Here is a 56,911-nt window from a genome sequence, read left to right on the forward strand (position 1 = left end):
GCCCAGAACGCGGAGTTCATCCAGGGGTTCCAGGTGAGCGCCGTGGTGGGCGCGGGGGTGGCGTTGCTGGCGTTGCTGATCGGGGTGCCCGTCGCGGTGGCCCTGACCAGGCACGATTTCCGGTTCCGCGAGGCCATGTCCGGATTTTTCCTGTCACCGCTGATGGTGCCGGCGATCGTCCTCGGGCTCGCGCTCCTGCTGGTCCTCGCCCCCCTCAAGATCACCGGCACGTACGGCGGGCTCATCGTCGCCCACCTGGCCATCACGGTGCCCTACGTCGTCAGGACCACCTCGATGAGCCTGATGACCATGAACCGGTCCTGCGAGGAGGCAGCCCGCACCCTCGGAGCGTCCCCCTGGCGCACGTTCACCCGCGTGACCCTGCCGCTCATCGCCCCCGGCGTGCTGGCCGGCGGCGTGATCGCCTTCCTCATCTCCTTCGACGAGGCGGTGATCTCCCTCTTCGTCGTCGGGCCGCAGGCCACCACCCTGCCCGTCGAGATCTTCCACTACGTGGAGAGCCGGACCGATCCGCAGATCGCGGCGCTGTCGGTCGTGCTGATCGCCATCAGCGTGCTGTTCATGGTGATCATCGAACGGGCGGCCGGCCTGAAGAAGGTCCTCCGCTAGGACCTCAGCAGATATCAGTTATCGGGAGTTGTTTCATGTTCGTCCGTCACCCGTCCGCCCCCTCGATCGATCCCCGCATCGCCGAGGCCCTGAGCCAGGTCTGCACCTCGACCCTCGGCCACCTGCGTGATCACGGTTTTCCCCGGGGGCTGACGCCCAACGCGCGGCCGCTGAAGTTCGTCGGCACCGCGGTCACGGTGCGCCTGCCGCATCTCGACTCGACCGCCGTGCACGTCGCGGTCGACGACCTGCGGCCTGGTGACGTCCTCGTCGTCGAGCAGAGCGGCGACGAGCAGCGGTCATGTTTCGGCGGGCTGGTGTCGTTCACGGCCAAGACCAGGGGAGCCGTGGGCGCCGTCATCGACGGGCGGATCAACGACATCGAGGAGATGGCCGGATACGGGTTCCCCGCGTACTCGCGGGGCATCGCCGCCCACACCACGCGGATCTCCGGCATCGAGGGCTCCATCAACGTGCCGGTGTCGATCGGCGGCGTCGTGGTCGCGCCGGGTGACGTGGTGTTCGCCGACTCCGACGGGGTGGCGATCCTGGACCCGGCCGAGGCGCTGGAGATCGCGGCGGTGTTGAAGAAGAAGGAGGACGCCGAGATCCCCGCCCGCGAGGCGATCGCGGCGGGCGGCCGCATTTCCGACTACTCAGGCGCGGCCAAGTACTTCGCATGACCGCCGTTTCTTCTTAAGGAGATCAGATGAGCATCAGGATCGCGGTGGCGCAGTTCGGCGCCACCACCGACAAGGAGTCGAACCTCGCCAAGGTGCGCGGACTGATCGAGCGCGCCGCCGGCGACGGGCTCGACCTGGTCGTGCTTCCCGAGAACGCGATGTACAGCAACCCCGACGTCACCGCCGACATCGGCCCCGCCGTGGAGACGCTGGACGGCCCGTTCGTGTCCGCGGTCGGCGAGGCGGCCAAGCGCCACGGCATCGCGGTCGTCGCCGGCATGACGGAGAAGCTGCCGGACAACCACCGCGCCTCCAACACCGTGGTCGCCTTCGACGCCGACGGTGCTCGCATCGGCGTCTACCGCAAGGTGCACCTCTACGACGCCTTCGGCTACAAGGAGTCCGACCGCATCCAGCCCGCGGAGTTCACGCCGCTGACCTTCCGCATGGGCGGGCTCACGTTCGGGGTGATGACCTGCTACGACCTGCGCTTCCCCGAGATCGCCCGGCTGCTCGTGGACGCCGGCGCGAACGCGGTCATCGTGCCCGCCGCCTGGGTGGTCGGCCCCGCCAAGGAGGACCACTGGACCACGCTGGCCCGCGCCCGCGCGATCGAGAACACGTCCTACCTGATCATGTCAGGCCAGTCCGGCCCCAACTGCACCGGCCAGAGCATGATCATCGACCCGATGGGCACGATCGTCGCGTCGGCCGGCGAGTCGGAGGGCCTCGCGTCGGGCACCCTGTCGGCCGAGCGGATCGACCAGGTGCGGGCCAAGAACCCCAGCCTGGCCAACCGCCGCTTCACGATCGCCGCCCTCGCGTCAACGTGACGCCGGGCCGGGCGCTCGCTCGCGTAGCAGCGGCAGCAACCGGTCGCCCTGGCGCTTGATTTCCGGCAGGTAGGGGGTGTCGGAGAGCTGGACGTCGGCCTCGGTGGCCGCCACCCGCTCGGCGGCCTCGGAGGCGCCGCCGAAGTAGAGCCGGGGGCGCGTGCGTTCGCCCCTGACGACGATCCGCGGCGTCACGGTGGAGCCGGTGACGCTGAAGTGCTCGCCCTTGTAGGTGACGTCCTCCTCGGTCCACAACCTGCGCACGATCCGCATGAACTCCTTCGTGCGGGCATCGCGGTCGGCCTGGCCGCCCTCGCTGTCGCCGTACGCCGCCGGGTTGTCCTTGCCCGACACGATGCTGACCAGCACGCGCCCCCGCTGATCTCCGGGGGACGCTCCGCCGGAAAGCGGGTGGCCCCGCCGGAGCGCCCCCGGTCACGCCGGGTCAGCGCAGCGGGTAGCCGTAGCGCAGCATCCCCGGGGCGGTGAAGGCCGTGATCAGGCGGCGGCGGGCCGGGCGCATCGCCGACCTCCACTCCTCGTCCGCCTTGAGCGGCACCACGCCCGTACGGATGCGCATCGGGTTGCCCGCGACACTGTGATCGGCGGGCAGGTCGATCGTGCCGTCACCGAGGAACGGCGTGCCGGCCGACGGCAGCCCGGCGAACTCCAGGACCCTGGACAGCTCGCGGTGCGGCTGGGCCACGAAGTCCTCGTAGCGCAGGAGCGTCCACGGGGTGCTGGTCAGGCGGAACGACTCGATGGCGGCGTTGAAGGCCAGCCATTCGGCGGCGGTCTGCGCCGGTGAGTGGGTGGCCATCAGCCGCCCGTTCTTGTCGGCGCGCCGGACCACGCGGGACCAGGAGTGGACGACGCCGTGCGGGCCGCGTACGAGCTGGACGATGCGCAGGTCGATGCCGGAAACCCGGCGCAGCAGCAGCGCCGAGGTGGGGAACTTGGAGGAGTCGACGATCACCGGGCTCCCGCTGACCTCGGCGATCCCCCGGTATACGGCGGCCATGGTCTCGGCGTACCGGTGGACGCGCTGGGCGAAGGCGCCCGTGGCGCCGGGCAGGACATAGCGCGGCACGTGCCTGATGCGCATGACGGAGCGGTGCAGCTCGGCCATCTCGGCGGCGTCGACGTTCCGCCAGCCGCCGAAGGCGGCCTGGCCGACCTCCTGCCAGAACGCGCACCGGCGAAACTTCCTGCTGCATCCGCAGAGCTGGTTCTTGGCCACGCCCTGCGTCCAGAGGTAGCGCAGCTCGCCGACGCAGGCCGCGCCCTCGGCCGCGCCCAGCGCGCGGGAGACCAGGGTGCTGCCCGACCTGCCGTGTCCTCCGACGAAGAGGATGCGGATCGGCTGATGCGGGGGAGTCGGTGCCATGGTCATACCTGAGTGCCTGGGGAGAGACGGGCGAGAAGGGGGATTCCGGGGGAAGCAGGTGTGCTCGGGGTCATCCACCCCAACGTAGGGTCCAATGCCCCCTGACCGAAACCGCTTCGGCGAACTGGGCTCATCGCACCGCGGCGCGAGCGGGGGTCGGGGTTCGTGGCCGGCGGTCGGCGCCGCCGACATCATGGGTCGACGAGGAGCCCTGCCCTCGCCACGCGAAGAGCCGCCGGCACGGTCGAGATTAACCTTTATTCAAAGCGGAGCCAGTAACCGCTAGTTCCCTTTGTTCTGCACCGGCGGCCGTGGGCCGGTTGCCATGAACTCGGCTCCGGCCGCAATTCCCGCGACTTATGGAGATGTGCTCGCTCGCGCGGCTCGACCGTGCCGGAGGCCCCGTTTCGAATAGGGCGGAGCCGGGCCCGGGCGCGCCCGATCAGTGGGCTGCTTCGTACTGCTGCACGATGGTGGCGGCGATGCGGCCGCGCTCGCTCACCGGGAGGCCCTGGGCCTTGGCCCACCGCCTGATCTCGGTGGACTTCTCACGGCTGATGGACCGGGACGGGCCGCCGGCTCCCCGCCGCCCGCGTGTGCGCTCGGCGCGGACCGCGCGAGCCTTGGTGATGAAGGGCGCGAGAGCCTTCTCCAACTTCTCCCTGTTGTCGCCGGACAGGTCGATCTCGTAGTTAGTGCCGTCGAGGGCGAACGCGGTGGTTCCCTCGGCTTCACTTCCGTCGATGTCGTCGATAAAAGATTCAACGATGCGCTTCGCCATGATGGTGCTCCAAGGACGCTATGGTTGCAGCGTACTGTAGCCGCCTTCAGCACGATATGCATCGTCCGGGGTCGTGTGAGCCGCGTTTCACATGACCTGTCGCAGGGGTGCCGAGATCGGCGAAGTTGAAAAAATATTCAGGACAGCCCTATTCGCGGGGGAACCGGGTCCCCGGCGCCGCCGAGGACCGGCCCGATCAGGTCGCCTGGCCGACCGCCGCGCGCGCCGCCATCCGGCGTTCGAACCACAACGAGGTGAACGGCGGCACCGAGCACGCCAGGCCCAGCACCACCGCGCCCCGGCTCCAGCCCGCCTCCCGCGCCGAGAGCACCACGCCGAGCGCGTACAACACGAACATCGCCCCGTGGATCGGGCCGAACACCTTCACGCCGAGTTCGCCGGAAGCGGTCACGTACTTGAAGAACATCCCTACCAGCAGCCCCGCCCACGAGCACGCCTCGGCCACCGCCACGACTCGGAACCAACGCAGCATGCTTTCACCTTTCGCCCGAACGGAGTTCGTACTCTACAGGCTGTAGAGTACGAACCCGTCACCCCAGGTGGCGGTGGCTCCGGGCCCTAACGGATCACCTTGTAGCGCAGGTGGGTGGCGTTCGGACTGTCGATCACCGCGACGCGCTCCAGCCGGAACCGGCCGCCCAGATGCTCGAACAGCCGGGTGCCGCCGCCGAGCAGCACCGGGGCCAGATGGATCTGGATCTCGTCCATGAGGCCCGCGGCCAGGCACTGCTGAGCGACGCTGGCGCCGTGCACGGCGACCACCTTGCCCCCGGCCACCGCCTTCGCCCGCTCCACCGCGCTGTGGACGCCGTCGGTGACGAAGGTGAAGACCGACGGCGCCCGGACCGTCCCCGGGGCCGGCGGGTTGTGGGTGAGCACGAAACACGGCACCGGGCCGGCCGGACCGCCGTCCCCCCACCCTCCGTCGCCCTCGGCCAGGTCGTAGGAGAGCCGCCCCATCAGCAGCGCGCCGGCGCCCTCGCGCATCCCGTCCAGCAGCTCGGTGTCGCGCGGGTCCGGTTCGTGCAGCCACCTGTGCAGGACCTCGCCGCCGTCTCCCAACTGCTGCTCGCGGGTGACGTTCGGCCCGGTGACGAACCCGTCCAGCGACATCGAGATCCCCGAAATGACCTTGCTCATGACAGCTCCTCCATCGGTAGAGTCCGGCCCTTCGTGCGGCACCTCGGGCGGGACTCTCGCCAGCTTGGCGGAGCGCGGTGGCAGTGTTGTGTCAGTCGGGTGAAACTCGCCGCCGCCAGGGAAAGGGAACGATCCGCGTGTTGACCGTCGAGCTGCTCGGGCAGCTGCGCGTCTCGGTGGCCGGACGGCCGGTCGAGCTGCCCGCGGGGCGGCTGCGGGCGCTGCTGGCCGTGCTGGCGCTGTCCGCGGGCCGTGCCGTCCCTGTGGACAGGCTGGCGAGCGCGGTGTGGGGCGCCGATCCGCGCGGCGACCCCCGGGCCAACGTCCGTACGAACGTCAAGCGGCTGCGCCGCGCCCTGGGAACCTCCGCGGACCAGCTCATCGTGGCCACGCCGGGCGGCTACCTGTTGTCCACCGAGCCTGACCGCGTGGACGCGCTCCGCTTCGGCCGCCTGCTCGACGAGGCCGCGGCGGCGCGCGACCGGGTGGCCGAGCGGTCCCGCGTGGCCGCCGCGCTCGACCTGTGGCGCGGCACCCCATTCGACGGGATCCGCTCGGACTGGCTGGAGCAGTCGGTGGCGCCGGCGCTCCAGGAGCGGTACCTGACCGCGTGGGAGCGGCGGATCGACCTGGACCTCGCCAGGGGATCGTGTCCCGACCTGACCGAGCCCGCTGACCTGGCCGAGCGGCACCCGCTGCGCGAATCCCTCTGGGTGCGGCTGCTCCGGGCCCTGGCGTCGGCCGGCCGCCCCGCGGAGGCGCTGGAGCGTTACGAGACGATCCGGCGCCGGCTCGCCGCCGAACTCGGCACCGATCCCAGCCCCGAGCTGCGGCAGGTCCACGCCGACCTGCTCGCCGGCGGAGCCGCGCCCGGCGGACGCGTGGTGCCCAGGCAGCTGCCCGCCGCCCTCGACGGGTTCGCCGGGCGGGAGCCCGAGCTGGCGGCCCTCGACGCGCTGCTCGGCCCGCCGGACGAGCCGAAATCCAGTTCGCCGCTGATCACGGTGATCGCCGGCACGGCCGGCGTCGGGAAGACCACGCTCGCCGTGCACTGGGCGCACCGGGTCGCCGGCTCGTTCCCGGACGGCCAGCTCTACGCCGACCTGCGCGGATACGACCCGTCATGTGAGGCCGTACGCCCGGAGGCGGCCGTCCGCGAGTTCCTCGGCGCGCTGGAGGTGCCGCCGCACCGGATCCCGGACGGACCGGCCGCGCAGGCCGGGCTCTACCGCAGCCTGCTGGCCGGGCGGCGCATGCTCGTGGTGCTGGACAACGCCCGCGACGCCGCCCAGGTCGCTCCGCTGCTGCCCGGCGCGCCGGGGTGCCTTGTGCTGGTCACGAGCCGTGATCACCTCGCCGGACTGGTCATGGCGTACGGCGCGCGTCCGCTCACCCTCGACCTGCTGTCTCCGGACGAGGCCGGCCGGTTGCTGGCCCGCCGGCTCGGCCATGACCGGATCGCCGCCGATCCCGTGGCCGCCGGCGCCATCGTCCGCCGCTGCGCGGGGCTGCCGCTGGCGTTAGCCATCGTCGCCGCCCGCGCCGCGATCCATCCCGCCCATCCGCTCGGCGAGCTGGCCGGCGAGCTCAGGGACGCCCTCGGCGCGCTCGACCGTGCCGCCGACGTACGAGCGATCTTCTCGTGGTCGTACGAGACGCTCGGCGACGAGGCGGCCGCGCGGTTGTTCCGGCTGGTCGCCGGGCTGCATCCCGGTCCGGGCTGCACGGTCGCCGCCGCCGCCAGCCTGGCGGGCGTCCCGGTCTCGCGCGTACGGGCGCCGCTGGCCGAGCTGGCCCGCGCCGGCCTGCTCACCGAGCACGCCCCCGGCCGCTACTCGTGCCACGACCTGCTGCGCGCCTACGCCTCCGAGCTCTGCCTGGCCCGCGACGACGACCGGGACGCCGCGCTGCGCCGCGTCGCCGACCACTACGCGCACACCGCGCACGCCGCCGCGCTGCACCTCCACGGCCCCATCGAGATCGAACCTTCCGCAGCGCACCGGCCGGGTGTCTCCGTGACCGGCTTCGAAGGGCCTGACGAGGCGATGGACTGGCTCACGGCCGAGCGCCCCGCGCTGCTCGCCGTACTGAAGCTCGCCGCCGACCTGGGGCTCGACCGGCAGGTCTGCGATCTGGCCCGGGCGTTGTTCGTCCACCTGCACCGGCGCGGGCGCTGGCACGACCGGGCCGAGACCCAGCGGGCCGCCGTGGCCGCCGCCCGGCGGCTGGGCGACCGGGCGGAAGAGATACGGGTGCGCCGCAACCTGGCCGCCGCGCTGGCCGACCTGGGCCGCTTCGACGACGCGCACCACCACCTCGACGCCGCACTGGAACGATCACCTGACGACCCTGCCCACCAGGCGTGGACGCACCACTATCGCGGCCTCGTATACGGGCTCCAAGGCCGGGACGCCGACGCGCTCGATGCCGCCCGCCGCGCCCACGACCTCTTCGACCGGCTGGGCGACCGGGCGGGCCAGGCCATCGCGCTCACCGACCTCGGTCTCCACCACGGCCGCCTGGGAGACCACGGCCAGGCACGCGACCTGTGCGAGCAGGCCCTGGCCCTGCACCAGGAGCTCGGCAACCGGCCCTACCAGGCCCACGCGTGGTCGTGCCTCGCCGACGCACACCTCCGGCTGGGCGACACCCCCGCCGCGCTCGCCTGCCACCACCGGGCACTCGCCCTGTTCCGGGCCCTCGGCGACCCGTACGCCGAGGCCAGCACCCTCGCCCACCTCGGCGCCTGCCACCGCCTCGCCGGCGACCACGCGACCGCCCGCGAGCACTGGCGTCACGCCCACCTTCTCCTCGGCGGCCTCGACCCCTCGACCACCGACCAGATCCGCGCCCAGCTGGCCACCCTTGACGGGTCCGCCGCCGACGCCTTCTCCGAGGCTCTCCCCGGCGCTATGTCCGAGGCCAACCCCGACGTTTTCCCCGGCGCCGCCGGATCGGCGTGACGCCTCGCGGGCGCCGGGTCAGGGGCGGTCCGCCACGGCGGCGGCGAAACGCGAGGCGAGCGTCGCGACCGCGGCCCGGAGCTCCGGCCCGCCCTCGACCCGGAAGGCGAACGGCACGCAGGCCAGCCACTCCTGCGCGTACATCGCCGGATTGCTGGTGCTCCCGGTGAGCACGCACCCGTCGCCCGACGGTTCGAGGCGTCCCATGGGGGGCCGGATCCAGGGCGCCACCTCCGAGGCCGGAGCGTCGAACACCACGCGGGTGGGGAACTTCCACCCCGTGCCCAGATTCTCCTCCAGCGCCGCGACCGGGTCGAGGTCGCCGGGCGGTTCGAACGTGTACGCCGTCTGCCGGACGGCGTGGATGCGGTCGACCCGGTAGGTGCGGATCGCGTCCGCGCGGTGGGAGTGGCACAGGAGATACCAGCGCCCGTGGCGGACGACGACCGCCCAGGGATCGACGTCGGCCTCCCACTCGTCGCCGGACTCGCTCCGGTAGGTGATCACGAGGCGGCGCCGGCCCGCGGCGGCGGCGACGAGCGCGCCGGTGGTGGCCGGGTCAGGACGGGCGGACTGCGGGTCGGGCGCGGCCGACGCGTGCTCGCGCAGGGCCGCCGCCTGCCGGCCGACGCTCTCGGGCAGCGCACGGATGACCTTGCTCAGGGCGGCGCCGACGAGGTCGTCGACGTCGGTGGCGGCCGGCTGGCCGTCGAGCACCGCCATGACCAGGCCCAGGGCCTCGGGCTGGGTGAAGGCGACAGGAGGCAGTCGCGTCCCGCGCCCGAGCCGGTAGCCGCCGTAGGGGCCCCTGGCCGACTCGACGGGGATGCCCGCCTCCCTGAGGATCCCGACGTACCGGCGCGCGGCCCGCTCCGTGACTCCCAGGTTGGCGGCGAGCTCGCCGGCCGTCACGCCGGGGCGGGCCTGGAGGGTTTCGAGGGTGCGCAGGGCTCGCGCGGTTGGGCTGAGGTCGGCCGGCACACGAGCAGACTAGGTGGTCACGGTATGAACCGGAAGTACATCGTCCGGAATCGGTCCTATTGTGAGGTCGCTGCAGCGAACGTGATCTGTCCGTACTGGAGAAAAAAGACTGACGTGACTCCTCCACTCCCTGAAGGGAGCGGCTTCTCGCTAAGCCGCTCCCGCAGCCCGGCGAAGGGCAAGCCCTGCCCCGAGGATGTTGACCGCCGCGTTCACGTCGGCGTGCGCGGTATGACCGCACGCCGTACAGGCGGAGTCGGCCTGGGTGGCGCGGTTCTCCTTTGCGCTGTGCCCGCAGCGGGCGCAGGTGCGGGAGGCGCCGGTGCGGACCAGGGCGAGCGCGGCTTTGTGCGCGCCGTCCAGGCGCTGGCGGCGCACCTTGGCGTGCAGCGCCGCGACGCGGGCCACCGCCTTACGCCGCCGCTTGGAGCCCCGCTTCTTGCGGGCCAGAGCCCGCTGCGCGGCGGCCAGCCGGTCGGCGGACGCGGCCAGGTGGCGGGGGTTGGTCAGATGCTCCCCGTCGCTGGTCGTGGCGAGGGACGCCACGCCCATGTCGATCCCCGCGACCGCGCCGGTGGCAGGCAGCGGTTCGGCGGGCACGTCGTCGCACGACAGCACCACGAACCACCGGTTGCCTTACCGCTTCACCGCGATCGTCTTCGCCCGGCCTTTGACCGTGCGGTGCCGGTGGACGCGGACGTGGCCGACGCCCTGGAGCCGCACGAACGTGGCCGACGGGTGCCGCGGCTGACAGCCCCACCGGCAGCCGTCGCCGTCCTTCGGCCGCTCGACCGTGTCGAACCGGCCGTGCCCCTTGAAACGCGGGAAGCCCGGCGCGCGACCCACGCGGACCCGCTTGAAGAACGCGCTGAACGCCTTGTCGAGCCGTCGCAGGGTGGCCTGCTGGGAGGCGTTGTAGAGCTGGCGGTGGTCCTCCAGGCACGCCGCGAGCGCCGCCGCCTGCCGGGCGGTGGGGCGCAGCAGGGATCTGAACGACCTGCGCACACCACTCCACCTCCCATCACGTTCGGTAACGACACCACCACGATATCGGCTGGCGCCGACAAACCAGGAAGGACATCCATGATGCGCAGACCCGACAGGTCAGGGCAGGCGGCCCTCCCGCTCCAGAATCCCCCGTCGCCTCGCGACGACGGCCCCCTCGGGAGGATCTGATGGACATCGTGCTCATCGGCGGCCTGTGGCTCGACGGATCCGCGTGGGACGAGGTCGCGCCCGAGCTCAGGGCGCTCGGTCACCGCCCCGTGCCGGTCACCCTCCCGGGCCAGGGCGACGGATCCGCCTCGGCCACGCTCGACGACCAGGTGGCGGCGGTGCTCGCCGCCGTCGACGCGGCGCCGGGAAGGCCGATGGTGGTGGGGCATTCGGCCGCCTGCACCCTGGCGTGGCTGGCCGCCGACGCCCGGCCGGAACAGGTCGCCGAGGTCGTCCTCGTCGGCGGCTTCCCGGCTGCCGACGGCGACCGTTACGCCGACTTCTTCGAGACGAAGGACGGCGCCATGCCCTTCCCCGGCTGGGGGCCGTTCGAGGGGCCGGACTCCGCCGACCTCGACGAGGAGGCCAGGCTGCGCTTCGCGGCCGCCGCGATCCCCGTGCCCGAGGGGGTGTCCAAGGGGGTGGTACGCCTGACGGACGAGCGACGGTGGGACGTCCCGGTCGTCCTCGTGTGCCCTGAGTACACCCCCGCCCAGGCTCAGGAGTGGCTCGACGCCGGCGACCTGCCCGAGCTCGCCAGGGCCAAGAACGTCGACCTCGTCGACATCGACTCGGGCCACTGGCCCATGCTGACCAGGCCGGCCGAACTCGCCCGGCTCCTCGCCGAGGCGGCTGCCGGGACCGGGAGCTGATCGAGCCGCTACCTCCGGGCGACGGTTTGTACTTTGTTCAAAACTCGCGTAGCCTCTCGTTTGAACTTAGTTCAACTCGTGAAAGGTGTGCGCGAATGATGCAGGAGAAGCTGTCCGATTTCGTCGCGGCGGCGGCCGAGGAGTTCGATATCCCCGGCGCCGCCGCCGGGGTGCTGACGGGCAGCCGCGAGGTCCACGCGTCCCACGGCGTGACGAGCCTCGACAACCCGCTGCCGGTCGACGAGAGGACGCTGTTCCATCTGGCGTCCGTGACCAAGACCTTCACGGCGACCGCGCTGATGCGCCTGGTCGCGGAGGGAAAGGTGGCGCTGGACGCGCCGGTGCGCCGGTACGTACCGGAGCTCGGGCTCGCCGACGAGCGGGCCGCGGCGCAGGTCACCGTGTGGCACCTGCTCAACCACACCGCCGGCCTGGACTGGAACGTGGCCGACACCGGCGACGACGATTCCCTGGTCGCGTTCGTGGCGAAACTGGCCGGGCTGAAGATGATCGCCGCGCCGGGCGTCCGGGCCTCCTACAGCCAGGCCGGCTACAACCTGTTGGGGCGGGTCATCGAGAAGGTCACGGGCCTGCCCTTCGAACGAGCCGTGGCCGCGCTCGTCCTGCGGCCGGCGGGACTGTCGAACACCTTTTTCGAGCCGGACGACGTCATGGTCCGGCGGTTCGCCGTGGGCCACAACCGCGGTGAGGACGGAGCCCTGCGGTTCGCCCAGCCGTGGGCGGCCTGGCGGGCCGGCTCGCGTGCCAACAATCCCGGCGGAGGCATCGTGTCCTCGGTGAGCGATCTGCTGCGCTGGGCGCGGTTCCATCTCGGAGACGGAGACGGCGTGCTGCCCGCCGAGACGCTGCATCGCATGCAGAGGCCGACGGTCGAGCTGCGGGCCAGCACGCTCGGCGACGCCTTCGGCATCTGCTGGTTCCTGCGCGACGTGGACGGTGTTCGCACCATCGGTCACGGCGGATCGGGCAACGGCCAGTTCGCCGAGCTGCTCATCGTGCCGGAACGCGACTTCGCCGTCGTCTCCCTCGCCAACGCCGGCCCGGAGGGTTACCCCTTCAACCAGGCCGTCGTCCGCTGGGCGCTGGAGCACCACCTCGGCGTGGTCGAACGGGACCCCGAGCCGGTCCCCTACGACGAGGCGCGGGCGCGGGCGGTCGCCGGCCGCTACGAGAACGACGCCATGAACCTCGACATCGCCTCCGACGGGCACCGGCTCACGCTCGCGGTAGGTATCAAGCCGGAGATCCGCCAGGCGTCGCAGGTCGACATGCCCCCGGACTACCCGCCGGCCGCTTGCGGCTTCCTGCCGGGCGAGGGCGAGGAGTACGTCATCACCGAGGGCGGTCTGCAGGGCCAGCGGGGTTTCTTCACCCGCGACGGGAGCGGCGCCGTCACGGGCGTCGACCTGGCCGGCCGGATCTTCGGCCGGGCCGGGACCTGAGCGTGCGTGCGACGCGCCGGTCGAACCGCGGGCAAGAGCTTCGGTAGCCTCACGTCATGCCGCGTGACACCCTGACCAAGGAGCAGATCGTCCTGGCGGCCATCGAGTTGCTGGACGCCGAAGGCGTGCACGGCCTGAACATGCGGCGGCTCGGAGCCCAGCTGGGCTGCGCCGCCACGGCGATGTACTACCACGTGCGGAGCAAGGACAAGCTGGTGGTGCTCGCCGCCGATCACGTCTTCGGCGAGATCGGCCTGCCGGACCTCGAGGCCATCGGATGGCGCGAGGCGGCGGCGGCACTGGCCCGTGGGGCCTATGCCATGATCACTCGGCATTTCTGGCTGATACCCGCCATGAGCACACATATCATCTACGGCCCCGGCAAGGCACGCTATGACGAGCACTGCCTGGCCGTCTACGAAGCCGCGGGCTTCACGGGCCAGGACGTCGAACACGCGGCGGCGACGGTCCTGATGTTCGTGATGGGCGCCGCACAGGGAGAGGTCGCCGAGTCGGCCTGGCGGGCGCAATTGCGCCGGGCGGGCGCGGACGAGGAGCAGGACCTGCGCGACACCATCGCGTACATCGCCGAGACGGCTCAGCGGTTCCCGCGGCTGCGTGTCCGCGCCGCGTCCGCCATGGACGCCGCCACGACCCGGCCGACTGATGCCGCGTTCCACTTCGGTCTGCACGCTCTCCTCGACGGCTTGCAGGCACGGCTGGCGACCGGCTCGACGTGCCACCTCTCGAAAGGAGACACCGCATGACGTCCCTTCCCCCGGTCACTCTGGACGACGTCCGCGACGCCGCGGCCCGGATCGAGGGCGTCGCGCACCGCACCCCTGTGCTGCGGTCACGGACCCTGGATCAGCTGGTGGGCGCCGAGGTGTTCCTGAAGTGCGAGAACTTCCAGCGCGCGGGCGCGTTCAAGTTCCGCGGCGCCTACAACGCAATCTCGCGCCTGCCGCGCGAGCAGCTGGTCAAGGGCGTCGCGGCCTACTCCTCGGGCAACCACGCCCAGGCCGTCGCCCTGGCCGCCAGGGAGCTCGGCACCACCGCGGTGGTCCTCATGCCCGAGGACGCCCCGCCGTCGAAGATGGAGGCGACCGCCGGCTACGGCGCCGAGATCGTCACCTATGACCGCTACACCGGTGACCGCACCGCGCTCAGCGCCGAACTCGCCGCCGAGCGGGGCCTGGCCCTCATCCCGCCCTACGACCACCCGCACGTGATCGCCGGGCAGGGCACGGCGGCCCTCGAGCTGCTGGAGGACGCCGGGCGGCTGGACCTGCTCCTCGCCCCGGTGGGCGGCGGCGGGCTGATCGCCGGCTGCGCCACCGCCGCCAAGGGCCTGCACCCGGGCATCCGCGTGATCGGCGTCGAACCGGAGGCCGGTGACGACACCAAACGTTCCCTGGAGGCGGGCCGGCGCATCGCCATCGACGTGCCGCGTACCATCGCCGACGGCCAGGCCGTGTCCACGCCGGGCGAGCTGACCTTCTCGATCAACCAGCGCCTGGTCGAGGCCATCGCGCTGGTCACCGACGACGAGATCCGCCAGGCCATGCGCTTCGCCTTCGAACGCCTGAAGATCGTCGTCGAGCCGAGCGGCGCCGGCGGCCTGGCGGCGCTGCTCGCGGGGCGCGTGGAGCAGCTGCCCGGCCGGGTCGGCGTCGTCATCTCGGGCGGCAACGTCGACGCCCGCCGCTTCGCCGAGCTGTGCGGGCCCTGACCCGGACGCACGTCGGCGACGCTCGCCGGCGGCGGCTCACAGCTGGTTCCTGATGGGCAGCGGGACGTCCGGCACGGGCTGCGCGAGGACCTGGCGTACCTCCTCCGCCGCGAGGAGGTTGGCGTCCTGCAGGAGGCGCAACGACCGCCGCCAGGACTCCCGCGCGTCGTCGTGCCGGCCGAGGTCGTACAGCGTCTGGCCGAGCCACCAGCAGGACACCGCCTCCCCGGACCACTGGCCGGTCTCGTGCTGGAGCCGGATGGCCTCGCGATAGTGGTCGGCCGCCTCGGTGAGCCTGCCTGCCGCGCGGCAGGCGTCGGCGAAGGTGTCCTGCCCTATCCCTTCCCCCGCCGGGATCTTCAGGTCGGCCCAGAGGTCCAGGACCAGGCGAGCCTCCGCGATCGCTTCTTCGAACCTCAGCTGCCGGTAGAAGACGTGGACGCGGTTGTTGCGGACGGACGCCTCGTGGTCACGCCGGCCGCTCTCCTGGGTCATGGCGAGGCCGCTGTCCAGGGCGGCCAGCGCGTCGTCGAACCTCCCGAGCATGGTGTAGGTGATGCCGAGATCGTTGTACGTCCCCGCCTTGCGGAGGGGCTGGTCCGTACGATCCCAGCAGGCGAGGGATTCGTTGAGGTGATGGACCGAGGCCGCGAAGTGCCCTTGCTCCTGGAAGACGGCGCCGATGTTCGTGTGCCCCATGGCCAGGCCCACCCAGTCGCCACACCGCTCCGCGATGTCCAGCGACTTCCGCAACAATCCGGAGAGCTCCGTGAGCCACCCTTTGCGCCAGAAGAGCCAGTAGACGGCATGCGCGAGACCGATCGCGGTGCCGGGGGCGCCGGTGTCGGCTGCGGCCTGGTGGGCGGCGGCGAGGAGGTTGTCCCGCTCTCTCTCAGCCCATTCGTTCGCTGCCGCGACGGTGGTGAGGTCGGCGCCGCGCCCGCCGGCCGGGTACGCCTTCATGGGCCCGTCCGTGCTGGGATCGATCAGCAGGTTGGCGGTCTGGGCGGTGGCCAGGTAGTGGTGGAGGCCGCGGCTGACCGCGGTGGCGCGTTCGGGGGCGGGGATGTCGAGGGCGGCCTGCTCGCGGGCGTAGAGACGGACCAGATCGTGCATCCGGCAGCCGCCGGGCCCCGCCGGCTCCACGATGCGGGCGTCGAGGAGGCGGTCCAGCGCGGCTTCCGCCCTGTACTCCGGCCAGTCGACCAGTGCGGCGGTGCCGGCCGGGGTGAAGGTGGGGGTGTCGATGAGGCCGAGGAAGGTGAACAGGTGGGCGGCGTCGTGGCCGGCGGGCTCTTCGCGAAGGTGGTGGTGGCTGACGGCGATGCAGGCGCGGACGGCCAGGTCGGCGTGTTCGAGGGCGTCCAGGCGGCGCGCGGTGTCGGTGAGGCGGTCCGCGAGGTAGGAGAGCGTCCAGTCAGGGCGTGCGGCCAGGCGTGCCGCCGCGATGCGGACGGCCAGGGGGAGACCGCCGCACAGCCGTACGATCTGCTCCGCGGCGTGCGGCTCGGCCTGCACGCGGCCGGGGCCGGCGATGCGGGCGAGCAAGGCGGTGGCGTCGGCGTGGCCGAGCCCGGCCAGGTGGAGATGGCTCGCGTTGTCGAGCGAGACCATGGCCTGCCGGCTGGTGATGATGACCGCGCAGGCGTCGCCGGCGGGGATGAGCGGCCGCACCTGGTGGGCGTGGCGGGCGTTGTCGAGGAGGATGAGCAGGTTGCGGTTCGAGGTGAGGGAACGGTAGCGGGCCGCGGCCTCCTCCAGGTCGGCCGGCACGGCTGAGCCGTCCAGGCCCAGGGAGCGCAGCAGCTGGCCGAGCGCCTCGATGGGCTGCAGCGGCTGGAGCCCGGCGGCGGCGCCGTTCAGATTGACGTACAGAACGCCGTCGGTGAAGCGGTGGGCGATGGCGTGGGCGGCGTGGACGGCCAGGGCCGATTTGCCGATCCCGCCGGCGCCGTCGATCGCGGCGATGGCCGGCGCGCCGGGGACGGCGTCGGCGACCGCCTTGTCGAGCCAGGCGATCTGGGTGGCCCGGGCGGTGAAGACCCGCGTGTCGGAGGGCAGCTCGACCGGTACGCCCGGCGCGCCGGGTTTCCGGGAGGCGAGGTCGAGCGCCCGGTCCCTGGTCAGCACCGCCTGGTGGAGCCGGCGCAGCGTGGCTCCGGGCTCGACGCCCAGCTCGTCGACCGTGACGCGCCGGGCCTCCTGGTACGCCGCGAGCGCGTCGGACATCCTGGAGGCCCGGTAGAGCGCCAGCATCAGCTGAGCGCGGCGGCGTTCCCGCAGGGGATGCGCCTTGACGTGCTCGGCGAGCTCAGCCGCCACCTCCTGGTGCTCGCCGGCGGCCAGGCGCAGGTCGACGTGGTCTTCCTGAGCCGTGAGGCGCTCCTCTTCCAGGCGGGCGGCCTCGATCTGCGTCCAGGGGGCCGTCATGCCGGTCAGTGCGGCGCCCCGCCACAGGCCGAGGGCCTGCCGGAACATCCTGCTCGCCGTCGTGCCGTCACCCCGGTCCCGGGCCTCTCGTGCCTGGCGGACCAGGCGGGAGAACAGGTGGGCGTCGACGTGTTCCGGGGCGAGGTTCAGCCGGTAGCCGCCGGAGACGGTCGCGATGATGTCGTCGTCCAGTAACTCGCGCAGCTTCGACACCACGATGTGCAGTTGCTTGCCGGCGGTGGACGCCGTGCTCTCGCCCCAGACGTCGGCGAGGAGCCGTTCGGCGGAGACCGGCTGGCCGACGTTCATGGCCAGACGGGCCAGGAGCCCGACCCGGCGCTCGCCGGCCAGCTTCAGCGGCCCGCCGTCGACTGTGACTTCGAACGGCCCAAGAACCTTGATGTCCAGCCTCATTGGGATGCTCCCGTCCCTCGCTCGGTGAGGACATTATGGGAGCTCTCCACCGCAGATGCCGCTGTGATCGACACTTCGGCGAGACCTTGCGGGTGAACCACCGCGCGACGCTCGTGTCGGACGCCCCCTTCTTCGACGACCTGGTCGCCCAGGGCAAGCGGCCGCGGCTGGCGGTCCTCGTCACGTCGAGGAGCTGTACACGCACTGCGCGAAGGCGTTCGTCGTTGTGGGATCCGGAGACCTGGCCGGACCGCAAGAGCCTGCCCACGCTCGGGCGGATCGCCAAGGACCACATGGGCCTCAAGGTCCCCGCGAAGGCGATCGACGCCGGGCTCGCCCTCGACGCCAAGATGAACCAGTACTGACCTGCGCGCGCCTCGCCATCGGATGCCGGCTAGGAGACCCATCCAGGCAACGGGTACGGCAGCTCGTCCTCCAGCTCTTCCATGTCGATCACATCGCCTTTCCGCGGCAGGAGCACGGTCGCCCGGCGGCCCCACCCGGAGTAACGGGTGTCCGCCTCGACGCGGATGGAGTAGTCGTAGAAGGGGAGCACGGCCTCGGCCGACAGGCGCTCCACCAGCCCGGTTGGGCCGAGCCGGAGCACGTACGGCGTGCGCGCCGACCCTGTCCGAGGCCGGATCGGGCTCGTGCTCGCCCTCAGCCGCGCAGGCGGGTGAGGGCCTGCGGGGTCAGGTGCCGCGCGAGCTCGTCGAGGAGCGCCACGACCCTGTCGACGTGTCAGCTCGTGCATTCGTCGAGGAGGCGCGCGGCTCGTTCCTCGAAGGGCCTGGCCCCGATGTCCTTCGCGATCGCCACCGCGGTCCCTAACTCGACGACGGCTTCCGGGACCCGCCCGACCGCCTGGTAGAACTCGCCGAGCGAGGTCCTGACCCGGATCTCGTTATGCCGGCTCTTGACGCTCCTTGTGATGCCCACGGCCCTGACGAGGAAGTCCTCCGCCTCCTCCAGCAGCCCCTTCCCCAGGCTCGACATTCCCAGGCCGTGCAGCGCCAGCGCCTCTCCCACGCGGTCCCCGATCGTGCGTACGTGGGTCAACGTCGTGGCGAAGGCGTCGCCGGCACGGTCGTACCTCTTCTCGCGCAGTTCGAGATTGCCCAGCCAGTAGAGCGTCTGGGCGAGGCCGCGCTGCGCGTTGAGCGGCTCGTAGATCGCCAGCGCGGCCTCGATGTTGACGCGGGCGAGCCGGAGCTCGTCGTCGCCCAGATGGATCTGGGCGACACAGCGCAGGACATGGGCTTCGGTGCCCGCGTCGCCCGCGGCTCTCAGCTCTCCCAGCGCCCGCTCGTAGCGGGCCATGGCCTGGCCGGGGCGGCCCACCCAACGGTCGATCATGGCCAGGTAGGCGCGGGCGATGCCGCTGCCGTGCACGTCGTCCGCCGACAGGAACAGCTCCAGCGAGCGCTCGAAGTCGGCCGCGGCCAGGTCGTAGAGCGCCTTGTCCGAGTGGAGCATGCCACGACGGTGCAGCACGGCGGCCATGCCACGGACGTCGCCGGCCTGCTCCGCCGCGGCGTAGGCGATGGCGAGTGTCGTCTCCAGGTCGTCGAGATACTTGCGGAGAGAGAAGAAGATCGCCGTCGCGCAGGCCAGGTCCCACGAGAGGTCCTCGTGGCCGGCGCTCGCGGCCAGCCGTACTCCGTGGACGATGGTCAGCCGCTCCGTCTCGAACCACTCCACCGGATCGCGCACCAGGTCGTGCAGGTAGGAGGCGGGCGGGCTCCAGCGTTCGGAGGCGCCGCGGACGATCTGGTGCTCGCCGCCGTACAGCGCGCTGTAAGCGGCCCTGCCGACCGACAGCAGGGCGCCCAGCATGCGTTCGACGGCGCCGGTGCGTACCTCAACCGGGTCCTCGGCCTCGGCGGCCTCCCGTGCGAACAGGCGCACCAGGTCGTGGAAGCGGTAGCGCACGCGCCCGGCCGGGTCGCTCGCGGCGACCTGGAGCAACTGGGCGTCGACCAGGGTTTCCAGCAGTCGGCCGGCGGCCTGGAGGTCGACGTCGAGGAGCGCGGCAGCCATCCATGACGGAAAACTGCTGACCTCGATGAGGCCCAGCCGCCGGAAGGCGCGCTGTTCCTCCTCCTCCAGGCTCAGGTAACTGAGCGCGAAGACGGCGCGTACGTGCAACGTGCCGTGGGCGAGCTCGTCCAGCCTGTGCCGCTCGTCGTTGAGATGGGCGACGAGCATGGCGGCGGTCCAGTGCCTCTTCGCCGCGATCCTGGCCCCGGCGATGCGCAGGGCGAGCGGGAGGTGGCCGCACAGAGACAGCAGTTCCTGAGCGGCGTCGGGATCCTGACCGAGCCGGTCCCGGCCCACGATCCTTTCCAGCAACGTGGAGGCCTGCGACGGGCTGAGCACGTCGAGGTCGACGTGCCAGGCCACGGGGAGCCCCAGGGATCTGCGGCTCGTGATGACGACGGCGCAGGACGGGCTTCCGGGGAGGAGCGGCATCACCTGAGTCGCGTCCGCCGCATTGTCCAGGACGATCAGTGTGCGGCGGTCGGATACGAGCGTGCGGAACAGTTCGGCGCGCTCGTCGAGGGTGGGCGGGATGGCGTCGCCGCTCACGTTCAGGATCCGCAGGAACCGGCTGAGCACTTCGGCCGGCTCGATCGGCTCGCCCGGGCTGCCGGTGCCGTGCAGGTCCATGTACAGCTGCCCGTCGGGGAACTGAGCGTGCACCTCGTACGCCAGACGCAGGGCGAGTGCTGTTTTGCCGATGCCGCCCATGCCCGAGATCGTCACGATCGACGCGGTCGTCCTGCGCACGTCGCACAGGTGGTGCCGCAGGCTCAGCCGGAGGCCTTCACGCCCCGTGTAGTCGGTCACGTCCGGCGGGAGCATGTTCGGCGCCGTGCGGGCGCTCCTCTGCGGGGTGCCGGCGCCGGTCTCCTCCGCCAGCAGCGCGGCGTGAACGTCACGGAGCTCGGCCGAGGGATCGACCCCGAGCTCGTCGGCGAGCCTCCTTCTGGTGGCCTCGAACCAGCGCAGGGCCTGCGCGCGCCGCCCTGACGCTCCCAGCACGGCGATGAGGCGCGTGTGCAGGCGCTCGTCATAGGGATGGAGCTCGGCCACGCTCGTCACGTGGTGGACGGCCTCTTCCGCACGGTCGAGGAGCAGCGCCAGATCCGCCAACTCGATCACGGTCGCCAGCCTGGCCGTCTCCAGCCGGTTGACCTCCGGGCCGGCGCACAGCCTCTCGGGGGCGCCGAGCAGCACGGGCGCGCGCCACTCCGCCATGGCGAGCTGGAGCAGGTCGAGCCGGTCGGCCGGGTCGGTCTCGGCCTCCGCCGCCCCGGCCAGATCGAGGAACCGCGCCGCGTCCAGCCGGACCCGCTCGAGGTTGAGCCGGTAGCCGTGGCAGGTCAGCTCGATGACGTCGGGCAGTGACGTCCGGTCGCGCAGCCAGGCGCGGATGCGGGAAACCCCCGTGCGCAGCGCCCCCACGGTTGCGCCGGCCGGTCCCCACACCCACTCGATCAGCTGGTCGTCCGGCACCGGCCGGCCACCGCCGAGGGCCAGCCCGGCCAGCAGCCAGGGGCCGTTGCGGCCGGGCACGGTCATCTCGCGCCTCGCGATGACCTGCAAGGGCCCGAGGATGCGAATGACCGGCGTAGCGGTTTCGTCCTGGCGAACCATGGATGCTCCTTACTCGCGTTCTGTCGTCCGCGACGAGCTGTCGAACAGCGTAAGGAGGGCCGATTTAGATCCGCTGTAAACGAACTGAAATCGAGTTTCGGCACCATGCTCGTGATTGCGAATATGGGAGGTGACATCAATGATCAAACGCAAGCTCATGACTTTCGTGCTGGCACTGTCGGTGGGCGCCGGCCTGGTCGCGGGGGCCGCCGCGTACGCCGACGTCCACCAGCAGGCGCCGACCAGCGTTCAGGCAGGTGAATGCGAGTGGGGATCCTGCTGATATGAGCGTGGCCCGGCGTCCGCCTCGTCGGCGGGAAAGCGCAGCCCGGGATGTCACCGATATTTCATCGCGTTGGGGTGGCGGCCGATGAATACGACGAGTCGATGAATCCCGTGAAGTGCGGCGGGCCGAGGCGCTGGGTTTCACCTCCTGGCTCACGATGTCCTCGATCGTCGACGGGTGTCACCGGGGGGCGGTGTCGAGCACGGCCTTGAGGGACGCTTCGAGGATGTCGACGCCGGCGTGCAGGTCGTCCTCGCCGATCGTGAGGGGCGGGGCGATGCGGAAGATGCCGCCCATGCCCGGTAGCTGGACGATGTTCATGTGCAGGCCTCGTTCGAGACAGGCCGAGGTGACCGCGCTGCCCAGCGCGTCGGCGGGCGCCTTGCTGCGCTTGTCCCTCACGAGCTCGACGCCCTGGAGCAGGCCACGGCCGCGGACGTCGCCGACGACCTCGTACGTGTCGCGCAGCGCCAGCAGCCGCTCGGACAACTGGGCGCCCAGCCGCGCGGCACGGACGACGAGGTCGTCGCGGTCGATGACGTCGAGGACCGTCAGCGCGACGGAGGCCGCCAGCGGGTCGGAGACGTGCGTGGTGTAGAAGAGGAAGCCCCGCTCGTGGCAGAGTTGCTCGATCTCGGCGGTCGTGACGACGGCCGCCACGGGAAGCCCGGATCCGAGCGTCTTCGACAACGTCAGGATGTCGGGGGTGACCCCGTCGCGCTCGAAGGCGTACATCGTCCCGGTGCGGCCCAGGCCGGTCTGCGCCTCGTCGAGGATGAGCAGCATCCCGCGTTCGTCGCACATGTCCTTGAGGCGGCGCAGATAGCCGGGCGGCAGGTCGATGATCCCGCCTGAGGACAGGACGGGTTCGATGAGGCAGGCGGCGAGACTTCCGGCCGACTGCTGGTCGACCAGGGCGAAGCCGTAGGCGAGCTCGGCCTCCCAGTCGTGTGACCCGTCCGAGGACCGGAACGGCGAACGGTAGGCGTTCGGCGCGGGCAGGGCCAGGTTCCCCGGTGTCGGCGGGCCGTAGCCGCGCCGGCCCGCCGAGAAGGTCGCGGAGGCCGCCCCCTGGGTCATGCCGTGCCACGAGCGGTCGAAGGAGACGATCTCGTAGCGGCCGGTGGAGAGCTTGGCCATCTTGATCGCGGCCTCGTTCGCCTCGGCCCCTGTGGTGAGCAGCAGCGTCTTGCCCAGCGTGGCGGGCAGGGTCGCGGCGAGCCTGCCGGCGAGTTCCAGCACCGGCGTGCTGAGCATGCCGCTGTAGAGGTGGTTCAGCGTCGCGACGGCGGACGAGACCGTCGCCACGATGTCGGGGTGCGCATGGCCGAGGATGGAGCTCATCTGCCCCGAGGTGAAGTCGAGGATCGGCCTCCCCTGGCGGTCGAAGACGTGCGCGCCCGCGGCACGTTCGATGACGCGCGGGGTGAAGCCGGTTCCGTAGCGGATCAGGAGGCGGTCCGCCTCGTCCCAGAACGTGTCGTCCATCGCCAACCCTTCTACCCGCGCGCGCGACGGTGCTGTCCGTGACAAGCATGCCGCTTTATGCGGATCTCTGATCATCCGCACCGGGAACCCGGACGATCAGTAAGTTTGTCGGGTGGCTGATAACCGTGCACCGTTAGCGCTGTCCGACCGGTACGTCCTGCTGGATCGCCTCGGCAGCGGAGGCATGGGGACCGTGTGGCGCGCGACCGACCGGCTCCTGGAGCGCACCGTCGCCGTCAAGGAGACGCATGTGCGGGCCACGGGCGCCAAGGGCGCCGAGCATGCGGCCCGGGCACGCAGGGAGGCGCACGCCATCGCCCGCATCTCCCACCCCAACGTCGTCAACATCCACGACCTGGTGTACCACGATGAGCGGTTGTGGCTCGTGATGGAGTACGTGGACGGGCCCTCCCTGAAGGACCATGTCGCCTCCACCGGCCCGATGGATCCCGCCGCCGTCGCCGGGATCGGCCTGCAACTCCTGTCGGCTCTCGAGGCCGTGCACGCCGCCGGTGCGCTGCACAGGGACGTCAAGCCGGGCAACATCCTGCTGCGCCGCGACGGCAGGGTGGTGCTCTGCGACTTCGGCATCGCGGCGCTGGCCGGGAGCGAGTCGCTCACCGCCAGCGGCGCCGTGGTGGGGTCGTTCGAGTACATCGCCCCCGAACGGGTGAGCGGCCAGCCTGTGGGGCCGCCCAGCGATCTGTTCTCGCTGGGCGCCACCCTGTGCGTGCTGCTGTCCGGCCGTTCCCCGTTCGCCCGTCCGGAGCCCGTCGGCGTGCTGAACGCCGTCATCCGCGACGAACCGGACATCCCGGCCAGCGCGGGACCGCTGCGTCCCCCGCTCGAAGCGCTGCTGCGGAAGAACCCGGCCGATCGCCCCTCCGTCGCGGAGGCGAGCGAGATGCTGCGGCCCCTGGCCGCGACGGTGCCGGGCACGCAGCACTTTCCGATGGCCGGCGCCGTTCCGCGCCGCCGACTGCTGGGCGTGGCGGCGGTCTCCGCGGTCGTCCTGGTCGCCGCGGCCGTCGGAGCGGGTGCGCTGATGAGCCGCTCGGGAGGCGGCGCCCTCTCCGACGCGGCGGGGACCACGACCCCGCAGGCCGCCACGCACCCCTCCCGCACCGACGCGGCGAACTCCACGACCCCGCCCGCCGTCACGCATCCGACCCGCACCGACGCGGTGATGCCGGTGCCTGACGATCCCAGTCCTAAGGCCCCCGGCTATTACTGGATGTTCTCGGGTGACCGCTACATCCGGGTCCGCATGTCGGCCTCGGGCTACCCGGTGGGCGAGCGCCTGTCCGAGCCCTCGAGACTCGACGCATGGACAGAGACGTTCCAGAGCCTGCCGGGCTTCCGGGACCGGATCGACGCGACGCTCCGGGTCCCGGGGTCCCGGGACGAGTACTGGGTCTTCTCCGGCAGCCAGTACCTCCGCATGCGGATCGCCGGCGCCGAGGAAGGGTACGCCGACACGCTGGTGGCGGGTCCGAGGCCGCTGCGCGACTGGGAGAACGCCTTCGGCGGCCTTCCCGACGACGGCATCGACGCGGTGATGCGGACGCCGGACGACCCGAAGCAGTACTGGGTGTTCGCGGGCGACCAGTACGTCAGGACCACGCTGGACGGTGAAGGACCCGGCGGCGAGGTCACCCATGGGCCGTCGGGCCTCGACGGGTGGGCCGGCACGTTCTTCAAGCACGCGGCGTTCAAGCACGGGATCGACGCGGCGATGCCCGTGCCCGGGAAGCGGAACGACTACTGGGTGTTCTCCGGCACCCAGTACATGAAGATCCGCGTCACCGACCGCCGCTACGACGACACGGTGCTCGACGGCCCCAGGACCCTGCGCGACTGGAGCACCCTGGGGTGACCGTCAGCCGTCCATCACCATGCCGAGGCCCAGTGCCATGATCAGGACGCTGGACACCGCAGCCGTGACGATCCGGCCGCGCGGTCCGGTCAGCAGCAGTCCGAACACGGCGCCGCCGCCGGCGAGCAGCAGCTGCCAGCTCGCCGAGGCGACGACGATCGCGCCCGCGTAGGCCGCCGACTCCGCCGGGGTCATCGCCTGCTGTGCCTGGCGCCCGAGGATGAGAGCCACGAAGGAGAGGGCGGGCCAAGAGCCCTGGTCGCCGGAGCCGGGCGCGGCCGGCCCGGAGACCAGGGCGTGAGTCCTTTTACGGCGTCACCTGCCTGCCGCCGAAGGTCACGACGAGGCGGCCGTCCGAGGCGAACGACCAGCTCAGCGAGCCGCTGTAGGAGGAGCAGCGGGACCCGTTCGAGCCGGACCAGAACTGGTTCGAGCCGTCTGCGTCACCGATGATCCGGTCGTTCGACCCGCTGTCGCACGAGGTGTTGTCGCGGAACACCGAGGAGCCGCCGTCGAAGTTGAAGTTGCGTTCCTCGTTGCCGATGCTGACGTTGCCCGACACGGTCATCCTGCCGAGGTTGCGGTTGTAGGTGAACCCGTGCTTGCCGTTCTCGTAGGCGATGTTGCGCCGGACGACGTGGTCGACCCCGATGTCCTCGCCGCCGAGCTTGTAGCCGTTGCGGTCACCGTTGCCCGCCTGGCTGCCGTCGCTCAGGGTGCCGTTGTCGTAGGCGAGGGAGTCCTCGATGGTCACCGCGCCGATGGGTCCGGTGTCGTCCTTGGTGAACAGGTCGTAGCCGTCGTCGATGTTGTTGTGGGACACGGTGTAGCGGAAGACGTTGCCTGGGCCGACGGTGAGCTTCGGGGCGAAGCCGTCGGCGTCCTCGCCGTCGGAGTCGGCGTTGTCGTGCGACACCGTGCTCAGAACGAGGTTGCCGGACGGCCACTGGTCCGCGGGCGCCCCGGCCACCAGCCGTGAGAGCTGCAGGCCCGAGTCGCGGTTGAAGCGCGTCACCGTGCGCTCGATGATGTTGTTGTTGCCGGCCAGGAGGATGCCGTTGTCACCGGCGCGCTCGACGACGATGCCGTGGATGTGCCAGAACGACCCGCCCACGGCAAGCCCGCGGTTCGCCGAGTCCTCGCTCTGGGCCGAGAAGTTCAGCACCGGCGTCTCGCCTGGATAGGCGAACAGTTGCGTGCGGTCGCCCGAGGTGCCGTCGTTGCCCGGCGGTATGGTGACCGTCTGCGAGAACCGGTAGGTGCCGCCGCGCATGTAGATCGTCCCGCCGGAGGCGACGCGGGAGATCGCGGAGGTGAGGGTCGTCGGGTCCGACTCCGTCCCGGCCGCGCTGTCGCCGCCGTTCGGCGCCACGTACAACGTGTCGGCGGGCGGTTGCGTCGTTCCGCCCGCTTCCACGTCGATGTAGTCGATGTTGGGCAGGCCGTTCGAGGTGGTGGGGCTGAGCCGGATGGTGTTGCTTCCGGCGTTCAGCGGCACGGTCAGGGTCGTGGTGGCCCAGGTGGTCCAGGCGCCGGTGGCCGCGAACGGGACGGTCCGGGTGGTGGCGCCGTTGACGATCAGGTCGGCGGGGCGGCCGCTCGTGGTGCCGTTGGCGTGGCGGATGGCGAGGGTGGTGGTGCCGGCTGCGGCGGCGTTGACGGTGAACTGGGCGTAGCCGCCGGTGCCGTTGTCGCCGTTGCAGAATCCGCTTCCCGAATATCCGGAGTGGTCGCTGTCGATGCTGCCGTTGCAGACGGCGGGCGAGGTCTCGGCCTCGTAGCGGGTGGGCGCGGCGTGTGCTGGTTGCGCGACGGCGAGCGTGCCGGCTAACAGGCCGGCGCAGGCGAGGACGGATGTCAGGCGCATCATGCTTCTCCAATGGTTGGGTACGGCGTCCCCTTGCCCGGGCAGAGCAGAAACGGATGCCACAGTAGGAAAGCGCTTTCCCCGCGTCAACCATCGGTGAAACTTTCATCCGGCGCCCTGGCTACCCTCCCGCCTGCCTCAGCACGGCGGCCCCGCGAGGCGGCAGGACGAGCGCGCCGCCGGACCGCTCGCCGTCGAGCAGCACGCTCCCGCCGTCCGGGACCGGCACGCGGCGTTCCTCGAAGGTGTGGTTGAGCAGGAACACATGACGTACGCCGTCCGCGCCGGCCCGGGTGACCGCCTCCACGCCCTCCGGCAGTCCCGGCAGCGTCACGCCGGCCCCGGCGGCGACGCGGCGGGTCAGCTCCCGCATCACCGCGGGGTCCGGCCGGGTGCCGAGATACCAGGCGACGCCTTCGCCGTAGGCGTGCCGGGTGACGGCCGGGCCGCCGTCGCCGAACGAGGCCACCGCCTCGGCGCCCTCCAGCTCGATGCGCTCGGACCACAGCGTGGCCCGAGACTCCGCGCCGTCCCAGGCGATCGGGACGGTCGCCCCCGTGTGCAGCGGGTCGAACTCGGTGATCGACAGGCCGAGCAGCTCGCGCAGCGGCCCCGGATATCCGCCCAGCCACACCCGGTCGTTCTCGTCGACGATGCCGGAGAAGAACGACACCACCAGGTGGCCGCCCCGCTCGACGTACGCGGCCAGGTTCGCCGCCGCCTCCGCCGGGAGCAGGTAGAGGTTGGGCACCACCACCAGCCGGTAGCCGCTCAGATCGGAGGTGGACCGCACCACGTCGGTGGTGACGCCGAGCCGCCACAGCGGGTCGTAGTGGTCGCGCAGCCGGTCCATCATGCAGATCCGGTCACTCGGATGCGACTCCTGCTCGACCGCCCACCAGTTGCGCCAGTCCAGCACGAGTGCCGTCTCGGCCCGCACCCGCGATCCCTCGACCGCGCCCAGCGACCGCAGGTCGCCGCCGAGGTCGCGGACCGCCTGGTGCAGCGGATGATCGGCGCCCGCGTGCGGGAGCATGGCGGAGTGGAACTTCTCCGCGCCGCCGCGTGAGGCCCGCCACTGGAAGAACAGCACGGCGTCCGCGCCGCGGGCCACCGCCTGCAGGCTGTCCAGCCGCATGCCGCCGGGCTTCTTCGCCGGGTTGGTGCCCATCCAGTTGACCGCGGAGGTGGCCTGCTCCAGCAGCCACCACGGCCGGCCGTCACCGAGCCCGCGCCACACGTCGAAGAACAGCGCGCTCTGCAGCTGCGGCTCAGGCTCCCGCTGGTCGGGATAGCAGTCGCCGCTGACCACGTCCATCTCCGCCGCCCAGGCCGGATAGTCGGTGGTGGGGGCGACGTTGCACAGGTTGGTGGTGACAGGGACGCCCGGAGTGGCCTGGCGTACCACGTCGGCTTCGAGCCGGTAGCAGTCCAGCAGCGCGTCGGAGCAGAACGCGGTGAAGTCCAGCGTGTGCGCCGGGTTGGGGATGCCGGTGGTGCGGCGGGGCGGGAGAATCTCCTCCCAGGCGGAGTAGCGCTGGCTCCAGAAGGTCGTCGTCCACGCCTCGTTGAGCTGGTCGAGGGTCTCGTACCGGCGTCGCAGCCAGCCGCGGAAGGCTTCGGCGCACAGGTCGCAGTAGCACTTGGGCACCTGGCAGCCGTACTCGTTGCCGATGTGCCAGGCGGCCAGCGCCGGGTGGGCCGCGTACCGCCGGGCGAGCTCGGTGACCAGGGCCCGCGCCGCCTTCCGGTAGGCGTCGGACGACGGGCAGATGTGGCAGCGCGACCCGTGGCTCAGGCGCACGCCGCCGTCGTCGACCGGCAGCGACTCGGGGTGGCGGTGGCCCAGCCACGGCGGTGGCGAGGCGGTCATCGTGGCCAGGCACACCGCCACGCCGTGGTCGTGCAGCAGGTCCATGACCTCGTCGAGCCACTCGAACCGGTAGTCGCCGGGGACGGGCTCCACCTGGGCCCAGGCGAAGATGCCGAGCGTCACGAAGTTGACGCCGGCGTCGCGCATCAGCCTGGCATCCTCGGCCCAGACCGGGCGCGGCCACTGCTCGGGGTTGTAGTCCCCGCCGTAGCGGATCACTCGCGTACGCTCCCTTCGGTCAGGCCGGCCCGCCAGAACCGCTGGAGGGCCCCCGACAACACGATCAGCGGGATGACCGACACGAACGAGCCGACCACCACCAGCGTCTGGAGGATCGGCTCCCGGTCGGCGAAGCCCTGCCAGCTGGTCAGGCCGAGGGTGAGCGGGTAGAGGCTGCTGTCCGACAACATCACCAGCGGCAGGAAGTAGTTGTTCCAGATCCCGATGAACTGGAACAGGAAGATCGTCACCAGCGCCGGAGACATGATCTTCAGGGCGATGGTGAGGAAGATCCGCCATTCGCCGGCGCCGTCCGCCCTGGCGGCGTCCAGCACGTCGTCCGGCACCGTGGCGGCGTACACCCGCGACAGATAGACCCCGAACGGGCTGACCAGGCTGGGCAGCAGCACCGCCCAGTAGGTGTTGGCCAGGCCGGCGTCGGACATCAGCAGGAACAGCGGCAGGCCGATGGCGGTGGTGGGCAGCAGCACCCCGGCGAGGATGACGTTGAACAGCGCCTCCCTGCCGCGGAACTCGCACTTGGCCATCGCGTAGCCGGCGCACGCGGCGATGAGCGTGGCGCCGGCCGCGCCCAGCCCCGAATAGATCACCGAGTTGAGGATCCACCGCAGGTAGATCCCGTCGCTGAAGGCGAACAGGTCGCCGAGGTTGGTCCACAGCTGCGGGTTGGCGAACCACAGCGGGCTGGAGTTGATCAGGTCGCCGGTGTTCTTGGTGGCCGCCACGATCAGCCAGTACAGCGGCAGCAGGAAGTACGCCGCGAGCACCAGCAGCAGGACGGTGGTGAGCCAGCGGAGGCTGACCGTTCTCATCGGCGTCCCCTTCCCACGAAGCGCAGGAACCCGAAGGACAGCACGGCGGTCACCAGCGCCAGGATGATCGACTCCGCGGCGGCCAGGGCCATGTCGTTGCCGTTGAACGCGTCGTGGTACGCGGTCAGCGTCGGCGTGTAGGTGGTGGACAGGCCGCCGGACACCGGGAGCAGCACCAGCGGCTCGTTGAACAGCTGCAGCGAGCCGATGATGGTGAACACGGTGATCAGCACGAGCGCGGGACGCAGCAGCGGGATCTGGATCCGCCAGGCGATGCCCCACCGTCCGGCGCCGTCGATCCTGGCCGCCTCGTACAGCGTGCGCGGGATCGACTGCAGCTGGGCCACCACGACCAGCATGTTGTAGCCGACGAACAGCCACACCACGATGTTCATGACGGACCAGAACACCGTGCCCGGTCCGAGCAGGTCGGTCTCGATGCCGAACGCGCTGAGCACCGGGGTGAACGGTGACGTGCCGGGCGCGTACAGGAAGCCCCACATGATCGAGGCGATCACGCCGGGGATGCCGTACGGCAGGAAGAAGCTGGTGCGGAAGAACCGCGGCCAGCGCGCCATGCCGGCCTCCAGGATGAGCGCCAGCACCGTGGAGCCGACCACCATCAGCGGCACCATGATCGCCGCGTAGAGCAGGATGCGGCCGAGGCTCTCCACGAATCCCGGGTCGGACAGCGCCTTGCCGTAGTTGGCCAGGCCGGCGAAGCGTGTGCTCTGGCCGCGCAGCCCGAGCAGGCCGGAGCGCTCGACGACGGTGAAGCTCTGCGCCAGCGCGTACAGGATGGGTGCGACGAAGAATCCGGCGAACAGCAGCACGAACGGCGCCAGGAACACCGCGGCGGTGCGTTTCCTCATTGGGCCCTCAGCCCTTTCTCCCTCAGTTGCTCGACCACCTGCGTCTGCGCCGCCCGCAGCGCGCTCGCGAAGGTGCCCTCGCCGGCGAGGGCCCGCGGGAAGCTGTCGTTGAGCCTCTGCCTGGTCTCCTCGTAGCCGGGCCACCACACCCAGCCGCGCGGCACCTGGCTGGAGGATTCGGTGAACAGCTGGTCGGTACGCTGCCCGCCGAGGAACGCGGAGGGCTTGGTCAGCGACGGGCTGGACATGCCGTCGATCGCGGCGGGCCAGCCGTAGCCGCTCTCGATCAGCATGGCGACGCTGCGCGGGTCGCGGTTGATCCACAACGCGAACTCGACGGCCTCGCGGGGATGCTCGCAGCCGCGCAGCAGCGCGGTGGACGAGCCGCCGTTGCTGGCGGAGGCCTTGCCGCCCGCCTCCCACTGGGGCAGCGGCGCGGCCCGCCACTTGCCGGCGGTGTCCGGCGCGTTGGCCGCGAGGATGGCCTCGGCCCACTGCGCGAGGGGGATCGCCACCAGGTGGCCGGACGCGAGGTCCTTGTACCAGCCGGGCGCGAAGTGCGGGCTGACCTTGACCAGCCCGTCCTTGATCATGCCCTGCCAGTAGTCGGCCACCTTCAGCGTTTCCTGGCTGGTCATCTTCGCGTTCCAGACGCCGCCGCGGGTGTCGAACCACGGCGTGCCGGCCTGCCAGGCGAGGCTGATGAAGGGCGAGGTGTCGTTGGCGGGGAAGTTCGTGACGTACGCGTCGGGGTCGGCCTCGCGGACCCGGGCGGCCGCCTCGCGATACTCCGCCCATGTCTTCGGCACCTCGATGCCCCACTTGTCGAACAGGTCGGCCCGGTAGTAGAGAGCCATCGGGCCGGTCGCCTGCGGCACGGCGTAGGTGCCGCCCTCGTAGGTCACGAGGTCCCAGGTGTTCTGCTGGAAGTCGGCCCGGTCGGCGTCGGTGAGATAGGGGTTCAGGTCCGTCAGCTCGACGTTGAGCAGGAACGACGGCAACTCCTGGAACTCCATCTGGGCCAGGCAGGGGGCGTCGCCGGCCAGCACGGCGGCGTGCATCTTCGCGTATCCGCCCTTCGGTCCCGGCGGGATGTTGTCCAGCGTGACCTGGACGTCGTCATGGGTGCGGTTGAACAGCTCGACGGCCTTGTCCATCCCCGGAACCCACGCCCAGAAGGTGAGCCGGACGGGATCCCGTCCGGTCGCACCGGCGCCGCCCCCGCAGGCGCTCACGAGCAGCATCGCCACCGCGGCCAGGCTGAGGAGGGGGGATCCCAAGCGTCGTGGCCAAATAACCATAAAATATGCTTTTATCATCTTCACAAGGGGATCGGAAGGGATGTGCGGCCTTGAGCTATCCACGGCGCGGCATGCACGGCGAGGTCGTCGAGGATCTCGGCCGGCGCATTCTCGGGGGCGATCCTGACACCGGGGGCACCCTCGACCCGACCGCCCTGGCCAGGCACTACGGCGTCAGCCAGACGGTGATGCGGGAGGCGCTGAAGACCCTCGCGGCCAAAGGGCTGGTGGACGCGCGGCCGAAACGCGGCACTTTCGTCAGGCCGCGCGCCGAGTGGTCGATGCTCGATCCGGACGTCCTGCGGTGGCGGTTCACCCAGCGCGGTGACGAGCGCATGCTCCGCGACCTCGCCGAGGTCCGGGCCGTGGTGGAGCCGGCCGGCGCGCGGCTGGCCGCGCAGCGCCGCACCGACGAGGACCTGGAGGCCCTGGAGGCGGCCCTGGCCCGCATGGCCGACACCGTCTCCGACCCCGTCGCCCACACCGAGGCGGACGTCGCCTTCCACCGCACCTTGCTCGCCGCCGCGCGCAACGAGGTGCTCGACTGCCTCCAGATCGTGATCGCCGCCGCGCTGTACGCGCGGGACCGGCTGGTGCACGCCGGCGGCGAGCGCCCGGGGTTCGCCGCCACGCACCGGGCGGTCCTGGACGCGGTACGCCGCGCCGATCCAGACGCCGCAGAATCCGCCATGCGGGACCTGCTCGCGCAGGCCGGAAAGGACGAAGCCGCATTATGACCACCCCCCACATGACGTCCAGGCGCCGACTGCTCGCCTACGCCGCAGGGCTCGCCGGGCTGGCCGCCGTGGCCCAGGTGCCCGGCGGCTGGACCGACTCCTCACCCGCCCTGCCCAGCACGCCGTTCACGCTCGGCGTCGCCTCCGGGGATCCCCGGCCGGACGGCGTGGTCCTGTGGACCAGGCTCGCCCCGCAGCCGCTCGCCGACGACGGGCTCGGCGGCATGCCGCGCACCCCCGTGCCGGTGCGCTGGGAGGTCGCCGAGGACGACGGGATGCGCAAGGTCGTCCGCAGAGGCGTGGCCACCGCGCGCCCGGAGTTATCGCACGCCGTGCACGTGGAGGTGCACGGGCTGCGCCCCGGCCGGGCGTACTGGTACCGGTTCACCGCCGGCGCCGACGACAGCCCTGTCGGCCGTACCAAGACCGCACCCGACCCGCGCGCGTCCGTGCCCGTCAGCTTCGCCTTCGCCTCCTGCCAGGCCTGGGACGTCGGCTTCTACACCGCCTACCGCGACCTGGCCGCCCAGGACCTCGACCTCGTCGGGCACCTCGGCGACTACATCTACGAGAACGGGATCGGCGCCACCGGAGGCAGGCGCGGCACGCCGCTGTCGCCCGCGCACGGCGCGCTCGTCCAGACCCTCTCGCAGTACCGGCTGCGGCACTCGCTCGTCGGTACCGACCCCGACCTGCAGGCCGCCCGCGCCGCCGCCCCCTGGTTCTTCACCCTCGACGACCACGACGTGGAGGACAACTGGGGCGCCGACCGGTCGCCCACCGGCGCGACCCCGGAGAACTTCCTGCGCCGCCGCGCCGCCGCGTTCCGCGCCTTCTACGAGAACAACCCGATGCGTCCCTCCGCGCTGCCGGTCGGGCCCGACATGGCGATGCACCACCGGATCGACTACGGGCGGCTGGCGAGCTTCTTCGTGCTGGACGCGCGGCAGTTCCGCAGCCCCATCGACATCGGGGCGCGGCTCGACCCGTCCCGCACCATGCTGGGGGAGCAGCAGGAGCGCTGGCTGCTCAAAGGGCTCGCCGACTCGTCGAGCACCTGGAACCTGCTGGCCAACCAGGTCATGATGTTCCAGCTCGACCGGCTCACCGACCCCGGCCTGCAGCAGCTCAACCCCGACACGTGGGACGGTTACGCGGCCACCCGCGACCGGCTGTGGGCGGGCATCGGCGAGCGCCGCGTGTCCAACCCGGTGGTGCTCACCGGCGACGCCCACGTCAACTGCGCCGCGGAGCTCAAGGCCGACTACGCCGACCCCGGCTCGCCGAGCGTGGGCGTGGAATTCGTGGGCACCTCGATCACCTCCGGCGGCGACGGATCCGACAGCACGCCCGGAGGCCAGGAGTGGCTGGCCGCCAACCCCCACCTGAAGTTCTTCAACAACCAGCGCGGATACGTGCGCTGCCGGGCCGCCGCCGACACGCTGACCACCGACTACGTGGTGGTGGACAAGGTCACCACGGCCGGTGGCGCCGCGTCGGTGCGCAGGTCGTTCGTCGTCGAATCCGGCCGCCCGGCCCTGCAGGACATGTGAGGCAGGATCATGAGAAGGACCTTCCACGCCGCCGCCGCGGTGGCGATCTGCTCGGGCCTGTTCACGATGCCCGCCGCGTCCGCCGCGGGGCCCGTCCCCGCCTTGCCCGGCCTGCCCGCCGCCGGGTCCACGCCGGGGCGGCTGCCCGCCACGCCGGCGGGCCAGGTGCTGGTGGTGCAGGCCAACCTGCAGGACTCCGTACGCCAGGCGGACGCCCGCGACACCCGCGACCTGGACAACTTCGCCAGGCGGCTGGCCGAGAAGGCGCCCGCGGCGCCGGACGCCCTGCTGCTCACCGAGATCCTCGGCCCCGGCGCCCGCCACCTGGCGAACGCGCTGAGCCGGGCCACCGGGCAGCGCTACCGGGCCGAGGTGGCGGGTGAACGCTCCGCCTTCCTGCCCGACGGCGCGGTCAGGGAGAACGCGATCATCCTGAACACCGGCACGATGGCCGCGGCCGCGCCCGGCGGCTTCGAGCGGGTGCAGGACGAGGACCAGGCGTACGTGGTGGCCGCGCGGCGGGACGGCACGCTCGGCGTACCGCTGGTCGCCGCGCACCCGGGCGGCGATCCTACGCCGGCCGCGGACTGGCTCGCCGACCGGTTCGCCCGCGAGGACGGCGTCACCGTGCTCGGCGGCGACTTCCGCGCCGGGCGCTGCGCCGTGCCGGTGGAGGACCAGGCCATCGGCTGCGCGCCGCAGGCGTTCTGGGCCGGCCTGACCGGGCCGCGCGCCTACACCGACGCGTACTTCGAGCGCGGTGACGCGCAGGCGCGGCTGCACAGCGGGTACATCTTCGCCAGGGGGGATGTGCTGAACGCCACGATCGACACCGACATGCCTGACGTCTCCGACTGCAAGGCGGCCTTCGACGCGGGGCGCTCGCACACCGCGGATCGTGACTGCCGCGCCGCGTACTACGCCGACGAGCCGTTCGGGTGGGCGCTTCTCGGCGCCGCCCGCGACGAGCAGCAGTCGGTGGTCCCGGCGAAGCTCGCGCTGGATCACTGCGAGCTCGCCGTGCGCACCGCCGACGTGATGGCCAGAGTCGTCAACAACACCGGAGGGCCGCTGTCCCGGCCGGTCAGCGTGAGCGCGCCGGAGCCGCTCACGGCCACACCCGCCGAGGCCGCCCTCGACGTGCCCGCGGGCCAGGCGAAGCACGTGATCGTGACCATCACCGCGCCGAGGGACACCGCGCCGGGCGAGCACAGTGTCACCGTGACGATCGGCTCCGAGCAGCGGGAGATCCCGGTCACCGTCACCGAGGACTGCGTCGAGCCGAAGGTGTACGCGACCAGCTTCCACTCCGGCTTCGGCCCCGAACTGGCGGTGGACGAGGACATCGCGACCTACTGGCACTCCGAGTACCAGCCGCCGCACCCGCTGCCCCAGTCGATCACCCTCAACCTGGGCGGGACCAAGCAGATCAGCGCCCTGGACTACCAGCCGCGGTTCGACGGCAACCTCAACGGCACGATCCTGGACTACAAGGTCTACCTCAGCACCGACGGCCGGACGTTCACGGAGGTCGCCGGCGGATCGTGGGCGGCCGACGCGCGGCTGAAGACCGCCTCGTTCGACGCGGCGGACGCCCGCTATGTGCGGCTGGAGGGCAGCCGGGCCAGCGGCGGGTCCTACCTGTCGGCGGCGGAGGTCACCGTCCGATGACCAGGTTCGCGGGGCAGGCGGCCGTGGTCACGGGTGGCGCGCGGGGCATCGGCGCCGCCACGGTCCGCCGGCTGGCGGCGGAGGGCGCCTCGGTGGTCGTCGCCGACGTCGACGAGGCGGCGGGCCGGGAAGCGGCGGACAGCGTCCCCGGGGCCGTGTTCGCGAACTGCGACGTGGCCTCGCCGCAGGCGTGGGACGACCTGCGCACGCTGGTCCTCGACCGGTTCGGGCGGCTGGACGTGCTCGTCGGCAACGCGTACCTGGTGCGGCAGGGACCCGCCGACCAGGTGGGCCCGGACGACTGGAACGCCCAGCTCGCGGTCAACCTCGGCGGGTTCTACCTGGGCGTGCGCACGTTCATCGGCGAGCTGCGGCGGGCGCGCGGCGCCCTCGTGGCGGTCTCCAGCGTGCACGCCGGCTTCGGTCTCCCCGGCCGCCCCGCCTACGCCGCGTCCAAGGGCGGGCTGCTCTCGCTGACCAGGCAGCTCGCCGTGGAGTACGGCCCCGAGGTACGCGCCAACGCGGTGGTGCCCGGCCCCATCCTGACCGGGGCGTGGGACGGCATCGACGAGGCCGGCCGGGAACGCAGCGCCCGCGCCACGGCGGCCGGGCGGCTGGGCAGCCCCGACGAGGTCGCCGCCGCCATAGCGTTCCTGGCCAGCGGCGAGGCGTCGTTCATCACCGGCGCCGCGCTGACCGTCGACGGCGGCTGGAGCGTCATGAAGGACTCCGACTGAACCCGTTGAGCCGCTACCGATCGAAAAGGGACCCATGCGCATCGTCTCGCTCACGACCTACCTGGTGGCGCCCCGCTGGTTGTTCCTGCGCGTCGACACCGACGAGGGGATCACCGGCTGGGGCGAGCCGGTGGTCGAGGGAAGGGCGGCCACGGTGGCTGCGGCCGTGGCGGAACTGTCCGAGTATCTGGTCGGCGCCGACCCGCTGCGCATCGAGGACCACTGGCAGCTGCTCACCAGGGGCGGCTTCTACCGGGGCGGGCCCGTGCTGTCCAGCGCGGTCGCCGGCATCGACCAGGCGCTGTGGGACATCGCCGGCAAGGCCTACGGCGTGCCGGTGCACCGGCTGCTCGGCGGGCCGGTCAGAGACCGCGTCCGGGTCTACAGCTGGATCGGCGGCGACTCTCCCGCCGAGGCGTCCGACGCGGCGGTGGGGCTGGTGGAGGCCGGGTTCACCGCGCTGAAGATGAACGCCGCTGGCATCCTCCGCGCCATCGACACGGCGGCCTCCGTCAAGGCGATCGTGGACCGGCTCGCGTCGGTGCGCGCCGCGGTCGGCGACGAGGTGGACATCGCGCTGGACTTCCACGGACGGCTGAGCCTGCCCATGGCACGCAGGGTGCTGCCGCTACTGGAACCGTACCTGCCGTTCTTCGTGGAGGAGCCCGTCGTGCCCGAGCTCACCGGCGAGCTGGCGGCGGTCACCTCGGCCACCGGCATCCCGATCGCGGCGGGGGAGCGGCTGTACTCGCGGTGGGATTTCCGTCCCGCGCTGGAGGCGGGGATCGCGGTCGCCCAGCCCGACATCTCGCACGCGGGAGGCATCTCCGAGACCCGGCGTATCGCCGCCATGGCCGAGGTCTACGGAGCCACCCTCGCGCCCCACTGCCCGCTCGGCCCGATCGCCCTGGCCGCCAGCCTGCAGACCGGCTTCGCCACCCCGAACCTGCTCATCCAGGAGCAGAGCCTCGGCCTCCACTACAACCAGCCCGCCGACCTGCTCGACTACCTGGTGGACCCGTCGGTGTTCAGGTACACCGACGGGCACGTGCCGCTGCTGACCGGCCCCGGTCTCGGCATCGAGATCGACGCCGCCGCCGTCGAACGTGCCGCCGAGACCGGCCACCGCTGGCGCTCCCCCGTCTGGCGCCGCGAGGACGGCAGCCTCGCCGAGTGGTGATCGCCCTCCGGGACCCCGGCGGATCGTGATCGCCGGAACTCGCGGGTTTCCTGCGCCGTCGTCGGGAAACGACGCACACCCTCACGACCACATGGGACGGCCCAGCGCCGCGCAGCGGGCACGGATCGTCTCCGCCTGGGTGTCCCCGAGAGCGTCGTAGCATTCCACGGCCCGCTTCCAGGCGTCCAGCGCAGCCGCCGTATCGCCCGCCGCCGTGTGCGTCTCCCCGAGCCGGACCAGCGTCTGCGCGGCGGGGTGGAGGTCGTCGCACTCCTGGAACAGTTCGGCCGCCCTCTCGTAGCAGGCCACCGCCTGCGTGTGGTCACCCATGGCGTCCAGCACGTAGGCGATGCTGTCCCAGGCATGCCCCTCGCCCTGGGCGTAGCCGAGGTCGGCCAGGATGCGCTGCGCATGGCTGCAGTCGGTGAGCGCCTGGTCGTATGCACCGAGCTGGGCGCGCCACCAACCGGCGTTGTTCAGTGCCCGCGCCCTGCCGATGGCGTCTCCGCCCTCTTCGAAGAGCTCCAGGGCCCGCAGCGCGTGGCGGAGCTCCTCGCCGGGCCGTACCCGGCTGACGGGGATCGTCAGGCCCAGGTGCAGGTGCGCCTCCAGGACGGGCTCGCCGAGGTCGCGGTGGAGCTCGATGGCCCCGTCGAAGTGCGTGACCGCCTTCTCGTCGTGGCCGAGCTTGGCGTGGGCGCGTGCCAGGCGGCTGTGGCTGCCGGCCTGCGCCAGGCGGTCGCCGAGCCGCGCGGCAGCACTCAACGCCACCGCCTCGACGCGCAGGATCTCCTCCCAGGGGCTGCGGCGCTGCATGAACTCGCCGAACGCCCAGGCCAGCTGCCAGGCGTGCCGGTCCAGCCCGGCCTCGGCCGCCTCCGACACCACCGCGGGCAGCGCCACCGACTCGGCGGCGTACCAGCGCAGAGCCTCCGCCCGCCCGGCGAAGCGCTCCACGGTGACGCCGGGTGCGGTCGGGTCCGGCTTGACACGTTCGCGGTGCGGGTAGCAGACGGCGCTGGCCGCGCAGGCCGAGTGCAGGTAGTAGTCCAGCAGGCGGCGTGTGGCGGAGCGCCGTACGGTGCGGCTGTCGGTGGCGCGGGACTGCTCGGCGGCGTACGCGCGCAGCAGGTCGTGCAGGCGCACGCGGCCGCGGGTGGAAAGGTCGACGAGGTTGGCGCGGTCGAGGTGGTCGATCAGCTTCCGCGTACGCTCCACGGGCAGGGCGGCCAGACTGGCCACCGCGGACAGCGGAAAGTGCGGGCCGGCCTGCCTGCCGAGGTGGCGGAAGAGGCCGGCCGCCGCCTCGTGGAGATCGCGGTAGGACCGGGCGAACACGACGCGCAGGTCGATCGCCGGGTCGGTGTCGGCGAACGGTTCCAGGTCCGTTTCCGCTCGTTCGAGGTCGGCGGCGATCTCGGCCAGGGGCAGGTCGCTCCGCCGCACCATCCGCGCCGCCACGATGGCCAGGGCCAGCGGCAGGCGGCCGCACCTGTCGATGATCAGCTCTGCGGCCGCGGGCTCGGCTGCCAGGCGTTCCTCGCTGACGCGGGCGGCCAGCAGGTGGCGGGCGTCCTCACGGGACAGCACGTCCAGATGGAGGAGGGAAGCTCCGACGGTGACCGAAAGCGACGGCAGCTCGGATCTGCTGGTGATCATTGTCAGCGACCCGGGCGCGGTGGCCAGCAGCGGAGCGACCTGGTCGGCGCCGCGGGCGTCGTCGAGCATGACGAGCACCCGGCGGTCGGACACCAGGCTGCGGTAGAGCCCGATCTGCGCCTCGACGCCGGAGGGCACCTGGTTCTCCGCGACGCCGAGCGCGCCGAGGAAGCGCGGCAGGACCGCGCTGGCGCCGGCGGGGTCGAGGGTGCCGAGGTCGGCGTAGAGCTGCCCGCCGGGGAAGCGGTCGCGGTGCAGGTGGGCCCAGCGCAGCGCCAGCGACGACTTGCCCACTCCCGGCGGCCCCGAGATCACGCATACGGCGCCGGCGGCGGCCAGCCCCTCCAGCTCGGCCTTCCGGCCGACGAAGCATCCGAGGTGGACGGGCAACTGCGCGGGAACCGGACGTTCGGCCTCGGCCGCCTCGCCGTGCCGTAGCAGCATGCGATGGACGCGGCGCAGCGCCGTCCCGGGTTCGACGCCCAGTTCCTCGGCCAGCGTGTGGCGGACGCCGGCGAAGCAGGTCAGCGCCTCGGCCGTACGCCCAGACGCGTGCAGCGCCTCGATCAGTGCGACGGCCACCACCTCGTCCAGCGGGTACTCCTCCGCCAGCGGAGAGAGCGCCGCCACCGCGGCCCCCGGATCCACGGCGGTCACCGACCGCGCCCACCGCAGCACGATCTCCTTGCGCTCGTCCCGCAGACGCCGGCGGGCCCGCTCGGCCCACTCGCCCGGCAGCCCCGTCAGCGGGTCACCGCGCCACAGCGCCAGCGCCTCACCCAGCAGCGGCCGGGGATCCGGTACGGCCGCCGCCCGCTCGGTGAGGCGGCGGAACCGCGACAGGTCCACGGCGGACTCGTCCACGTCGAGCAGGTAGCCGCCGAGCTTGCGCAGCACGTCGCCGTCGTCGCCGAGCACGTCGTGGCGGAGGTGGGTGATGATCGTGTACAAGGTGTTCCGCGCCCCGGACGGGATCCGTTCGCCCCAGATCCGGGTCAGCAGCGTCTCGACGGGAACGACCCGGCCGACCTCCCAGGCGAGCGCCGCGAGCGCGAGCGCGGCCTGCGGAGGGCGCACCGCACTGGTCTGATCCGCGCGCTCCAGCTCCACCGGTCCGAGCAACCGAATCAACATGGCTTTCCAGCGTAGTCAAGGGAGATCGACTCCTCCCAGGTTGTCATGTCTTCGGAACAGCATTGAGAAGTCATTGAGAAATCACTGAGGTGCCCGGGTGAGGCTGCCAGGAGAAGGCTCGTCTTCAGGAAGCGAGGGCTCATGCACGCCTTACAAGGACTCTGCGACCGCCTTGTCGCGCGGCTCGTCCCCCAGGTCAAGGCCTCGGCCATGGGGTGCTACTGGCAGTGGGACGACAAGCCGCAGCAGTGCTACAAGCGCTGGTGCTGCGAGTACATCAACGGGACCAGATGTAACGGCTGGGTCCGTTGCTGATCGCGAACAGGGAGCAGGACGTCATGCACATTCTCACCGGACTCGCCGATCGGCTCGTCGAACGACTCGTCCCCCAGGTCAGGGCCGCCGCCAGCAGCTGCTGGGAGGAATATCGCACCGTGCAAGGCTGGTGCCAGTACCGCAGGTGCTGCACCTACGAAACGGGCACCAGGTGCAACGGCTGGTCGTACTGCTAGACGCCGGTTCGGTGTCGTGATCCACGGGCCGGGCCCTCTGATCAGGCCCGGCCCTCCGTTCCGCGATGAGGAGATCGTGATGGTTTACGCGCTGTGGGCGGCCGTGGCGGTGCTGGCCGTGCTGTGCGCCCTCAACCTGGCGCTGGGCTTGGGCATCATCCGTAGGCTGCGCGAACACACCGAGCGCCTCAACGGCCTGTACGAGCAGGCCGGCGGTGCCCCGCCACCCTCGCTCCAGCCCGGTGAGACGGTGGCGGAGTTCGAGACGGGGTCCGGGCTGCGCGGGCGTACGCTGGTCGGCTTCTTCTCCCCGTCGTGCTCGCCCTGCACGGAGCTGGCCCCCAAGTTCGCCGAGCTGGCCTCGACGATGCCGCGTGAGCAGGTCATCGCCGTGATCGCCGGCTTCCACGACGAGGCCGGGCCGATGCGCGAGTTGCTCGAACCGGTCGCCATGGTCGACACGGCCGACCCGGACGGCGGGTCGATGGCCAAGGCGTTCAAGGTGGCGGCCTTCCCCAGGGTCTTCCTCATCGACGACAGCCGTACCGTGCTCGCGACGGGACATGACCTGGCCGACGTGCTGGCCCTGACCGCCGCGCGTGGCTGAGTGGTCCTGGCCGCGCGCGCTGGCCGCCGTCACGGGGCTGGCCTGGCGCAGCGCGCCCGCGACGGTGGTCTTCTATGTCGGCGCCACCCTGGCCCAGGCCGCGGTCCCCATCTCCACGACCTGGTTCACCAAGGCGCTGCTCGACGCGCTGACCACCCACCGTGGCTCCGTGCTCGGCACGGCGCTCGGCCTGGCCGCCAGCGGCCTGGCCGCCGGCGTGCTGCCGAGCCTGTCCACCTACGCCAACGGCGCCCTGGGCAGGGCGGTCGGCCTGCGCGCCACCGACCGGCTGTTCACCGCCACGGGGAGGTTCGTCGGGCTGCGCTACTTCGAAGACCCCGCCTTCCTGGACCGGCTGCGCCTGGCCCAGCAGTCCACCACCGACTGCCACGGGCTGCTCGGATCCGCTTTCGACGTCGGCAGGGCCGCGCTCACGGTCGCCGGGTTCCTCGGGGCGCTGGCCCTGATCAACCCGTGGATGGCCGTGATCGTGCTGGCCTCGCTCGTGCCCGCGCTCGCCGCCCAGCTACGCCTGGCCAGGCAGTACACGACGATGATGTGGCAGACCAGCCCCGCCCAGCGCAGGGAGTTCTTCTACGGCCAGCTGCTGACCGGTGCGCAGGCCGCCAAGGAGGTCCGGCTGTTCGGGATCGGCGGCTTCCTGCGCGGGCGGATGCTGGCCGAGCGCAGGGGCGTCAACCGCGCCCAGCGCCGCCTGGACATGCGCCGGCTGGCCACGAACGGCGCGCTCGAACTGCTGGCCGCGCTGGTGGCCGGCGGCGGGCTGGTGTGGGCGGGCATGGTGGCGCGCGAAGGCAGGATCAGCGCGGGAGACGTGGTGATGTTCATCGGCGCGGTGGCAGGCACCCAGCTGGGGCTCAACACGCTGGTGCACATGATCGCGCAGATGGCTCAGAGCCTGCGGATGTTCGGCCACTACCTCGACGTCACCCACACCCCACCCGACCTGCCCGTGACGGCCACCGCCCCGCTGCCGGCGCTGCGGCGCGGCATCGAACTGCGCGACGTGTGGTTCCGTTACGGCGACGACCACCCCTGGATCCTGCGCGGCGTCGACCTGTTCATCCCGTACGGCGGCACCGTCGCCCTGGTCGGGTTGAACGGAGCGGGAAAGAGCACCCTGGTCAAACTGCTGTGCCGGTTCTACGACCCCACCAAGGGCACGATCCTCTGGGACGGGGTGGACCTGCGCCAGAGCGACCCCGTGGAGCTGCGCGCCCGGATCAGCGCCGTCTTCCAGGACCACATGGCCTATGACCTGTCCGCCGCCGAGAACATCGGCCTCGGGCATCTCCCCCTGATCGACTCCGAGCCCGACATCCAGTCTGCCGCCCGGCGGGCCGGCATCCACGACACGCTCGCCGCGCTGCCGCGCGGCTACCAGACCCTGCTGACCCGGCTCTTCTTCAGCGACAGCGACGAGGACTCCGCGTCCACCGGGGTGGAGTTGTCGGGCGGGCAGTGGCAGCGGATCGCCATCGCCCGCGCGCTGTTGCGCGACCGCCCCGATCTGATGATCCTCGACGAGCCCAGCTCGGGGCTGGACCCCGAAGCCGAACACGACATCCACGTCCGGATGCGCGCCGGCCGGTCCAGGCGTACCAGCCTGCTCATCTCGCACCGGCTCAACACCGTGCGCGACGCCGACCTCATCGTCGTGCTGGAAGAGGGGCAGGTGGCCGAGCAGGGGCGCCACGAGGAACTGATGGACCTGAGGGGCCCCTACGCCAGGCTGTTCACCCTGCAGTCCGCGGGCTACGTCACGGAGCACATCGGATGAGATACGTGGTGGGAATCGTGCTGGGCGCGGTCGCCGCCCTGGTGTGGTTGCGCGGGCGGTTCGTCACGGTCACGGTCGAGGGCGTCAGCATGGAACCCACGGTGCACCCGGGCCAGCGGCTGCTGGCCCGGCGTACCAGGGGGGCGACCGGCGATGTCGTGGTCGTGCGCAACCCGCACCCCGCTCCGCCGCTGCTGGTCAAGCGGCTGGCCGCCTGCGAAGGCGAACACCTGCCCGCAGTGCTGGGCGGCGGTCTGGTGCCCGCCGGCCGGGTCGCGGTCCTCGGTGACAACCCGCACCGGAGCGTGGACTCCCGGCACTTCGGCCTGCTGCCCGCCTCTCACGTGGTGGCGGTCATCAGGTCCTTGCCGCCACGAGGGGAACAGTAGCCGATCATGCAGTACGTCGAGGTCGCGAGCAGGCTGCTGCTGGTCACGGTGTTCGCGTTCGCCCTGGCGGGCAAGGTCCGCGGCCGCAGGGCCTGGGCGGGGTTCGTCGAGTCGCTCAGCGAGATGGCGGTGATCGGCAGGGCGGTCGTCCCGGCGGCCGCCGTGGCCGTCATCGCGGCGGAGGCCGCGGTGATCGTGCTGGTCCTGCTCCCTCCAGGCGGGGCCGCGACGGCGGGGTTCGCACTGGCGGCAGTGCTGCTCAGCTGCTTCACCCTGGCCGTGGGTGCGGTCGCCCGCCGGGCCGCACCGGTGCCGTGCCGTTGCTTCGGCGCTTCCGAGACACCGGTCGGCGTGCCGCACGTGGTGCGCAACCTGATCCTCGTCACGGCGTCACTGCTCGGTCTGGTCGGATCTCTGACGAACGGCTCCGTCGACCCCGTGCTCGGCTCGGTTGCCGGGATCCTGGGAGCCGTCCTGGGCCTGCTGATGGCGCGATGGGACGACCTCGCGGCGCTGCTGCGGCCGTCCTGGCGCGCACCTCACGCGTCGCCTGCGGGGCGGCGCGCGACGTTCACGCCAGGGCGGAGACCGCGCGCAGGGTGACACCCGTGCCGACGAGCAGGACGAGCGTGGCGGTCATGGTGGCGCTGTACGGCCGCAGCCGCTGCAGCCGCCCCACCAGGGCGAGATCGCCCAGCCTGCGCAGCGCGAGCGCGGCGGCCAGCAGCGTGAACGCCATGCCGGCCCCGTAGCAGACGACGGTCATGACGCCGAACACCGTACGTCCCAGTGCCATCGCGCCGAGCAGGACCACCAGGGCGGACGGGCTCGGGACCAGCCCGCCGGCCACGGCCAGCGCCACCACCCCACCCGACCACCGCCCGTGCCCGTGCCCGTGCCCGTGCCCGTGCCCGTGCCCGTGCCCGTGCCCGTGCCCGTGCCCGTGCCCGTGCCCGTGCCCGTGCCCGTGCCCGTGCCCGTGCCCGTGCCCGTGCCCGTGCCCGTGCGTGTGTCCGTGCCCGTGTCCGTGCGTGTGTCCGTGTCCGTGTCCGTGGGCGGGCGCGTGGACGGGTTGGTGGTGGCGGGCGGAGCGGAGCAGGCTGACGCCGATCAGGGTGATGATGAGGCCGCTGGTCACGCCGAGCCAGCCCAGCACCGCCTCGCCCGCGAGCGAGGCGGCGACCGTGATCAGCACGCCCAGGATCAGCACCCCGGCCGTGTGGGTGGCGGTGACCGTGGCCGCGACGGCGACCGCGTCCCGGAGCCGCCTGTCCCGTCCGGCCAGGTAGGCGGCCATGACGGTCTTGCCGTGGCCGGGCATCGCGGCGTGTACGGCTCCGAGCAGCAGCGACAGGAGCAGGGCCAGCAGGCCGAGCGGTACGGTCAGCCGGTCGGCGCCGACCAGCGCGTTGAGCCGGTCGCTCAGCAGGCCGGTGTAGCGGGTGACGGCGTCGACGCCCGGCACGGCCACTGAAGTCCCGGCGTCTCCGTCGCCCGGCTCCACCGTGATCCGCGCGTCGCGTACGTCGAGAGGGGAGCTGAGCAGGTCGGCGGGGTAGTCGCGCAGCATGCCCGACACGCTGCGCGCGGGCACGCTGGAGGCGCTGAGCCGCACGCCCTCACCCCGGGCCGTGATCTCCCGCCAGCCCACGGTGTCGCCGCGGTAGGCGTTGGCGAAGGTCAGGGTGAGCGGCCGGTCGACGCGCAGAGGCGCGGTCAGGTGGCACGTCAGCCTGCTCGTACGCAGCCCGGCGGCGCCCGGATGGTAGGCGAAGGACGTCTCGGTCACCCGCCAGGCCAGCGGCCGGCCTTCAGCCTGGCCGCGAACGGCGTCGCGCAGTCGTGCGCAGGAGCGACGGGCATGGGCGTCCGCGGGGCCGCTCACGGGCTGCTGCAGGGTGGGGATCTCGGCGCTGTCCACGATGGCGACGTGCTCGATCCTGTCACGGTGGACCGTCAGCCCGTCGTAGTGGTTGACGCTGAAGTTGCCCAGCGGATGCGCGGCCAGCACGGTGGCGACGAGCGCTGCGATCATGCCGTCGCCGCCAGCAATGCCCGTGCCCGCGCCGCCCCGGCCGGGGAGAAGTGCGGGTTGATGGACAGCGCCCTGGTCAGATGGGCGCGGGCGGATTCGGTGTGCCCGAGCGCCCGCTCGATCTCGCCCCGGTGGTAGGCGAACAGCGCGTCGTGCCCGCCGAGCCTGGCGGCGCGGGCGGCGTACTCGGCGGCCTCGGCGTGGCGGCCCGCCTTGTGCAGTGCCCAGCCCAGCGCGTCGGCGACCACGACGCTCCGGCGTCGCCTCCACTCGGCCCGCAGGTGCCGGACCGCCGCTTCGGGGTCGCCGTGATTCGCCTCGTAGGTGCCCATGGCCAGGTCGTCGGCGTTTCCGCCGGCGGCCAGCAGTTTGTGCTGGGCGGTGAACACGGCGTACTGCCGCCTGGCCGCGGCCCGGTCGCCGAGGTGTTCGAGCAGTTCGCCGTACTCGACGACGCTCGACGGCGACCGGGTGACGACGGTGGCGTAGTCGTGCCGCGCCTGGTCGAGGTGGCCCAGGGCGGCCTCCGCACGCGCCTTGCCCGCCCGCGAGGGCACGTGTCCGGGATCGGCGGCCAGCGCCCGGGTGTAGGCGGCCAGCGCGCCCCGGGCGTCGCCGCCGTTCCAGGACAGCTCGCCGAGCTGCCACTGGCAGAAGGCGTACTCGGCGGGGGCGCCGGCGATCTCGCACGCGCGGAGCAGCAGCCTGCGGGCGGGGCCGGTCCGCCCGTGCAGCTGCTCCAGGCGCGCGGCCCTGGTGAAGGAGGCGAGGTCGGGGCGGCCGTCGAGCATGCGCCGCAGCGCCCTCTCGGCCCGTTCGTACTGGCCCAGTTCGAGGTAGGCGTCGGTGAGCACGCCGTACAGCGGCCAGCGGTACGGGGCCGCCTCGCGCGCCCGTTCGGCCCAGCGGACCGCCCCGGCGAAGTCGTGCCTGGCGTTGGCCAGCGCGCCCATGCCGATCACGGCGTCGATGTACGGCTCCCCGTCGCCCGTGGGCAGGCGCAGGGAACGTTCGAACGCGCCCTGCGCCTTGCCGTAGTAGGCGCCGTCGGCGGTGCGGCGGCCCTGCTCCAGGTACAGCAGGCCGAGGCTCGCCCAGATCGCCGCGTCATCCGGGCGATGGCGCAGGCGATCCTGGGCGTCCTCGATCGATCCGGACAGGTCGTACGGCGACCGCCCCGCCGGCCCGGGAGGCGGTTCGTCCCGGCGCAGGACGCCGCCGGGGGCGTACAGGGCCAGCAGGACGCCGCCCAGCAGCACGCATCCCAGCAGGGGCGGCAACCGCCGTGTGCGACTCATCTGATCGGGTGTCCTCGGTGGGGTTCAGCCGGCGGTGACGGGCAGCGCCAGGTAGGGGAAGCTGCCGGTGATGGGTTTCAGCAGGAACGCCGGGTTGTCCTCGGCGACGATGCCGGGCGCGCCGGGGCCCGCGGGCTCGCCCAGGAGCATGCGCAGGTTGACGGTCACGACGTCGTCGATGAGGCGGCGGCCGTTGGGGTAGCCCTGCAGGTCACCATTGAGCAGGCCGTACTTGTCCGGCTCGGCGGCGACGGGGGTGCTCATGTTGAGCCGTAGCTCTTCCGTCCTGGCGATGCGGGAGACGTCCCGGTTCAGCAGGTGGGAGTTGAGGTCCCGGTTGATCGGTCCGTCCCCGCGCGTGGTCAGGCCGGTGAGGTAGATCTCCTCCAGGTCCTTGCGCGGGGCCGTCGGCGCCGCGACCTTGGCCTGTTTCGCGACGACCTTGGCCTGATCGGGGTCGAGCGTGGACGGCACGACGAGGCCACCGCTCTCGTCGCCGTCCGGCCGCAGCGTGTTGAAGCGGTCGCGCTCCTTCAGCGGGATGATCACCTCGTTGAAGTTGGGATTGCCCAGCCGCGAGACCTGCCTGAAGTCGGCCGACCCCGAGCCGAGCACGCCGCTCGACTTGCGGGAGGCGGTGGTCCAGACGCCGATGACGGGGTTTGCCCGGCGGTCGCCGCCCAGCGCCAGCTCCGACTTGGGGATCTGCAGGGCCAGGGAGCTGACGTTGAGCGGCACGCCGCTCTTGACCGGGAAGAACGGCAGCCCGAACCTGAGCAGGCTGACCGCGTGATTGTCGGAGTAGAACGGGTCGGCGGCGGTGCCGGTGAAGACCCTGCCCCCTCCCGGCAGGTCACGGACGGCCTTGCGCCGCAGCGCGGGGTAGTCGGGTGTGGCCAGGGAGCCCATGTCGGCAGGAGCCACGTAGCCGTCACGGACGAGCGTCTCGGACGTGCCGCCGCGCAGCCTGGTCAGCGTGTAGCTCTGCTCGACCAGGGAGTCCAGCGGTCCGGCCTGGTGCTCGCGGGCGCGGACGAGGGAGGGCACCGGCAGCCCCTTGTTGGCGAACGTCCATCGGTAGGTGACGGCGGCCCGGCCGGTGCCGGTGTTGTCGATGTGCACCTCGTAGCGGGCTTTGGTGTCGAACTGGTAGGGCTTGTTCGGCGCCTGGAAGGGGATGTAGTTGGCCACGATCGTGACCGTGTCCTGCCGTTCCGGGCTGGTGAAGGCGTACAGGTCGGTCGCGTCGACCTGCTTGTCACGGGTGGTGGCGGGGGCGTCCCAGTGGCTGGTCGCCGTGCCCGGCCGCATCGTGGGGCCGAGCAGCACCGTGGTCGTCAGCATGGTTACGGCGGCGGCGCCGGCGGCGGCCCACACCCACCGGCTCCTCGCGCTGGTCACTCGCATCAGTCTCTCGTTTCGCTCGTACCGGGCCGCGCCCGAGGGCACGGCCCGGCGGCAGATCTCAGGTCAGGGGACGTCGCCCTACGGCACGTACTGGACGACCGCGTCGAGGTTGGCGAGGTAGTCGCCCTCGTTCAGCGGGATGCCGGTGAGCCGCTTGACCGTCCTGCTGAGGTAGGCGCTGGTGTAGAAGGGCCAGTGCCTGGGCCCGATGCCACCTTCGAGCGGCCGCGGCGTCGGCACGTAGGGTGCGAACTCCGCCAGGCGGTAGGTGGCCACGAGCTGCTCGCCCTGAGGCTGCCCGTCGATGACCACCTGCGCGTGCGCGCCGTCGGGGCGCAGGTAGATGTCGTGGATGGCGGCCGTGTGCCCGCTTCTGACGTCGTTGAGGGCGAAACCGCCGGGGTAGTAGACGCCGTTGCACGGATCGATGTGGTCCCGCTTCCATCCGATGGGCATGTAGACGCCCTTGTTGCCGGGCTTGGCCTGGATGGGGGCGATGCCCTCCACTCGCACGCCGCGCTCGTCGAGGAGCCCGACGACCTCACGGCCGAAGTCGAAGTTCGCGTGTCCCTTCGGGCCGAAGTAGGGGAACTCGAAACACGTGGCGCTCGGCGGCTCGATGGACGGGGCGCCGGGGAACGCGGGAAGCGGGCCGGCATGGGCGGGCACGGCTGATGCCGCCGTGAATACCGCGGCGCCTACCGCGAGCGTTTGAGCGATGCGGACAAGAGCGCGCATGGCTATCGGCCTTTCATGTGAAGTGAGACGGTGGAACGCCTCCGACCTGCGATGACACGCCCAAAGTAGTGAATATATTACTCTCTGTAAAGGGATGATAAAACCCGGTGTAAAAAATCGGCGGCTCGAATCCGGGCATGCGAAAAACAATTCTTGGCGGGGTCTGCGGTTACCTCTTTCGGTCCGGGCCTGCCGGGGTGGGGTGGCGTGGCGGCTGCAGAGCGGCGAGGGGTGCCGCGCGAGCCAGGCGCATGCTTGTTCTCCTTGGAGGGCGGGGGGTGGCGGAGATCGGCCAGCGTACGATGACTACTGAAAGTAGTTATACCACTGCATGGGGCAACGATGGCGAGCCCCAGGTCGGCGCACGCGTGTCAGGGGCGGGTGCCCCGATCAGGCCACCCGCCCCTGCGACTCGCGCATCCGGACCCTGCGACGCCGCCGTCCGCTGGAGACCGGTCAGCGGTCGACGGCGCAGGCGTCCCTGTTGAGGGAGAACCTGCTCGGCAGGGACGTGTCGCCCGTGTGGCTGACGAGATACCCCAGCGTGACGCTGCCGCCAGGGGCGATGGAGCCGTTGTGGGCCGCGTTGACCGCGGTGACGATGTCACCGCTCTGCGTGAGATCGGTGTTCCAGTCGGATACGACGGTCTGCCCGCGGGAGAGGGGGAATCTCAGCGTCCACCCGTTGATCGGTGCCGTGCCGGTGTTGGTGATGGTGAGGTCGACGGTCATGCCGCCACCCCAGGTCTGCGTGGTGTGCCCGATCAGGCAGGCCGGCTCCGCGCGTTCGAACGAGACGCGGTGCAGGCCACCGGGAAGGTCGTTGACGACGTACAGCTCGCCCTCCGGCGTGGCGCCGAACGCGGTGACCTGCGTCGGCGTCTGGCCGATCTCGGCCTGGAGATAGCCGCCCGCGCCGTCCTCGCGCAGCGCCCACACGGTGGAGGAGCAGTAGTCGGTGGCGATGTAGGTGCCGCCGACCAGGTCGGCGAACTCCTCGCCGTGGTAGACCTGCCCGCCGATGACCGCGCAGCCGCCGGTGTGCGGGGAGTAGGTGAAGATCGGCTCGGTGTAGTCGGCGTCGGAGCGGCACTGGGTCTCGTCGAACACCTGCAGCCCTTCGTAGCAGGACCAGCCGAGGTTCGCGCCGGCCTGCCGTCCGGGCTTGATGTGGTTGATCTCCTCCCACCTGCCCTGCCCGACGTCGGCGATCCACATCGAGCCGTCCGCCGGGTCGACGGAGAAGCGCCAGGGGTTGCGCCCGCCGTACATCCAGATCTCCTCGCGCGCGCCCTCGACGCCGGCGAACGGGTTGTCCTCGGGTACGCAGTAGGCCAGGTCGCCGCAGCTCCGGCTGACGTCGATGCGCAGGATCTTGCCCAGCAAGGTGTCCACGCGCTGCCCGGAGTCGAAGGGGTCACCTGAGCCGCCGCCGTCGCCGATGCTCATGTACAGGTTGCCGTCGGTGCCGAAGGTGATCTGGCCGCCGTTGTGGTTGCTGTTCTCGGCGTGCTCCTGGGAGAGCAGCGGTTCGAGGCTCGCGTCGTCCAGCCCGTACCGTGCCAGCGTCACCGCGCCGTCCGGCAGCGCCGTGTAGGCGAGGTACAGGTCATGGCTCTCGGCGAAGTCGGGCGAGAGGGCGATGCCGAGCAGCCCGCGCTCGTTGCCGGATTCGTCCACCGACGTCGTGATGTCGATGATCGGTGTCCCGTCGAGACCGGTGTCCGGGTGGTAGACGCGCACGGTCCCGCGCTTCTCGGTGATGAACAGCCTGTCCGTCCCGTCATCGGGCGCGGCGATGGCGGTGGGGCGGCGTAACCCGAAGGCGACCTGGGTGGTGATCGTGTTGATCTCTTCCAGCGGCACGTCGGAGGCGGCCAGGACGGATGAGGATGCGGACGTCGCCGCGGCGACCGGTGGCGTCAGTGCGCTCACGGGGGCGAGCAGTGGCAGGGACAGGGCGAGCAGTGCGGGCGCTGCCCAGCGTTTTCCTGGCATGGCGGACTCCAGAGGCGAGGCTTCGTCGGATCGGACGGTATCGGCTCGCCCGCCGTCCCAACCAGGATCGCGATCACGGCGTCCGCACGGAGCAGCGGCACCACGCCGTTGCGGCTGCTTTCATCCCCTCTGACCGGCGGCGATGCGGAAGGGCTCCGGCCTGCCTCGCCACCGCCCGCATGAAACGTACATCGCCGCGGGGCCGGCGCCCGGCTCACGGCCGGACGCGCGGTTTGCCGAGGCGCTCAGATCACTGGCGTCTTCCCGCCGGCCTACGGCGACTCCTGCAACGGCCAGACCTCGACCACCCCCTGTGCGACCGCGCACGGAGTCTTCGACACGAGTTCCACGGCCTCTTCGATGGTCGCGGCTTCGATGATCGAGAACCCGGCCACCGGGAGAGCCGACGACATGAAGGAGCCGCCCTCCACGGTCATGCCGGCACCGTCGTGATTGCGCACCTGCACGGGCGAGCCCGCGATGCCCGTAACGGCCCCGTACTCGAGCAGCCGGGCGTCGTGCGCATGTGCCTCGTTCCGTACCGCCGCGTCGGTGCGGTCGTAGCCGTCCTGGTCCCCGTACCCGATGGTCACGAATTTCGCCACGACTGGTCCCTTCCTCTCGTCCGTACGGAGTGGTCGCCTGTACTGACTCCCGACCGTGCCCGAACTCATCGCAGCGCCGGACGGTTCGTGGACCGCACTAGGGCGCGAGGCGGCCCAGGAGCGGGTAGTCCTCGGTGGCCGTTCGTACCTGGCCGACGAGCAGGATCGTGTCAGGGGTGGCCCCGATGGCCTGGGACTGCATGCCCTCAGGCCAGCTGACGCGGGTCCGCGGTTCCCAGGTGCGCCCGTCCTGCGACCTTACGAGGACCACCTCGCCCTTCTTCGTCCGCAGGCCGATCCACGCGTTCCCGTGCCGGCCGAGCTGCGACAGTCCCTGGCCGCCGAGCTCGGCGACCTGGGGTTCCTCCCACTGGCCCGACGGGGAGAGCCGGACGAGGAACGTCTTGGTGATGGAGCCCGCGGACGTCTTGCCCTGGTGCACCAGCCCGCTGACGATCACCGTGTCCCGTCCGACGACGGCCGTGGTGGTCCACGCGCCCTGTCCGTCCGGGAGCTCGATCGCCGGCATGGGCCGCCATGATCGGCCGTCGGCCGAATACATCAGGCAGTTCGCCGTGGTGTCGGCGCCCGGGCACATGCCCGGGACGACGTAGCCGTACTCTCCGCCCGCCAGGCCGCTGGGGAACTCGAACGGGGAGGCGACCTGCTGCCAGCTGACCAGGTCGGTGGAGCGCCAGAAGGTGGTCTTCGCGGCCTTCGTGGACGTCACCAGGTAGCTGTCCTTGGCTGCGGCGGCCTCCTTGATCGTGCCGAAGTCGTGCCCGGAACGCTGCCAGGTGCGGCCGTCGCGCGAGGTGTAGACCCCTGGGCCGGCCGCGAGCCAGCCGCTCGGTCCGTGCACCACGGCGGTGAACTCGCCGGGCGTCTCCGGGTCCGAACGTTGCCAGGTCGCGCCGCTGTCGGTGCTCCACCAGGCGCTGGCCATGCCCTGGGAGTGGCCGACGGCCACGGTGACGTCTCCCGCGTGGCGCAGGTCGTTGACCCGGGTGACGGGGTAGCGCAGGCCCGCGACGCCACCGAAGTCGATGGGGGCGACGTCGCTGTCCGGGCTCGCGGAGAACATCCGCAGGTCGAGACGCTCCGGCCGGTCGGTGGAGAAGACGCCCGACGTGTCGCCGCTGAGGAGAGCACCGGTCCTGGTCGTCGTCAGCACCGGCTGGTAGGACTTCAGCTCACGGGAGGTCCCCAGCGAGTCCCAGTCGGAGCCGTCCTCGCTGTGGAGGAGCTTTGCCTCTTCGCCATGCCCGGGCTTCCCGAGCGGTACGGCGTCCATGAGCAGGTAGAACCCGGTCGCGCCCACGGCGAACCCGTTGGGCGAGTAGCCCTCGCTGGAGCCCACCTCCTTCCAGGACGCGCCGTCGGTCGAACCGACGATGGTGGTGGACGTGAACTCCTTGCTGAAGGCGGCGTAGAAGGACTTGCCGTCCGTGGCGAGGACGGGCGTGCCCGGACCGGTGTCGAGCGTGGTGGTCTGCCACGTGCGGCCGCCGTCCGCCGACCTCACGGTCAGGCGGCCACTCGTCTGGTCGGCGGTGCCGCCGTCGATGAGGACGTTGTCGCCGTGGGCGACCAGGCTGGTGCGACCCGCCGGCAGCGCGGTCGTGGTCGTGACCCGCTGCCACCGCCGGCCGTCCGCCGAGGTCCAGACGACCGTCGGGCTCTCCTTCTGCACCGAGGCGTCCTGCGCGCCCTTGATCACGAATCCGCTGTCGGTCGCCGCCAGGCCGGACAGGTTGTAGCCGATCATGTCGCCGAGCGCGTCGCCTTCGACGGGCTGCCAGGCGTGACCGTCGGCGCTGGTCCAGGCCATGGGGGTGTACGAGGTCAGCCTGCTGGGGAAGGCCACCCAGCCCTTGTCGCCGCCCGCCACCAGATCCGCGGTCACCGACATGGCCCCGGGCGGCGGCACCGACTTCCAGGTCGTACCGCTGTCGTCGGAGACCAGGAAGATCGGACGTGCCGCGTAAGACGAACCCACGGTTTCACCGCCCACCACGACCACGGTGTCGCCGTGGGTGGCCGCGGCGCTGACGTGCTGGTTGAGCCCGCCGTCGGATGCCGGCTTGGACGGCGGCGGGAAGAGCCGGTCGGCCCTGTTCACCTGGCCGGTCTGGGGCGCCGTCACCTCCTTCTGGGCGACCTGGCCGTCCGGCCGGAGCGCCACGAAGGCGGCGGTCGCGCCGAGGACGAGGACGACACCGGCCGCCACGGCTCCCCACATCCAGGCGCGCCGCCGCGCGGGCGAGGACGCCACGCCCGCCCCCGGACCCGCCACGCCCCCGGGCGGAGGCGCTCCGTGCGGCGGCGGGCCGGCCATGGGGGAAGGGCCGGGCGCTCCGTGCGGCGGCCCCATGTAGGGAGGCGGCGCTCCGTGCGGCGGCGGGGGTCCCATGTGCGGCGGTGCTCCGCCCGTGGGCGGGCCGGTCAGATGCGCTCCGGGCGGCGGCATGGCCGGTGTTGCGGGCATCCCCGGAGGCGGGGACGGCAGGGCCGACGGCGGGGCGTGTGGGGGTGCCATGGGGGCGCCGCGCAGGACCGCGACGACCTCGTCCAGTCCGGGACGGGCCGCCGGGTTGGCGTCCACGGCGGCGGACACGAGCTCGCGCAGCGGTCCGTCCAGCGCGTCGAAATCCTCGGCGGCCGGCGACGGGTTGCCGCTCGCGGCGCACGCCACGATCCGGCCCCACGTGAAGACCTCGGCGGCCTGGGAGGGCTCCTGCTCAGGCGCGACGTACTCGGGTCGGGGGGCGGCGAGGGGAGCGGTGGCCGCCGGGCCGAAGTCGGTGATCCGCAGCCCTTCGGGCCCGAGGGTCACGCCGTCGGGGGTGAGGCCGCTACGGCGTACCCCCGCCTGGTAGATCGCGTGCAGCCCGGCCGCGATCTCGCCCGCCATGCGCCACAGCCCGGGTCCGGCGAAGGGGCCGCGCTCCAGCGCCTGGCCCAGCGTCTCGCCCTCGACGTGCGCCCGCACCACGTACGGCCGCGCCGCGCGGACGTCCCCGCCCAGGACGCCGGCGACGAACGGCGAGCCGACCCTGCGGGACGCGGCGAGGTCCCGCTCCAGGCCGGGCAGCGCGGCGGCGTCGAAGGCCGCCTCGGCGGATGCGTCCGCGGCGAGGGTCCTGACGACGACCTGCCGCCCGGCCGGCGTGCGCGCCAGATGGATGACCGCGTCGCCGTCCCGCCCGAGCTCCGCGATGAGCGTGTTGCCGCCGATCTGCTCCTCAGATGGCGTGCCCACGATCCCTCCCCACTCGATGTTCCGACACGGGTCGATCATCCCGGTGACGACTTGCGAACGGCTTAACGGCTGATCGCGCCCAGAACATGACCAGGCAAGGGGCCCGTCGGATCCTCCGCGTCAGGGCGGTGGACGGTCGTGGAGCAGGCCGCGGCGGCCGGCTCTCCGCGGCGGGTGGCACGGAGTTCGGCGCTCGCACGACGTCCTCGGGGGCGCCCGATCGGCGCAGCCGCACGCGCGAGGACGACGCTGAGTGGGCGGAGCGCCCGACGTCCTCGCTGTTCAGGCTAGGTCGGCGAGGTCTTCCTCGGTGAGGGTGATGGCTCGGGCGGCCAGGTTGGCTTCCAGATGGGCCACAGAGCTGGTGCCGGGGATGGCCAGGGTGACGGGGGACATGGCCAGGAGCCATGCCAGGGCGATCTGGTGGACGGTGGCGTTGTGGCGTCCGGCGACCTTGGCCACGGCGGGGTGGTTGATGTCGGTCCTCCCGCCGCCGAGTGGGAAGAAGGGGACGAAGGCGATGCCGGCTCGGGTGCAGGTGTCCAGGATGGCTGCCTCGTCCCGGCCGGCGATGTGGAAGTGGTTCTGGACGGCTGCGACGGGAGCGATCGTGCGGGCCTCGGCGAGGTGGTGGGCGTCGACGTTGCTGACGCCCAGGTGGCGGATCAGGCCTTCTTCGCGCAGGGCGGCGAGTGTCTCGAAGCGTTCGGCGAGTGATTCGCCGTGGGGCGGTGTCGTGGTGCCGATGCGGAGGTAGACCAGGTCGAGGCGGTCGAGGCCGAGACTCTGGAGGTTGGCTTCCACCTGGGGCCGGAGGTCGGCGGAGGTGCCTTGGCCGAGACCGCCGGGGGTGGGGACGGGGCCGACTTTGGTGGCGATGACGAGGTTGTCAGGGTAGGGGGCGAGGGCTTCCCGGATCAGGGTGTTGGCGCGTACGGAGCCGTCCTGGCTGCGGTAGAAGTCGGCGGTGTCGATGTGGTTGACGCCGAGTTCTACGGCGCGGCGCAGGACGGCACGGCCGGCCTCGGGATCGCGGGCGGGCTCGCCCGGACGGGATTGCGGCAGGCGCATGGCGCCGAAGCCGAGCCGGTCGGTCGTCAGGTCGCCGCCGAGGGGGAACTCGCTGGTCATGTCTCTCCATGTGCTGTGATGTGGGTTCTCTGGGGAGGCCGAGCCGGCCTCCCTCTGGCGGGGCCCGGCGCGGCCCGCTGGAGCGGCGGTGCGCTGTCCTGGTCTGCTCGTACGCGTGGATCGACCGCGGTGGCGTGCTGGAGCGGCGTCCGCGCTCGGCGGGTCGAGACCGTGGCGGGCACCGGCCGGCGACGACCGCTCCAGGGGATCCCCTGGAGCCTGCCGCAGGCGATCGCCGGGCCGGAACCGTCGACGAACGTGACCGTCTCCTCGAGCGGCGCGCGGCCCGTGCGGACGTGGTCCACCGTGACGTCCTCGAAGCCGACGGAGATGCCGCAGAAGAGGATGAGCTCCTCCGGAGGGTGCAGGACCTCCGCGACGGTCTTGCGATACACCGACCACGCCATCTGCGGGCAACTGTGCAGCCCCTCGGCTCGGAGCAGCAACATGACGGTCTGCAGATACATGCCGAGGTCGGCCCATTGGGGCAGCCCCATGTCGCGGTCGATGTAGCAGAACAGGGCGGCGGGCGCGCCGAAGCAGTCCCAGTTCTCGGCCGCGGCCCTCTGCCGCGCCTCCCAGTCGTCGCGTTCGATCCCGAGCGCGCCGTAGCGTTCCCGCCCGAAGGCGGAGCGGCGCTCGCGGTAGGGGGACTTCAGCGCGGGAGGGTACATCTCGTACTCCCGCTCGTCCCACGGGTCGCCGGTGGCCACGCGCTCGCCGGCGCGCTTCTTGATCTCGGCGAGCGGCTCACCGGTCACCACGTAGACGTGCCACGGCTGGAGGTTGGACCCGGACGGCGCCCAGGCGGCTGCTGACAGCACGCGCTTCAGCGCCTCCAGCGGGACGGGCTGGT

Annotated in this window: 50 protein-coding genes (2 of these 50 only partly in view); 22 read left to right on the forward strand and 28 right to left on the reverse strand. The window is 71.8% G+C overall.

Annotation, left to right across the window (positions count from 1 at the left end; genetic code table 11):
- The 3 genes in view from E1292_RS03545 to E1292_RS03555 are tightly spaced (at most 35 nt apart) and all read left to right on the forward strand, a layout consistent with a single transcriptional unit that may run on beyond the window.
- On the forward strand, positions 1-630 hold the 3' portion of the coding sequence (locus E1292_RS03545; RefSeq protein WP_220446645.1) for an ABC transporter permease. 162 nt of this gene lie to the left of the window's left edge; 630 of the gene's 792 nt are visible here — the last part of the coding sequence; the start codon falls outside the window, past its left edge; the stop codon is at positions 628-630.
- A 35-nt stretch (positions 631-665) separates the two neighbouring features.
- The gene (locus tag E1292_RS03550) at positions 666-1,313 is read left to right on the forward strand and encodes an RraA family protein (RefSeq protein ID WP_132591916.1); all 648 of its coding nucleotides are present in this window, start codon (positions 666-668) and stop codon (positions 1,311-1,313) included.
- A 26-nt stretch (positions 1,314-1,339) separates the two neighbouring features.
- Positions 1,340-2,146, forward strand: a complete 807-nt coding sequence (locus E1292_RS03555) for a carbon-nitrogen hydrolase family protein (protein ID WP_181958181.1) — start codon at positions 1,340-1,342, stop codon at positions 2,144-2,146.
- On the opposite strand, the gene E1292_RS03560 is transcribed toward E1292_RS03555, so the two are convergent.
- From E1292_RS03560 to E1292_RS03580, 5 genes are all read right to left on the reverse strand, one after another.
- Positions 2,138-2,515 carry an LLM class flavin-dependent oxidoreductase gene (locus E1292_RS03560; RefSeq protein WP_220446646.1) on the reverse strand — a complete coding sequence of 126 codons (378 nt, stop codon included), beginning with the start codon at positions 2,513-2,515 and terminating at the stop codon, positions 2,138-2,140. The genes E1292_RS03555 and E1292_RS03560 overlap by 9 nt on opposite strands.
- A gap of 76 nt (positions 2,516-2,591) precedes the next feature.
- Positions 2,592-3,533: a sulfotransferase gene (locus tag E1292_RS03565; RefSeq protein ID WP_165974353.1), complete on the reverse strand. Its 942-nt coding sequence runs from the start codon at positions 3,531-3,533 to the stop codon at positions 2,592-2,594.
- Between the two features lie 442 nt (positions 3,534-3,975).
- Positions 3,976-4,314: a histone-like nucleoid-structuring protein Lsr2 gene (locus E1292_RS03570; RefSeq protein WP_132591920.1), complete on the reverse strand. Its 339-nt coding sequence runs from the start codon at positions 4,312-4,314 to the stop codon at positions 3,976-3,978.
- Positions 4,315-4,510: 196 nt separating this feature from the next.
- Positions 4,511-4,807: a DUF3817 domain-containing protein gene (locus E1292_RS03575; protein WP_132591922.1), complete on the reverse strand. Its 297-nt coding sequence runs from the start codon at positions 4,805-4,807 to the stop codon at positions 4,511-4,513.
- An 86-nt stretch (positions 4,808-4,893) separates the two neighbouring features.
- On the reverse strand, positions 4,894-5,475 hold the full coding sequence (locus tag E1292_RS03580; RefSeq protein WP_132591924.1) for a dihydrofolate reductase family protein: 582 nt from the start codon (positions 5,473-5,475) through the stop codon (positions 4,894-4,896).
- 137 nt (positions 5,476-5,612) lie between these two features.
- On the opposite strand from E1292_RS03580, the gene E1292_RS03585 reads away from it, so the two are divergent.
- A complete protein-coding gene (locus tag E1292_RS03585) occupies positions 5,613-8,438 on the forward strand; it encodes an AfsR/SARP family transcriptional regulator (RefSeq protein ID WP_132591926.1) in 2,826 nt (941 codons plus the stop codon).
- Positions 8,439-8,456: 18 nt separating this feature from the next.
- Here the strand turns inward: E1292_RS03585 and E1292_RS03590 are convergent, their stop codons facing one another.
- The 3 genes from E1292_RS03590 to E1292_RS53435 all read right to left on the reverse strand — a co-directional run bounded on the left by E1292_RS03590 (position 8,457) and on the right by E1292_RS53435 (position 10,424).
- Complete coding sequence (locus E1292_RS03590) at positions 8,457-9,419, reverse strand: helix-turn-helix transcriptional regulator (protein WP_132591928.1); 963 nt, start codon at positions 9,417-9,419, stop codon at positions 8,457-8,459.
- Between the two features lie 150 nt (positions 9,420-9,569).
- Complete coding sequence (locus E1292_RS53430; protein ID WP_246089899.1) at positions 9,570-10,040, reverse strand: transposase; 471 nt, start codon at positions 10,038-10,040, stop codon at positions 9,570-9,572.
- A gap of 15 nt (positions 10,041-10,055) precedes the next feature.
- Entirely contained in the window at positions 10,056-10,424 is a 369-nt protein-coding gene (locus tag E1292_RS53435) for a hypothetical protein (RefSeq protein WP_246089901.1), read from the reverse strand.
- Between the two features lie 170 nt (positions 10,425-10,594).
- Between E1292_RS53435 and E1292_RS03600 the strand changes: the two genes are divergently transcribed.
- The 4 genes from E1292_RS03600 (at position 10,595) to E1292_RS03615 (ending at position 14,482) form a co-directional block, all read left to right on the forward strand.
- The gene (locus E1292_RS03600; protein WP_132591930.1) at positions 10,595-11,287 is read left to right on the forward strand and encodes an alpha/beta fold hydrolase; all 693 of its coding nucleotides are present in this window, start codon (positions 10,595-10,597) and stop codon (positions 11,285-11,287) included.
- A 95-nt stretch (positions 11,288-11,382) separates the two neighbouring features.
- A complete protein-coding gene (locus E1292_RS03605; protein WP_132591932.1) occupies positions 11,383-12,750 on the forward strand; it encodes a serine hydrolase domain-containing protein in 1,368 nt (455 codons plus the stop codon).
- A gap of 56 nt (positions 12,751-12,806) precedes the next feature.
- The gene (locus tag E1292_RS03610; protein ID WP_132591934.1) at positions 12,807-13,517 is read left to right on the forward strand and encodes a TetR/AcrR family transcriptional regulator; all 711 of its coding nucleotides are present in this window, start codon (positions 12,807-12,809) and stop codon (positions 13,515-13,517) included.
- A complete protein-coding gene (locus E1292_RS03615) occupies positions 13,514-14,482 on the forward strand; it encodes a threo-3-hydroxy-L-aspartate ammonia-lyase (protein ID WP_132591936.1) in 969 nt (322 codons plus the stop codon). The genes E1292_RS03610 and E1292_RS03615 overlap by 4 nt, the downstream gene beginning before the upstream one ends.
- A 36-nt stretch (positions 14,483-14,518) precedes the next feature.
- Here E1292_RS03615 and E1292_RS03620 read toward each other — a convergent pair whose 3' ends face one another.
- Complete coding sequence (locus E1292_RS03620) at positions 14,519-17,326, reverse strand: AfsR/SARP family transcriptional regulator (RefSeq protein ID WP_132591938.1); 2,808 nt, start codon at positions 17,324-17,326, stop codon at positions 14,519-14,521.
- A 92-nt stretch (positions 17,327-17,418) separates the two neighbouring features.
- Here E1292_RS03620 and E1292_RS03625 point away from each other — a divergent pair, with 92 nt between their 5' ends.
- Complete coding sequence (locus E1292_RS03625) at positions 17,419-17,691, forward strand: hypothetical protein (protein ID WP_220446647.1); 273 nt, start codon at positions 17,419-17,421, stop codon at positions 17,689-17,691.
- A gap of 29 nt (positions 17,692-17,720) precedes the next feature.
- Here the strand turns inward: E1292_RS03625 and E1292_RS03630 are convergent, their stop codons facing one another.
- Positions 17,721-17,933: a hypothetical protein gene (locus E1292_RS03630; protein WP_132591940.1), complete on the reverse strand. Its 213-nt coding sequence runs from the start codon at positions 17,931-17,933 to the stop codon at positions 17,721-17,723.
- A 134-nt stretch (positions 17,934-18,067) separates the two neighbouring features.
- The gene (locus E1292_RS03640) at positions 18,068-20,986 is read right to left on the reverse strand and encodes an AfsR/SARP family transcriptional regulator (RefSeq protein WP_132591942.1); all 2,919 of its coding nucleotides are present in this window, start codon (positions 20,984-20,986) and stop codon (positions 18,068-18,070) included.
- Between the two features lie 139 nt (positions 20,987-21,125).
- On the opposite strand from E1292_RS03640, the gene E1292_RS50835 reads away from it, so the two are divergent.
- Positions 21,126-21,269 (forward strand): hypothetical protein, encoded by a 144-nt coding sequence (locus E1292_RS50835; RefSeq protein WP_165974354.1) that lies wholly within the window; start codon positions 21,126-21,128, stop codon positions 21,267-21,269.
- A gap of 183 nt (positions 21,270-21,452) precedes the next feature.
- Here E1292_RS50835 and E1292_RS03645 read toward each other — a convergent pair whose 3' ends face one another.
- Positions 21,453-22,760, reverse strand: a complete 1,308-nt coding sequence (locus E1292_RS03645; protein WP_132591944.1) for an aspartate aminotransferase family protein — start codon at positions 22,758-22,760, stop codon at positions 21,453-21,455.
- A 112-nt stretch (positions 22,761-22,872) separates the two neighbouring features.
- Between E1292_RS03645 and E1292_RS03650 the strand changes: the two genes are divergently transcribed.
- Positions 22,873-24,636 (forward strand): protein kinase domain-containing protein, encoded by a 1,764-nt coding sequence (locus E1292_RS03650; RefSeq protein ID WP_220446648.1) that lies wholly within the window; start codon positions 22,873-22,875, stop codon positions 24,634-24,636.
- Between the two features lie 3 nt (positions 24,637-24,639).
- On the opposite strand, the gene E1292_RS03655 is transcribed toward E1292_RS03650, so the two are convergent.
- The 6 genes from E1292_RS03655 to E1292_RS03675 all read right to left on the reverse strand — a co-directional run bounded on the left by E1292_RS03655 (position 24,640) and on the right by E1292_RS03675 (position 31,580).
- Positions 24,640-24,867: a hypothetical protein gene (locus E1292_RS03655; protein WP_132591946.1), complete on the reverse strand. Its 228-nt coding sequence runs from the start codon at positions 24,865-24,867 to the stop codon at positions 24,640-24,642.
- Between the two features lie 76 nt (positions 24,868-24,943).
- Positions 24,944-26,506, reverse strand: coding sequence for a right-handed parallel beta-helix repeat-containing protein (locus E1292_RS03660; RefSeq protein ID WP_439331876.1), 1,563 nt, complete (start codon positions 26,504-26,506; stop codon positions 24,944-24,946).
- Positions 26,507-26,624: 118 nt separating this feature from the next.
- Positions 26,625-28,595, reverse strand: coding sequence for a beta-galactosidase (locus E1292_RS03665; RefSeq protein WP_181958182.1), 1,971 nt, complete (start codon positions 28,593-28,595; stop codon positions 26,625-26,627).
- Positions 28,592-29,428, reverse strand: a complete 837-nt coding sequence (locus E1292_RS50840; RefSeq protein WP_165974355.1) for a carbohydrate ABC transporter permease — start codon at positions 29,426-29,428, stop codon at positions 28,592-28,594. The genes E1292_RS03665 and E1292_RS50840 overlap by 4 nt, the downstream gene beginning before the upstream one ends.
- The gene (locus tag E1292_RS03670; RefSeq protein ID WP_132591950.1) at positions 29,425-30,300 is read right to left on the reverse strand and encodes a carbohydrate ABC transporter permease; all 876 of its coding nucleotides are present in this window, start codon (positions 30,298-30,300) and stop codon (positions 29,425-29,427) included. The genes E1292_RS50840 and E1292_RS03670 overlap by 4 nt, the downstream gene beginning before the upstream one ends.
- Positions 30,297-31,580, reverse strand: coding sequence for an ABC transporter substrate-binding protein (locus tag E1292_RS03675; protein WP_220446649.1), 1,284 nt, complete (start codon positions 31,578-31,580; stop codon positions 30,297-30,299). The genes E1292_RS03670 and E1292_RS03675 overlap by 4 nt, the downstream gene beginning before the upstream one ends.
- A 71-nt stretch (positions 31,581-31,651) precedes the next feature.
- Between E1292_RS03675 and E1292_RS03680 the strand changes: the two genes are divergently transcribed.
- From E1292_RS03680 to dgoD, 5 genes are read left to right on the forward strand one after another with little or no spacing between them, the layout of a single operon-like run.
- Positions 31,652-32,338, forward strand: a complete 687-nt coding sequence (locus tag E1292_RS03680) for a FadR/GntR family transcriptional regulator (protein ID WP_246089903.1) — start codon at positions 31,652-31,654, stop codon at positions 32,336-32,338.
- On the forward strand, positions 32,335-33,891 hold the full coding sequence (locus E1292_RS03685; RefSeq protein ID WP_165974356.1) for an alkaline phosphatase D family protein: 1,557 nt from the start codon (positions 32,335-32,337) through the stop codon (positions 33,889-33,891). The genes E1292_RS03680 and E1292_RS03685 overlap by 4 nt, the downstream gene beginning before the upstream one ends.
- Positions 33,892-33,900: 9 nt before the next feature.
- Complete coding sequence (locus E1292_RS03690; protein WP_220446650.1) at positions 33,901-35,562, forward strand: discoidin domain-containing protein; 1,662 nt, start codon at positions 33,901-33,903, stop codon at positions 35,560-35,562.
- Positions 35,559-36,299, forward strand: coding sequence for an SDR family NAD(P)-dependent oxidoreductase (locus E1292_RS03695; protein ID WP_132591956.1), 741 nt, complete (start codon positions 35,559-35,561; stop codon positions 36,297-36,299). The genes E1292_RS03690 and E1292_RS03695 overlap by 4 nt, the downstream gene beginning before the upstream one ends.
- 34 nt (positions 36,300-36,333) lie before the next feature.
- A complete protein-coding gene (gene dgoD, locus E1292_RS03700) occupies positions 36,334-37,479 on the forward strand; it encodes a galactonate dehydratase (RefSeq protein ID WP_132591958.1) in 1,146 nt (381 codons plus the stop codon).
- A gap of 81 nt (positions 37,480-37,560) precedes the next feature.
- On the opposite strand, the gene E1292_RS03705 is transcribed toward dgoD, so the two are convergent.
- On the reverse strand, positions 37,561-40,272 hold the full coding sequence (locus tag E1292_RS03705) for an AfsR/SARP family transcriptional regulator (protein ID WP_132591960.1): 2,712 nt from the start codon (positions 40,270-40,272) through the stop codon (positions 37,561-37,563).
- A gap of 141 nt (positions 40,273-40,413) precedes the next feature.
- On the opposite strand from E1292_RS03705, the gene E1292_RS50845 reads away from it, so the two are divergent.
- The 6 genes from E1292_RS50845 (at position 40,414) to E1292_RS03725 (ending at position 44,184) form a co-directional block, all read left to right on the forward strand.
- The gene (locus E1292_RS50845; protein WP_165974357.1) at positions 40,414-40,587 is read left to right on the forward strand and encodes a hypothetical protein; all 174 of its coding nucleotides are present in this window, start codon (positions 40,414-40,416) and stop codon (positions 40,585-40,587) included.
- Between the two features lie 23 nt (positions 40,588-40,610).
- Positions 40,611-40,784, forward strand: coding sequence for a hypothetical protein (locus E1292_RS50850; protein WP_165974358.1), 174 nt, complete (start codon positions 40,611-40,613; stop codon positions 40,782-40,784).
- A 79-nt stretch (positions 40,785-40,863) separates the two neighbouring features.
- Positions 40,864-41,391 (forward strand): TlpA family protein disulfide reductase, encoded by a 528-nt coding sequence (locus E1292_RS03710; protein WP_132591962.1) that lies wholly within the window; start codon positions 40,864-40,866, stop codon positions 41,389-41,391.
- Positions 41,384-43,192, forward strand: coding sequence for an ABC transporter ATP-binding protein (locus E1292_RS03715; protein WP_132591964.1), 1,809 nt, complete (start codon positions 41,384-41,386; stop codon positions 43,190-43,192). Before E1292_RS03710 ends, E1292_RS03715 begins: the two co-directional genes overlap by 8 nt.
- Entirely contained in the window at positions 43,189-43,581 is a 393-nt protein-coding gene (locus tag E1292_RS03720; RefSeq protein ID WP_132591966.1) for a S26 family signal peptidase, read from the forward strand. Before E1292_RS03715 ends, E1292_RS03720 begins: the two co-directional genes overlap by 4 nt.
- 6 nt (positions 43,582-43,587) lie before the next feature.
- Positions 43,588-44,184, forward strand: coding sequence for a MauE/DoxX family redox-associated membrane protein (locus E1292_RS03725; RefSeq protein ID WP_132591968.1), 597 nt, complete (start codon positions 43,588-43,590; stop codon positions 44,182-44,184).
- Here the strand turns inward: E1292_RS03725 and E1292_RS50855 are convergent.
- The 9 genes from E1292_RS50855 to E1292_RS03770 form a co-directional block, all read right to left on the reverse strand.
- Positions 44,153-45,616 (reverse strand): High-affinity nickel-transporter, encoded by a 1,464-nt coding sequence (locus tag E1292_RS50855; RefSeq protein ID WP_220446651.1) that lies wholly within the window; start codon positions 45,614-45,616, stop codon positions 44,153-44,155. The genes E1292_RS03725 and E1292_RS50855 overlap by 32 nt on opposite strands.
- Entirely contained in the window at positions 45,613-46,914 is a 1,302-nt protein-coding gene (locus E1292_RS03735; protein WP_132591970.1) for a tetratricopeptide repeat protein, read from the reverse strand. Before E1292_RS03735 ends, E1292_RS50855 begins: the two co-directional genes overlap by 4 nt.
- A 24-nt stretch (positions 46,915-46,938) precedes the next feature.
- Positions 46,939-48,321: a DUF4331 domain-containing protein gene (locus tag E1292_RS03740; protein ID WP_132591972.1), complete on the reverse strand. Its 1,383-nt coding sequence runs from the start codon at positions 48,319-48,321 to the stop codon at positions 46,939-46,941.
- Between the two features lie 78 nt (positions 48,322-48,399).
- Positions 48,400-48,990, reverse strand: coding sequence for a hypothetical protein (locus E1292_RS03745; protein ID WP_132591974.1), 591 nt, complete (start codon positions 48,988-48,990; stop codon positions 48,400-48,402).
- A gap of 525 nt (positions 48,991-49,515) precedes the next feature.
- The gene (locus E1292_RS03750) at positions 49,516-51,057 is read right to left on the reverse strand and encodes a PQQ-dependent sugar dehydrogenase (protein ID WP_132591976.1); all 1,542 of its coding nucleotides are present in this window, start codon (positions 51,055-51,057) and stop codon (positions 49,516-49,518) included.
- Positions 51,058-51,329: 272 nt separating this feature from the next.
- Positions 51,330-51,662: a YciI family protein gene (locus tag E1292_RS03755; RefSeq protein ID WP_181958183.1), complete on the reverse strand. Its 333-nt coding sequence runs from the start codon at positions 51,660-51,662 to the stop codon at positions 51,330-51,332.
- A gap of 97 nt (positions 51,663-51,759) precedes the next feature.
- Positions 51,760-54,924 carry a hypothetical protein gene (locus E1292_RS03760; protein WP_132591980.1) on the reverse strand — a complete coding sequence of 1,055 codons (3,165 nt, stop codon included), beginning with the start codon at positions 54,922-54,924 and terminating at the stop codon, positions 51,760-51,762.
- A 282-nt stretch (positions 54,925-55,206) separates the two neighbouring features.
- Entirely contained in the window at positions 55,207-56,055 is an 849-nt protein-coding gene (locus E1292_RS03765) for an aldo/keto reductase (protein ID WP_132591982.1), read from the reverse strand.
- Positions 56,052-56,911: the 3' portion of a nitroreductase gene (locus E1292_RS03770; RefSeq protein WP_220446652.1), read on the reverse strand. Its footprint extends 52 nt past the window's final position; only the last 860 of its 912 coding nucleotides appear in the window; the start codon falls outside the window, past its right edge; its stop codon occupies positions 56,052-56,054. Before E1292_RS03770 ends, E1292_RS03765 begins: the two co-directional genes overlap by 4 nt.

Source organism: Nonomuraea deserti, from assembly GCF_004348685.1.
In the GTDB taxonomy this organism is placed as follows: Bacteria; Actinomycetota; Actinomycetes; order Streptosporangiales; family Streptosporangiaceae; genus Nonomuraea; species Nonomuraea deserti.

Excerpts from the sequence above, each read along its gene's own strand:
- E1292_RS03640 (WP_132591942.1), bottom strand. The coding sequence starts at position 20,986 with ATGGTTCGCCAGGACGAAACCGCTACGCCGGTCATTCGCATCCTCGGG.
- E1292_RS03710 (WP_132591962.1), top strand. The coding sequence starts at position 40,864 with ATGGTTTACGCGCTGTGGGCGGCCGTGGCGGTGCTGGCCGTGCTGTGC.
- E1292_RS03555 (WP_181958181.1), top strand. The coding sequence starts at position 1,340 with ATGAGCATCAGGATCGCGGTGGCGCAGTTCGGCGCCACCACCGACAAG.
- E1292_RS03695 (WP_132591956.1), top strand. The coding sequence starts at position 35,559 with ATGACCAGGTTCGCGGGGCAGGCGGCCGTGGTCACGGGTGGCGCGCGG.
- dgoD (WP_132591958.1), top strand. The coding sequence starts at position 36,334 with ATGCGCATCGTCTCGCTCACGACCTACCTGGTGGCGCCCCGCTGGTTG.
- E1292_RS03550 (WP_132591916.1), top strand. The coding sequence starts at position 666 with ATGTTCGTCCGTCACCCGTCCGCCCCCTCGATCGATCCCCGCATCGCC.
- E1292_RS03605 (WP_132591932.1), top strand. The coding sequence starts at position 11,383 with ATGATGCAGGAGAAGCTGTCCGATTTCGTCGCGGCGGCGGCCGAGGAG.
- E1292_RS03620 (WP_132591938.1), bottom strand. The coding sequence starts at position 17,326 with ATGAGGCTGGACATCAAGGTTCTTGGGCCGTTCGAAGTCACAGTCGAC.
- E1292_RS03705 (WP_132591960.1), bottom strand. The coding sequence starts at position 40,272 with ATGTTGATTCGGTTGCTCGGACCGGTGGAGCTGGAGCGCGCGGATCAG.
- E1292_RS03565 (WP_165974353.1), bottom strand. The coding sequence starts at position 3,533 with ATGGCACCGACTCCCCCGCATCAGCCGATCCGCATCCTCTTCGTCGGA.
- E1292_RS03580 (WP_132591924.1), bottom strand. The coding sequence starts at position 5,475 with ATGAGCAAGGTCATTTCGGGGATCTCGATGTCGCTGGACGGGTTCGTC.
- E1292_RS03740 (WP_132591972.1), bottom strand. The coding sequence starts at position 48,321 with ATGCGAGTGACCAGCGCGAGGAGCCGGTGGGTGTGGGCCGCCGCCGGC.
- E1292_RS03750 (WP_132591976.1), bottom strand. The coding sequence starts at position 51,057 with ATGCCAGGAAAACGCTGGGCAGCGCCCGCACTGCTCGCCCTGTCCCTG.
- E1292_RS03610 (WP_132591934.1), top strand. The coding sequence starts at position 12,807 with ATGCCGCGTGACACCCTGACCAAGGAGCAGATCGTCCTGGCGGCCATC.
- E1292_RS03615 (WP_132591936.1), top strand. The coding sequence starts at position 13,514 with ATGACGTCCCTTCCCCCGGTCACTCTGGACGACGTCCGCGACGCCGCG.
- E1292_RS50845 (WP_165974357.1), top strand. The coding sequence starts at position 40,414 with ATGCACGCCTTACAAGGACTCTGCGACCGCCTTGTCGCGCGGCTCGTC.
- E1292_RS50855 (WP_220446651.1), bottom strand. The coding sequence starts at position 45,616 with ATGATCGCAGCGCTCGTCGCCACCGTGCTGGCCGCGCATCCGCTGGGC.
- E1292_RS03600 (WP_132591930.1), top strand. The coding sequence starts at position 10,595 with ATGGACATCGTGCTCATCGGCGGCCTGTGGCTCGACGGATCCGCGTGG.
- E1292_RS50835 (WP_165974354.1), top strand. The coding sequence starts at position 21,126 with ATGATCAAACGCAAGCTCATGACTTTCGTGCTGGCACTGTCGGTGGGC.
- E1292_RS03575 (WP_132591922.1), bottom strand. The coding sequence starts at position 4,807 with ATGCTGCGTTGGTTCCGAGTCGTGGCGGTGGCCGAGGCGTGCTCGTGG.
- E1292_RS03725 (WP_132591968.1), top strand. The coding sequence starts at position 43,588 with ATGCAGTACGTCGAGGTCGCGAGCAGGCTGCTGCTGGTCACGGTGTTC.
- E1292_RS03765 (WP_132591982.1), bottom strand. The coding sequence starts at position 56,055 with ATGACCAGCGAGTTCCCCCTCGGCGGCGACCTGACGACCGACCGGCTC.
- E1292_RS03735 (WP_132591970.1), bottom strand. The coding sequence starts at position 46,914 with ATGAGTCGCACACGGCGGTTGCCGCCCCTGCTGGGATGCGTGCTGCTG.
- E1292_RS50840 (WP_165974355.1), bottom strand. The coding sequence starts at position 29,428 with ATGAGAACGGTCAGCCTCCGCTGGCTCACCACCGTCCTGCTGCTGGTG.
- E1292_RS03645 (WP_132591944.1), bottom strand. The coding sequence starts at position 22,760 with ATGGACGACACGTTCTGGGACGAGGCGGACCGCCTCCTGATCCGCTAC.
- E1292_RS03570 (WP_132591920.1), bottom strand. The coding sequence starts at position 4,314 with ATGGCGAAGCGCATCGTTGAATCTTTTATCGACGACATCGACGGAAGT.
- E1292_RS03660 (WP_439331876.1), bottom strand. The coding sequence starts at position 26,506 with ATGATGCGCCTGACATCCGTCCTCGCCTGCGCCGGCCTGTTAGCCGGC.
- E1292_RS03720 (WP_132591966.1), top strand. The coding sequence starts at position 43,189 with ATGAGATACGTGGTGGGAATCGTGCTGGGCGCGGTCGCCGCCCTGGTG.
- E1292_RS03670 (WP_132591950.1), bottom strand. The coding sequence starts at position 30,300 with ATGAGGAAACGCACCGCCGCGGTGTTCCTGGCGCCGTTCGTGCTGCTG.
- E1292_RS03685 (WP_165974356.1), top strand. The coding sequence starts at position 32,335 with ATGACCACCCCCCACATGACGTCCAGGCGCCGACTGCTCGCCTACGCC.
- E1292_RS03690 (WP_220446650.1), top strand. The coding sequence starts at position 33,901 with ATGAGAAGGACCTTCCACGCCGCCGCCGCGGTGGCGATCTGCTCGGGC.
- E1292_RS50850 (WP_165974358.1), top strand. The coding sequence starts at position 40,611 with ATGCACATTCTCACCGGACTCGCCGATCGGCTCGTCGAACGACTCGTC.